Raw genomic sequence first — 56,834 nt, 5'->3', positions numbered from 1 at the left:
GTGACAGACGTCGAACACGTGCGGGGTGGGCGGGATCAGCCCGTGTTCCATGGCGAGCACCGCCGTCGCCACGTCCAGCACCGGTGCCGCGCAGTACGCCCGTCCGGTACCGGTCTTGGGCGCGGTGACCGGCACCCGCCGGGCGTGTGCGCCGAGCGCGTCGGCCAGTGCCAGGGCCTCGGCCCGGTCGGCTTCCGGGACACCGAGGGCGTCGGCGAACACCACGTCGACCTCCTCGGGCCGGCACCCGGCCTCGGCCAGCGCGCCCTGGACGGCCCGCGCCAGCCCCTCCCGGGACTCGGCCCACCGGGACGGCCCGGTGAAGGTCGCCGCGTGTCCGGCGATCGTCGCCCGCACGTCCGCCCCGCGCTCCACCGCCGCCCGCTCCTCCTCGACCAGGAGCACGGCACCGCCCTCGGCCGGCGCGAACCCGCAGGCCGCCTCGGTGAACGGGCGGTAGGCGCGGTCGGGTTCACCGGCGGCGCTCAGCTCGGGGTAGCCCAACTGGCACACGATGGAGTACGGGGCGAGCGGAGCCTCCGTCGCGCCGCACACCACCGTGTCGGTGCCGCCCCGCACGGCCAGCGCCGCGTGCGCGAGGGCGTCCAGGCCGCCCGCCTCGTCGGCGGCGACCACACCGCACGGGCCCTTGAAGTCGTTGCGGATGGAGATCTGGCCGGTACTGGCCGCGTAGAACCAGGCGATCGACTGGTACGGGCCCACGTACCGCGAACCCTGGCCCCACAGGTTCTGCAGCTCCCGCTGCCCGAACTCGCCCCCGCCCGACCCGGCGGCCGTGACCACACCGACCGAGAACGGTGACTCGACGTCCGCCCGGCCGAACCGGGCGTCCTCCAGGGCCAGTTCGGTGGCCGTCAGCGCGAAGTGCGTGAACCGGTCGGTCTGGACCAGGTACCGCCCCTCGACCGTCTCGGCCGCGTCGAAGCCGTGCACCTCGCCCGCCACCTTCAGCGGCAGGTGCGCACAGCCCTCCCGGGTGACGGGCCCGAGGCTGCTGGTGCCGTCGGCGACGCCCTTCCAGTGCGCCTCGGCCCCGATGCCGTGCGGGGACACCACGCCGAGGCCGGTGACGACGGCACGCCTGCTTCCGTCCCGCGCGGGGCGTCCGCTCCTCTGTGGTCCACTCATCGCAGCCCTCCTTCACAGCCGCTCAGCACGACCGCGGACTGGAAGCCGCCGAAGCCGCTGCCCACCGACAGCACGTGCCGCAGCGTCCGCTCCCGTGCCTCGCGCGGCACGTAGTCCAAGTCGCACTCGGGGTCGGGGGTCGTGTAGTTGGCCGTCGGCGGCACCACCTGGTGGTGCATCGCCAGCACGCACGCGGCCAGCTCTATGGAGCCGATCGCGCCGAGCGAGTGGCCCACCATGGATTTGATCGAGCTCATCGGCGTCGCGTAGGCGTGTTCGCCCAGCGAGCGTTTGACGGCCGCGGTCTCGTGCCGGTCGTTCTGCTGGGTGCCGGAGCCGTGCGCGTTGACGTAGTCGATGGCGGAGCCGTCCAGCTCGGCCATGTCCAGCGCCGTGTCGATGGCCCGCGCCATCTCCAGGCCCTCCTTGGTGAGCCCGGTCATGTGGTAGGCGTTGCCGAAGGTGGCGTAGCCGGAGATCTCGCAGTACACGTGCGCGCCACGGGCCCGGGCGTGTTCCAGGTCCTCCAGGACGAGCACCGCGGCGCCCTCGCCCATCACGAAGCCGTTGCGGTCGGCGTCGAAGGGCCGGGAGGCGTGCGCGGGGTCGTCGTTGTTCGGCGAGGTCGCCTTGATGGCGTCGAAGCAGGCCATCGTGATCGGCGATATCGGCGAGTCCGCCGCGCCCGCCAGGCACACGTCGACGCGGCCCTCGGCCACGGCGTGGTAGGCGTACCCCACCGCGTCCAGACCGGAGGTGCATCCGGTGGAGACGGTCTGCACCGGCCCCCGCACGCCGAACTCCTCGGCGACGGCCGACGACAGCGTCGCCGGGGTGAAGGCCCGCTCCAGGTGCGGCTCGGCCCGCCGTGCGTCCACGTCCCAGCGCGAGCCGCGCTCGCTGACGAGTACGTAGTCGTGCTCCAGCCGGGTCGTGCCGCCGACCGCCGTGCCCAACGTGGCACCGGCCCGCCAGGGGTCCTCCCGCGCCATGTCGAGGTCGGCGTCGCGCACCGCCTCGGCGGCGGCGACCAGCGCGAACTGCACGTAGCGGTCGCTGCGCTGAACCGTGGCGAGGTCCAGCCCGTGCTCCAGCGGCTCGAAGTCGCACTCGGCGGCGATCTGCGAACGCAGCCCCGCCGGGTCGAACAGGGAGATGCGGCGCGTCGCCGTACGGCCGTCGGACAGCAGCCCCCAGAACTGGGGCACGCCGATCCCGCCCGGGGCGACGACGCCTATGCCCGTGACGGCGACCCGACGCCGGGTCATGACACCGCCTCGGCCGCGGCGGCGGGGCGCTCGTGCCCGGCGCACCCGGCGTGGTCCGGGAGCGGCAGGGGGTTGCCCGCCGCGTCCTCGGTGTCGACGTGGCCGATCTCCGGCCGCGGGGCCAGCGGGCCCAGGTGGAAGACGAGACGTGCCTCGGTGTCGGCCGTGTTGCGGAAGCGGTGGCGCATGTCCTGCGGGATCAGGAGACCCTGCCCGGTGGAGAGGGTGTGCGGCACACCGTCCAGGTCCACCTCCAGCGCGCCGTCCGTGACGTAGACGAACTCCTCGGAGTACGGGTGGTAGTGCTCGGCGATGCGCTCGCCCGGCTGCACGATGGCCACGCCCATGAAGCCGCTGGTCGACCCGGCGGTGGTGGGCGTGAGGAGGGCGCGGAGGTCTCCGCCGCGGCGACGGTTCGGCGCGATGTCGCCGAGGGAGACGATGCGTACCTGCTGGTCTGTCATGTCGTTCACTCCGGGTGCGGGGAGATGGTGGGGAGGTCGGGAGGTGCGTGCGCGCGGCCGTGGCAGTGGCGGGGCGCGCCGTCGGGCCCGGGCTCGGCCGCGTGGACGGGTTGCGTCGTCGGGGCGTGGGGTCGGTTCGCGGAGGTCGGTCGCGGAGCCGGGCCGTGTCGGCCCGACGCGGGGACGGTGCCGTCGGTCCGGCGGCACGTGGTTCAGGTGGCGGGCGAGCGCCGGTCGGTCAGGGGCGTCATACGGGCCCGCGCGAGCAGCAGCGACAGCGTCCGGGGCTCCGTCAGGGGACCGTCGACGCCGACCGCGGGAGTGTCCAGCAGCCCCGCGGCCTCGCCGGCGGCGTCGGCGGTGCCGTGCAGCCCCAGGACGGACGCGGGCGCGTCCTCGGGGTCGCCGTCCACGTCCACGAGCCGTACGACGAGGTCGTCGCGGTGGAAGACGGTGGCGGCGAGGAGCGGACCGTCCGGGGCGTGGGCGGCGGCCGCGTCCTGCCGGGCGAGCAGCCGGGCCAGTTCCGGACCGGCGCCGCCCCGCACCGGGTAGAGCAGCGCGAGCCGCTGGGTGCGCGCGTCCGAGCCGTCGCGACACGCCACGTGGTGGACGGCCGGCATGGCGGCCCGGGTGAAGAAGCGCCGGGCGGACTGCGGGTCGCGAAGGCCCCGGTCCTGCTCCAGGTGGGGGTTGAGGGCCTCCTCGACGGCCCGTACCCCGGGCTGCCGGGCTACGTGGCGCAGCGCCGCCTGCAGGTCGCCCCGCACCTCCACGGCGCGCACGACGCGGTTGCCGTGCATGAAGAGCGAGGTGCGCAGCAGCCGTGTGGAGTCGTCCACGTGGGCGTCCGGCGACACGTACTCGGAGAGCATCCGGGCGACCTCGGCCTCGCTACCGGGCCGCACGGTGAAGGTCAGGGCGTGCCGTACGACGTTGCTGCCGATCCGGGGGGCCGACCGCAGGGCCGCACCGGCCGCGGCGGACGGTGCCGGCTCGCCGAGGGTCTCCCGCAGGACGCTGTAGCGCAGGGACCGGGTGTCGCGGACGCAGTCCTGCAACGGCTCGACGGCGTCCAGGTGCTCGTCGCTGTTGACCCAGGCCAGGAAGGGCGCCGCGCTCTCCCACTCGCTGGTCAGCAGCCATTGGGTGGGGTTCTCCAGGGACTGGCACAGCTGGTCGCTGACGTGTCCCGGCACGGCGGCCACCCGGTCGCGGATGCGCTCGTAGGCGTCCAGGAACTCCTGCTGCATGCCGTCGTGGATGTCCAGCATCAGGACGACCCGCACACGGGCTCCGTCGAACGCGGATATCGACACGCCGTCCGCGTCCGCGGCCGGTGTCGCCGCGTCCGCGGCCTCTGTGGACAGGGCATCCGCCGACACGGCATCCGTCGCTACGACGGGAGAGACCGTCATCCGGCCCACCTCTCCTCCGGGGTACTCCTCGTGGACTGGGGCGGCGATCGTCGCGGCGCGCGCCGTGGCCGGCGGGGTGCGGCGGTCGCAGTAAGCACGATCGTGAGCCGTGCCCGCGAGGACCGCGATCCAGGAGGGTTAAGCGGGTGAAGCCTGAGCCGCCGCGGGCCTCAGCGGGCCGTACGGGGCATGCATGAAGGCCCCGGGCGCACACCTGCGCGCACTGTCACGGGGCCAGTCACGCGACGACGGTCCGACCCGGACGTCTGCCACAACGGAGGACGAACAACGATGAACGAACGAGCCGACCGGCCCGACCGGCCCGCCGGGGCCTCCGGGACTTCCGGGTCCGCCCGGACTTCCGGGTCCGCCGGGTCCTCCGGGACTCCCGGAACCGCCGGTACGACCGGGAGCGCCCCGGGGGCCGCCCACCGCGTCCCGGTCCTCATCGTCGGCGGTTCCCTGGTGGGCCTGTCGATGTCGGTGTTCCTGGGGCGGCTGGGTGTCCGGCACACTCTGGTGGAGCGCCACGCGGGCACCTCCGTCCACCCCCGCGGGCGCGGCAACAACGTCCGCACGATGGAGCTCTTCCGGGTGGCCGGCGTCGAGGCGGACATCCGCAGGGCCGCCGCCACCCTCGCCGACAACCACGGCATCCTCCAGACGCCCACGCTGGTCGGCGACGCGGGGGAGTGGCTGTTCAAGCGGATCGACCCCGGAGACGGCCTTGCCCGCTTCAGCCCCAGCTCCTGGTGCCTGTGCAGCCAGAACGACCTGGAACCCGAACTCCTGGCGCACGCCACGAACCTCGGCGGAGACCTCCGCTTCGGCACGGAGCTGCTCTCCTTCGAGCCGGACGCCGACGGCGTGACGGCGATCGTGAAGAGCCGCGAGACCGGCGAGCACACCACCGTCCGCGCGGACTACCTGATCGCCGCAGACGGCCCCCGCAGTCCCGTCCGCGAGCAGCTCGGCATCGGCCAGAGCGGCCCCGGCGACCTCTTCCACAACATCAGCGTCACCTTCCGCTCCCGCCGCCTCGCCGACGTCGTGGGCGAACGCCGCTTCATCGTCTGCTACCTGACCGGCGAAAACTCCGACGGAGCCCTCCTGCCCGTCGACAACCGCGAGAACTGGGTATTCCACGCCCCCTGGCACCCCGACCGGGGCGAAACGGTCGAGGACTTCACCGACGAGCGCTGCGCCGCCCACATCCGCCGCGCGATCGGCGACCCGGAACTGGACGTCGAGATCACCGGCAAGGCACCTTGGCACGCCGCCCAGCGCGTCGCCCGCGGCTACCGCTCCGGCCGCGTCCTCCTCGCCGGCGACTCGGCCCACGAGATGTCCCCGACCGGCGCCTTCGGCTCCAACACGGGCATCCAGGACGCCCACAACCTCGCCTGGAAACTGGCCGCGGTCCTGGAGGGCTGGGCGGGCGAGGGCCTGTTGGACACCTACGACGCGGAACGCCGCCCGGTCGCCGAGGCCACCAGCGCCCGGGCCGCGGCCCGCTCGGTGGAGCACAGCCACCCGGGCTTCGCACCGCCGCCGGTCATGGGAGGCGGCGCCCCCGACGGCAGGCCCGGCGGAGCCCCCGGACCCGGCGGCCCGCAGCGCGGCATCCTCAACGTCGCCCTCGGCTACCGGTACCCCCAGGGCGCGGTGGTCGGCGCCGACCCGGCGACCCCCGTGGTCCCGGAGGGACTGGACCTCACCGGTGCCCCCGGCAGCCGGGCCCCTCACCTCTGGCTCCGCCCGAGCGGCGACGGCGACGCCCGCGTCTCCACCCTCGACCTCTACGAGGACTCGCTCGTCCTGCTCAGCGACGCGGCCCGGCCCACCGGCTGGCACGAGGCGGCGACCCGGCTGGCGGCCGACCTGCGCGTCCCGCTGAAGTCGTACCGCGTGGGCGGTACCCCGGAGGCCGACCTCGTCCAGGAGGACGACGACACCGACTGGGCGAGGGCGCACGGAGTGACCCGGGGCGGCGCGGTCCTCGTCCGCCCCGACGGATTCGTCGCGTGGCGTTCCCCGGGCCCGGCCCCGGACCCGGAGTCCACGCTGCGGCAGGTCGTGCGGACGGTACTGGCCCTGACGTGAGGTGGCCCGCGGGTCCGTGCCGCGGACGGGCGGCTGCCTCCCCGCGCAGGAAGGCGGGGAGGCAGGTCGGCGGACGGGTTCCGGCGGGGGCGGCGGGGCCGCCGGGGACGACGCAGGAACGGCTGTTCTCCCAGCCCCGTCCGTCGCCGTCGAGGTCGGAAGGAGCCGCCGTCGACGCAGTACGGATAACCGTTGGGGGCCGTGCCCGTGCCCGTGCCCGTGCCCGTGCCCGTGCCCGTGCCTGTGCCGCCGCCGTAGACGGTGGCGGTCTTCGACGTGGCGGCGATGCCGTCGCTGCCGGTGAAGACGCGGTCGCCCCAGGCGGTGAGGAAGTTCGCGTCGAAGCCGTTGACCATGTCGAGGTACTCGACGCCGCTGCCGTCGAGGCGGCGACCGCCACGCCGGCCGTCGTGATCAGGGTGCGTCTCGGCTTTCGCATGTCTCTCCTGCCGTCCGGCAACGATGTCTGGAGAGGGGGCGTTCGCCGGAGGGGGAAGGCGGGCCTCACGTGGGAAATGGGATAGCCCGTTCGCCATTTGCTCGCGGGCGGGACGAGCGCCGCGAAAGCTGAACCGCCGAACCAGTGACGGCCCGTCGATCCGCCCTTGTTGTCACCGAGCGTCGACCGGTGAACCACACGGCGAAGTGCATGGCGGACAGCGTCGGATGGGTCAGCCGGCACAGCTGGGAGTCGTCCCAGGCCAGCAGCGACAGGTCGTCCGGCACCGAGATCCCCATCTCGGCGGCGACGCCGAGCCCGGCGACCGCCATGATGTCGTTGTCGTAGAGGATCGCCGTGGGCCGCTCCCGGGCCAGGAGCAGGGAGCGAGTGGCGCGCGCGCCCTCCTCCCCCGAGAAGCTCGTCTCCGCGTGCGGGCCGCTTCCCAGACCGAGTTCTCCCATGGTCCGTTCCATGGTCCGTTCGAAGGCGGTCGTCCGGATGGCGCTGTGCCCCAGACCGCGAGGGCCGCCCACGTGAGCGACGCGCCGGTGCCCCAGAGCCGCCAGGTAACGCACCGCCTCGGCGACGGCGGCGGCGTCATCGGTCCAGATGAGGGAAAGCCCCCGGTCAGCGGTTCGACAAGCCCAGCTGCCGGGCCGCCGCGAAGATCCGCTCACGGGTGGCCTCGGAGACGCCGACCGCCACGTCGAGCACCAACCGCGCCACCTCGGTGCCGTCCGCCCGCACCCGGCGCAGTGTGACGGGGGCCCGCCACGGCTCGGCGGCTCGGCGGCCCAGGAGCTGACCGGCCAACAGTCGTTGATCTGCCAGACGACGGTGCCGGCGCAGAGCGGCCAGTGCGAGCGCCAGTGTTCGATGCCGGTGGCCACGGCGCGGGCCTGGACGACCTGGGTGAGGTAGTGCCAGCGGTCGAAGTCGCCCTCGGGCAGCGTGAAGTGGCGCTCCACGCCCCGGTTCAGCTTGCCGTTGCCGTCCTCGGCCCTCTGGTGGTGCAGCATGCCGGGGGAGTCCGGGGCGAGCCGTTCACCGGGCAGCGCGCGGCGCAGGGTGGCCATGGCGGGGGGCGCCTGCCAGCCGAACTCCGAGACGAAGCGGGGCAGGTGGGTGCCGTGGGCCGGGTCGTTGGGGTGGTGGTCCCACGAGCCCGACCAGGGACTGCCGGCCGTGTAGGGCCGGGTGGGGTCGAGCTCGGCGACGATGCGCGGCAGCAGGTACTGCCCCTGCCGTGCGCCCTCCCGAGCGGGCGGCAGGGCTCTCGTCGTTGTCCCCTTACAGGGCTTCTCGTTCCCCGTGAAGGCCGCGCACGCTCGCGGTGAGGGTGCCGTCCTGTTGCTCGTAGTGGGAAAGGGCGAGTCCGAGGCCGAAGAAGGTGGGGGCCCACTCGCCGACGAAGATTCCCCACCGGTCGGCGCGGGCGACACCAGTGCCGGGCTCGGCGTTGAGGCTGGTTGCCCAGGCGGCGATGGACAGGCCTATGGACACGAAGGCGGCCACGTAGGCGTGTTCGCTGCGGACGCCCTTCTGATGCAGCATTTGGATGATCATGAGTACTCCCTCCAGACCGTGCACGTTTGTGACGGAGTGCGGGTCAGCGTCTCGCCAGCTCGGCCCGTCGCACATCGACACCGTTCGCCCAAGCCGGCTGGTGCGGGGCGTTCACGGGGATGCGACATCAGCCGCGGTCCGGTCCGCCCTCGCTGGTGTCACTCACTGATGTCCGTGGGAAGCCCACTGACGGACATCGGCCTCAATGACGATCAGTGCGGTGCGCGCTGGTTCCCGTGTCATGTGTCTTTCGCCGACGAGGGATGAGACCGAGCAGACCCAGAAGGCCGGCGAGGCCCCAAAGCCCCCACCCTCCGTCATCATCGTCCTGCTTGGTGTCGTCTTGCGCTGCTCGCTGCGGGGCTTGCACGTTGGCTTCTTGGGCCACCACCGGTGTCTGCGCTTCCGCGGTGGCCGCTGCGGGTCCCGCGAGGAGAGCGGCGGCCAGGACGGCACCGACAGTCATGCGTCGCATAGGTCCTCCTTCTGTGCTTCGTGGACGGGGTCCTCTACCTATGGCGCCTGATGCCGGAGCACCGCGCAACTGCAGCGTGCATGATCGGCGCCCTCAAGGGGGACTACTGAGCCCATAGCCCGGGCCCCGCAGCCGTCAGGGGGCAATAGGCGGAACGAGTGCTTGACCTGCCGAGCTGCACATCAGCTCCGGGCCGATCGCCTCAGCTGTCGATTCACCCCACTCCCCACCCGTCCGTCGGCACCCGCGAACGGAGGCATGTCTCAAGCCGCAGCTTCGTACTCGTCTCATGCGCCCGGGCCTGTCCACCGCGGGCGCGGGCGTCGGCGGCGGCAGCAGCGACGAGCGGCGAGTACCGAGAACGGGACGTACGTCGGGAGGCGGCGGCGGAGCGGCCCTGCCTGCGGTCTGTACCGCGTCTTACGTGAGCACCGGCTCGCCCGGCGGGATGCGGAGTAGCCGAGCTGGTCATCGCCGTCGGCCGGCAGACGGCCCGACCGGTGCCCTGGCGGGAAGGTTCCCGGCCGGGCACCGGCCGCAGCGGATTGAAGCGCATGTACTCGCGTTTCGTCGCCCTGCGCATCCGGCCTGCCGGGCGCGAGATCCGCCAGGCCACGGACGGTCCGGATGGGACAGGCCCGAGAACACCGTCTGTACGAGCTCGTTGACATCCTTCACGCGAGGGTCAACGACGCCCATGACTCACCGCCCCCGAAAGTGAGCCAGGGCCGTTGATCGAATACTTCCCCGAGCTCAGGTGAGTGTGAGTGTGGTGATGCCGGTGGCGTCAGTGATGCCGGTGGTCAGGCACTTGATGGTGTTGAGTTGGGGGAGGGTGATGGTCTGAACCGCGCTGGATCCTTGGAAGGGGCCTTGGGTGACGGTGCCGGTGAAGGTGGTGATGACCTGGCCAGCGATGGCGGTGCTGCTGCCGCTGCCGGTGATAACGCTGGTGTCGCCGGTGTTCCAGGTGATGGCGCGCCGGCCGGTGAAGGGGCCCAGCAGGTCGTTGCAGCCGACGAACAGTGTGAACTGCTCTCCGTAACCACCGCTGGCGACTTGACCAGTCGCATCCAGGCATGAGGTGAAGGTGCCGGTGGTGCTGAGAGTGATCTCGCGAGCCTGGAAGAGGACTCCGGGACTGTAGGTGGTGTTCTCCGTACCCGTGCACTGGACGACCTCAAGCGGTGGCACTCGCACCGAGGCCGACGCGGTCGCCGACATCGTGGACATCCCCATGACCACGGTGGCAGCGACAAGCGCCGCCCACGAACTCCGCCTCATCTATACGGTTCCTTCCCTGGGGACCGGGGCTTCAGCCATGGTCCGGGCATCTATGGGATCCCCGCCCTCCCCCGGCCGGTGTGAGGCAGGCCGGGTACCGGTCGAGCGGATAGCGAAGGCGACGGTCCGAAGGAGCGTGGCCCGGCTCGGCGTCAGCCGACGAGATGCCGTGGGAGACGACGACGGCCTGTACGGAGCGCGCCGGGGAATGCCGTGACGTGCGGTGTGCTGGTACAGCCGATGTTCGAGTGGGCGGTTCCGCCGATCCGGTTGACGGGGCTGAGCAGGCAGCCGACGGCCGCTGCGGATACGGTCTGGATGCTGATCGTGTTGTCGTCTTGTCGTCGGGGCGTTTTTGACAGGAGACCTGCGCCTGGCTCTTGGACCGCCTGCCGGCAAGGGGCGAGGCCTGGGCTTTCTTGCTGGTCCGCTGTTCCCGTGCAGGTGACCAGGGGCCGGCCTGAGCGGATCGCGTAGTGGAGAGCGGCAGGGCGCAGCGTGAGCCGTGGTGAAGGCTACGGCGGCGATGTGCCGAAACGGTGCTCCCACGGATGCCCCCCATGAACGGTGCAAGCCGACCGACTGATCATGAACCTGACGTGAGGGGAGGACAAGACGTACGGGGCAGAAAGGTTGGGGCGCACGGAAGCACACACCGGCACCCGGACAGACAGTTCCATCGACTCGGAAGCTGTTGTCTTTCCGGACTTGAGGGCCGCGTTTCCGCTGGTCGGGTGTAGGGCCGCTGATCCTGTGGGAGCAGTGGCCTGTCGTGCAGTAACTCCCCGGTAGGTCGTGGATGCCGGCGGTGGTCGGGCTGTTGGAACAGCGTGAGCTGGGTGCCCGCCGTCACCTGGACGAGCTGAGGGAAGAGGCCGACCGTATCCAGGCCGAGGTGGCCGTGGCCGAGCTGGAAGGGCAGCAGTGGGTGATCGCCCGCGGGCGGGTCGATGCGGTGCTGACTCCAGAGGCGGCGACACCGCTGGCACGGACATCATCCCGGATGTGCGGGACACGGACACCCACCCGGCGGCCCGGGACGCGGTGAAGCCGAAATCGTAGGTGCCCATGTGGCCTGAGGAGCTGCCCTGGTCGGTGCTGTCGGTGGACCACCAGCGCACCCTGAAGGCGCTCGCGGACCGGGCTCCGTTCCATCAAGGGCCGCCTGGTCCGTCAGGAGATGGCCGCCGACTTCAGTAGGGGCGTGGTGCCGGCGTGGGTGGAAGCACTGCGGTGGAAGGCGAAACGCCTGGCCGCCCGGGGCCGGCTGGCCGAACCCGCGCCGGGCCGGTTCACGCCGGCTGCGGGCGTGAACGGGCCAGTCGACGGGTCATGAGCAGGGTCCCCGACCGGTGGACCACCGCCTCGGCGCTGGTGGTGCGACGTTCGTAGTCGCGGGCCAGGCGGCGGGTGCACGGCGGGTGCGCATCAGGTGGGCGAAGAGGCGCTGGACGATTCCCCGCTTGGGCAGCACCGCGAAGCCGCGCATGTCGTCGCCGCGTTCGACGATCGCCAGGACCAGAGCGAGCGTGTCCAGGCAGTACTCGACGAGAGACTGTCACGTTGGCCGACCGGGTGGGATGATCTCCGGATTGGTCAATGCCGTTCGAAAGGCACCGTGCCTTCCGGATGAGTGTTCACCGCAGGAACATCAGCCCTGATCGAGCGGATTGCACACGGTCCGTTCAACCCACTTTCCCGCCAGCAACCTCGCTGCGGCACAACCCGGTTTGCGTTCCGCCTGGTCTCGGAAAAGACGCACGAAGGACTCGGCGAAGCCCAACCGGGGGTACTGCCGCACGAGCGCGTCCCGGAAAGGCGCGCTGAACACCTCCAGGCCCGCCCCGGACACATCTGCGCTGGTCCCCACCTGCAAAAGCCGACTCTCGACGTCCACTTCCGGATCGACGTCCTCCCGCATGTGGAGCACGATCAGCTCGGCCGCCCGGCTGCGCCGATCGGTCGGCCAGCCGAGACCGGCCGTGAACACCCGGGCCAGGTGGCCACCGGCCTCTTCGAACGGAAGTGTGTGACTGTCGAAGGGAGGAACGAGAGCCAGATCGTGCAGCAACGCCGAGACGAAGAACAACTCACGGTCGAACTCCAGGCCCCGCTCCTGTGCCCAGGCCGCGCCGAAGAAATAGGACCGCAAGCAATGGTGGTAGAGCGCCTTGTCGGCATACTCCTCGCAGACCATCCGCGCGGCCTCCGCCGCCCGTCCACCGGGGACACGCACCCCTGCAACCTCGCTCGACATCCGCCCGCCTCTCCCATCGATCGCCTTCCGCACCCCCGGCATCCTCGCTCGGGGTGCCGGGGTGCAGGACGCCTGTAGTTTCGCGAGCGCAAGTGATCAACGTCAGTGGCGCTCGTGCCAACTTTGCGCAGGATCGGGCCACAATCCGCGAGCCGCCTGCCCGAAGGACGACGGCGGCCGGGGCCTGCGATACCCGTAAGCGGGTGCCGCGTTGGTTTGTCCCGCCCTCATGACCTCGGGTGCGGTACCGATCGGCACGGTCTCAGCGACCACCTCTCCGGTCCTCATGCCCGGACGGCGGCGCGGATATGAGACCTGGCTCGACCAGGACACGCTGATCCTGCGGACTCCGCTGCTCGACGGACGCATCCCGGTTGCCGTGATCGAACGGGGGAAGGTCGCGGACTCCGGGAGGCACGGCTTCGTCGTGCTCTCACCGCGCCGGAGGCCGACCGTCCGGAATGTTGGACGGTGCGCGGCCGTAGCGACCCCTGCTGCGCACGCGTCCGTCCACGCGCTCCGACAGGCCCTGCCCGTCCGTGACGCGCCCGGGACCCGGGCCGACCGGCGCCCCGTTTGTGGCCGAGGTGCCGGTCGGCGCCGACCGGCTTGGCACATCGCCGTGCCCCTCTACCTGTCGGCGGCCACAACGATGCTGATCGCCGACGTCCTCGGCGCATACGAGTGGCACGGCGTGCCGGCGCGCTGGTTGGCCGGGCTCCATCGCAGTACCACTCCGCCCCGGCGTGCGGGCGCGCTGGAGCCGCCCGGGAGGTGCGGCGGCTGCGCACCCGCGGTCTCCTTACCGAAGGACGTCGGCTGTACGTCGACGTGGAGGGCCGGGAGCACCGGTTGGACGGAACGTCCGAGTACGCGGAGCGGATGGTCATCTCGACTCGGCAGCCGGAAGCGGGCATCAGGTGACGGCGGGGCCGGAAGCGAATTGACGGGAACCGCTGGGCCCCACCGGTATTGCGGAAGCCCTTCATCGCGCGTTCACGCTGTCCTGCCGGCTGTTGTCCCTTCTCCGCCCGAACGTGTCGGGCGCTGGCTGGTCTCCGCCCTCCCGTCCGGGTCCGTCGCTAGCGTGACCAGGACAGTGGCCGGGCTTCCCCGGCCACGGGGGAACCACAGCGGAGGGTGCAAACGACATGACGTTCACAAGCTGGGAGGACCGGTCCGTCGTCGTGACCGGAGGCACGCGGGGTATCGGGTTCGGTATCGCCGGACTCTTCGCCCAGCAGGGCGCCTCCGTGTTGCTCACAGGCCGGAGCGAGGAGACGGCCCACAAAGCGGCGGACCGCCTCGCCCGGGCCACCGGTGGACGGGTCGCAGGCATGGGCGTGGACATGCGACGGCCCGAAGAGATCGAGAAGATGGCAGTCGAGGCCGAACGACAGTACGGAAGGATCGACGTGCTGTGCGCCAACGCCGGGATCTTCCCGGAACGTCCACTGCGCGAACTGACCGCCGAGGACGTGGACGAGGTCCTGGACGTCAACCTCCGGGGCTCCATCCTGTCGGTGCGGGCCTGTCTGCCCGCGATGGAACGAGCGGGCCGCGGCCGGATCGTTCTGACCTCCTCGATCACCGGCCCAACGACTGGCTACGCGGGATGGTCCCACTACGGGGCCAGCAAGGCAGGACAGCTGGGATTCCTGCGCGGCGCGGCTCTGGAGTTGGCGCCGTACGGCATCACGGTCAATGCCGTCCTGCCCGGAAACGTGCACACGGAAGGGCTGACCGGCCTCGGGCCGGACTACCTGCGTCGGATGACCGACTCCATCCCGCTGGGACGCCTCGGTGAGACCGCCGACATCGCACACGCCGTGCTCTTCCTCGCCTCCGACGAAGCTTCCTTCGTCACCGGCCAGTCCCTCACCGTCGACGGCGGTCAAACCCTCCCCGAGTCCCTGGACGCTTTCACTCCCCCCGCCCATCCCTGACCTCGGCCGGAAAGCCGCCCGGCGCTCGGACCCGCCCCCTTCCGGCCGGGTACGCGCGGCCCGCCCTGGACACGTCCGGGACCGCGCCCTCGCGCCGGGTACAGGGCCTCCTGGAGGCAGCGGCCGCCCCTGGAAGCCCCCCAACGCGCCCGCGGCCGCCGGGAGCACCCAAGAAGCCGGCGCCGCGGCTACCTCGCACGGTGAAGCACCGCCCGGCTTTCGCGACCAGCCGGCCACGCTGCGGCGGGAGCTGCCCGCCCGTGCGGAGCTCGCCGCGGGGAGCTGCCGACGGGCCGTGGAATCCTAAGTGCACCGCGTGCACCGCGTGCAAGCGGGCAGGGCGGCTCTCGGCACCGAGCATGCCCATGCAGGACACCGAATTACACGCACCGAACCGTGCGCGATGTCTTGACGTGTTCAGATACGTGATTCAGCATCCCTTCATCCCGATCGTTTCTGCATGCTTTTGTTTGGTCTTGGCGGTGGGCCCGGTCCAGAGCAGATGCCCTCCGTGTCACCCCACGTCACGAACGGATGATCATGCCCAGCAGACGTCGCACAGTCCGAGCCTTGGCGCTCGCCGCCCCCCTGGCGCTCGGCGCGGGGCTCGTCGCCATGCCCTCCGCCACCGCGGCCGACCCGCCGGACGCGGTCACCGTACGCGTCGATCCCTCGTATCAGCAGCAGAAGTTCGAGGGGTGGGGCACGAGCCTGGCCTGGTTCGCCAATGTCACCGGCGGTTATCCGGACCCCATCCGCAAGCAGCTCGTCGACATGCTGTTCGGCCGCGACGGCCTGCGCCTGAACATCGCGCGCTACAACATCGGCGGCGGCAACGCCCCCGACGTGCGCAAGGACTACATGAAGGCCGGCGCCACCATGGAGGGTTTCTGGAAGGCCCCCGAGGGGACCACTCGTGAGGACATGGACTGGTGGGACCCCCACGACCCGGACCACTGGAATTGGGCCGCCGACGCGAACCAGCGTTGGTGGATCGACCAGGTCAAGAGCAAGGTGACCCACTGGGAGGCATTCAGCAACTCGCCGCCCTGGTTCCAGACGGTCAGCGGATACGTCTCCGGAGGCTTCGACGCGAGCACGGACCAGATCCGCGCCGACCGCGCCGACGACTTCGCCACCTACCTGGTGAAGGTGACCGAACAGCTGGAGAAGAAGCACCGGATCGAGTTCGACACCATCGCCCCGCTCAACGAACCCAACACCCCCTACTGGGGGACCCGGCTGGGACCCGACGGCCAACCCACCGGCGGACGTCAGGAAGGTGCGCACGCCGGCCCCGCACTCCAACAGCAGGTGATCCTGGCCCTGCAACGCGCTCTCATCGGAGCCAGGACGCACGCCGCGGTGTCCGCGATGGACGAAACCAACCCGAAGATCTTCACCGAGAACTGGAACGCCTACGACTCGACAGCGCGCGCCGCCGTCGACCAGCTCAACGTCCACACCTACGGCACGGACATGCGCACCAGCGCCCGCGACGGTGCCAAAGGCGCGGGCAAGAGACTCTGGATGAGCGAGGTCGAGGGCACCTGGGGCACAGGAACCGACTTCACCGGCATGGAGCCGGGACTGGGCATCGCCACCCGCATGGTCGACGACATCCGCGAACTCGAGCCACTCGCCTGGGTGTTCTGGCAACCCATCGAGGACGCCATCCCCCAGGCGGCCGCGGGCAAGAACTGGGGCAGCATCCACATCCCGTTCAACTGCACCGCCGCCGACACCCTCGAAACCTGCCCGATCAGGACCAACAGCAAGTTCCACACCATCCGGAACTTCACCCACTACATCCGCCCCGGGGACCGCTTCGTCAAAACCGACGACCCCTCCAGCGCCGCCGCCGTGAACAAGTCCGGCACGGGCGCAACAGTGGTGCACGTCAACGATGCAACCTCGGCGCGCACGGTGACCCTGGACCTCTCCCGCTTCGGGCACGTCACCCCGCGGGCCTCCGTCACACCGGTGGTGACCAGCGCCGACGGCGCACTCGTCGAGGGCGATCCGGTTCGGGTGAGCGGTCGTTCCGCCACGCTCACCGTCCCTGCCGAGTCGGTCACGACCTTCCGCGTCGCGGGCGTCGGCGGCACCGCCCGGGAGGCCGCGCTCATCCAGCCCGGCCACGTCTACCGGCTGCAGGGCGTGCAGAGCGGCAAGTCACTGGCACCGGACGACGACCGCACCGGGCTCGTCATCCGCACCTCCGGCACCACCGACACCCAGCTGTGGTCCGTACGGAAACTGACCCACGGCAACGGCAACCGCGAGCGCTACTCGCTCGTCAACTCCGCTACGGGCAAGCGGCTCGCCGTGCGCGGCGGCGCAGCGGTCCTGGAGGACCCGGACTCCGGATCGGCCGACAGGGAAGCTCAGTGGATCATGTCGACGACAGGTGACGGCACCTGGACGTTCGTCAACGCCGCCACCAGCCGGCTGCTCGACGTCGCCGGCCACGCCACGGCGGACCGCTCCAGAGTGACGACCTGGACCCCCACGTCGGGCGCGAACCAACGCTGGGCCGTGACCGACGAAACGCCGCCACCCGTCTGAGCCGCGCCACGTCACACGGGTACCGTCTGCCGCGTCTTCGGTGAGAGACGCGGCAGACGGTACCCCGCAAAGCCGGCGGACACACCATTCGCCCGGACCCGGGCGCGCAGGACGATGGCCACGCCGACGCCTCCGAACCGTCACCCGAGCAGTAGTCCGGCCCTGCCGCCCGCCCTGGCCGCACAGGCGGATCACTGCCCCACCGGGGAACACTGCACAGCCGGCCCGCACACGGGTCCCCGACGCCGCTCACGGTGCATCCCGCTTCGGCATCGGAGAACAACCAGCGGCCCCGACCTTCGGCCCTCTGGGGACGGTCACAGTCGAGTCCGGGGATCTCGTAGTCCTCGCTTTCGCTCCGCTCCTGGCCGACGACCACCGCAACGGTCAAGACGCGACCGTGCCTGTCCGTGAACGTGACGATCTCGCTGTCATCCGTCGGAACGCTGCTGCATCCCGCGAGCAGCAGCGCCGTCGCCCGGCCCCCGTACATGTTCCCCGCGGTCCTGCAAGGGATCCTGTGGTCTCCGCCCGGCATGACAGTTCGGCACCGTGACGGTGATCGTGGACCAGCCCGCCTCCCTCGGTGCCCTTCCGCTGACCTCGGCCCGCGACGCGGGCTGCACGGTCGCCTACCTGCCCGGACTGGCCGTGCGCCGACCCGTCGACCTGTATCCCGGCGAGGCCGAGACCGCCGCCAAGGACTACGCCGTGATCGCGGATGCCGTCCGTACCATGCCGCACACCCTGCGCTCGCTGGAACTGACCGCCGAGTCGACCGTGCTGGTCGGCTTCGATCAGGGCCCCGCGGCCGAGTCCAGCCACACCGTCTCGTGGGACCGCGCTCCGCTCGCCGTCACCCGCTCGACGAAGCCGACCAGGAGCGTCGCCGAAGGCGGCGGAGCCCACCCGCGGCACGGAACGGGCGTCCAGGCCGACGCCGGCGTTCCTTTTGCCCCTCCTTCGGATATTCGGGCCCGATGGAGTCCCACGGTCCTCCGGACCTTCGCCCTTCCCTCTCCCGTAGTTAAGCTCCGGCGGTCAGTGTCACGGTCACCGGGCGCTCCCAACCCGGCCTCACGTAGGGCGATTCGACGGCCAATCAGCGGAAGACCAACGGAGGTGTCAGAAACAGTGCCACTCTCTCGCTCCTCGTCCAAGTCGGTACGCACCGGAATGGCAGTGCTCGGCGCGATGGCGATCGCGGGTTCCACCCTGACCACTTCGGTCGTGCAGACCGCGACCGCCGCACCCGCGACCGCCACACAGGCGGACGGGAATGACAGACACGACCGCAACGACTGGAACGCCAACGCCTACCGGGGCAAGGTCGAGGTCGTGCCCGCCGACGAGGACGCCGACGCCGGACGGGTGCTCACCGGCCGGGTGTTCCTCGACGGCGACCGCGACAGCCGCAACGACGAGCGCGAGCGCGGTCTGGCCGGCGTGGTGGTCTCCAACGGCCGCGACGTGGTGACCACCGATCGCCACGGCCGTTACCGACTGCCCGCCTACGACAACATGACGGTCTTCATCACTCAGCCGTCCGGCTACCAGGTACCCGTCGACGAGCACAACGTCGCCCAGTTCCACTACAACCACCTGCCCGCCGGTTCGCCCGAGCTGCGGTACGGAGGCATCGAACCCACCGGCCCGCTGCCGGAGGCCGTCAACTTCCCGTTGGTGAAGAACCAGGCCACCAAGGACCGCGAGCAGCACTGCGTCATCGCCGGCGACCTGCAGACCTACGACAAGGAGGAGGTCGGCTACGCCCGCGCCGGAGCCATCTCCGACCTCTCCCGGCGCAACGACTACACCGGCTGCGGCGCCCTGTTCATCGGCGACGTGGTGGGCGACGACCTCTCCCTGTACCCGGACGTCAGGGGACTCACCGCCGAACTCAACGGCCCGGTGCGCTTCCTGCCCGGCAACCACGACCTCGACTACGACGCGAAGACCGCCGAGCACTCCTTCGACACCTTCCGGGCTCACATGGCCCCGGCGTACTACTCCTACGACGTCGGCCGGACGCACGTCATTGCCCTCAACACCGTGCGCTACCCGTGCACCCCCGGCGTCGACAACAACGACGGTCGCCACACCAACTGCAACGACCCCGAGAACAGCCCCTCCTACAACGGCCGCCTCGACGAGAAGCAACTCGAGTGGCTGGAACGGGACCTGGCGAAGGTCCCCTCGGACAAGCTGGTCGTCGTGGCCGGGCACATACCGCTGCTGACCTTCGCCGACGAGGGCAGTGCCCGGCACCAGGTCGACCAGGTCCGTGAGATCTACAACCTGCTGGATGGCCGCAGGGCCGTCTCGGTGGCCGGTCACACCCATTCGATCGAGAACATGAAGACCGGCGACCTGTTCAAGGGCTGGCGCGACCTCTTCGGCATCGAGGGGCTGCCCTTCCCCCACATCACCGCCGGTGCCATCTCCGGTGACTGGTACTCCGGGAAGCTGACGGAGAAGGGTTACCCGGCCGCCGTCGGCCGTGACGGTGGCCGTCCGGGCGTCCTGACCCTGGACATCAAGGGCAACTCCTTCAAGGAGCGCTTCACCGTCACGGGTGAGAAGGACGACGTCCAGATGCAGCTCGGTGTCAACTCGCCCACCTACCGGCAGTGGTACGTCGACCGTCGGGTCTGGAACGGGAACAAGCAGGGCGAGGCCCCTGAGCTGGGCGACCCCCGCGTGGTCAGCCGGGACGACCTGACCGGCACCACCTGGCTGACCACCAACTTCTGGATGGGGTCCACCGATTCGAAGGTGGAGGCAAGCATCGACGGTGGACCTGTGCACAGGGCCGTGCGCACTCAGCAGGCCCGTGGTGAGAGCCAGTTGATCGGTCCGGAGTGGTCCGACCCGCACGCGGCCGCCCAGCAGTTGATCAACGGCGGCAGCGTGGCCGACCGCACCATGCACCTGTGGCGACTGGAACTGCCCTCCGACCTCGAAGCGGGAACCCACCACGCCAAGGTGACCGCAACCGACTCCTACGGACGCTCCTTCACCGAAACGCTGCGGTTCACGGTGGTCGAGGAGCGCTGACCGACAGCACCGCGGTCCACCGTGGTCCGCCACCTTACGCGGGGCCGTCGTCCATCGGCGGCCCCGCGGCCCGCGGGCACGGAAGGGACCCCCTTTCGAGGCCCGCATGTTCACCGGGTCGATCCCGCACCGCGACCAGTCCAGCTGTCCGGTGCGGGCGAAAACTCCGGCCGGGATTCTGCCGTCGTGGCGTTCGAGGCTGAACCGGCTTTTGAGGGTGTCGATGACGGTTTCGATCCACTGGCGGACGCGAGACCCTCCAGGGCGCTCACGACCACGGCGACGCCACCGTCTGCAGAAAGACGCTCTTCGCCTGGCTCAGTACTTTGCCGCATTGGCAGACGGCTGCTTCCGGCCGCACGCACCTGCACGTACGCGAAGACCCCGGCCTCAGCGTCTCCGCTGGTGACGGGGTCTTGGGCACACTTACACAGTGTGCCCCCGGCAGGATTCGAACCTGCGCACACGGCTCCGGAGGCCGTTGCTCTATCCCCTGAGCTACGGGGGCGTGTCGGTCGCGTTCGGTGTTGCTCGCGGCGACGGGTAGAACACTACCAGCTCGCCCGGGGTGGTCATGAACGGGTTTCCACGGTCGTGCCGCGCCCTTCGCCCGCCCCCGGCCGGCAGGCCACGGCGTCAGCCGTCAGGGCGTTGTCCCTCGCGCGGGGTGGAAGTGGGGAAAACCCGGACGCGGTGGCCGGTCCGGACCTACTCTCGAGTTGTGCCTAGGGCGTCTGGCCGGGTTCTTGTTGTCGACGACAACAAGGTCATCCGGCAGCTGATCAGGGTCAACCTCGAGCTGGAAGGCTTCGAGGTCGTGACCGCGGGCGATGGTGCCGAGTGTCTGGAAGTCGTCCATCAGGTGCGGCCCGACGTCGTGACGCTGGACGTGGTCATGCCTCGGCTGGACGGGGTGCGGACCGCCGCCCGGCTGCGTGCCGATCCGCGTACGCGGGACCTTCCGATCGCCATCGTCAGTGCTTGTACGCAGTACGAGATCGACGCAGGGTTCGATGCCGGGGCCGATGCCTTTCTGTCCAAGCCCTTCGAGCCGGCCGAGCTCGTCGCGCTCGTACGGCAATTGGTCGAGCGCAAGACGCGTGCGGGCGGTGCGGGCGCGTTCCGGGCCGTGTTCGGTGCGGCGGGGGAGAGTGGATCGCCGGCTCAGGCCGAGTCGGCCGGATGAGTTCCGTGCGCCGGTACACGGGGGCCGGTGCGCGGTTCGTCCACATGTCGGGATCAGTGCGGAACCTGTTCGCCTACCCACCCCCCTCCTCCCATACGCTTGACCCGTGACCCCCGCAGAGCTCTCCCGCACCGTGCTGCACGCGGTGCGTCGCGCTGTCGACGCGGGGGAGCTGAGCGTGACCGTTCCGGAGCGGGCTGTGGTCGCCCCGCCGGGCCCCGGAGGGTGCGGTGACTACGCGACCAACATCGCCCTCCAGCTGGCCCGGCCGGCCGGGCAGCCGCCGCAGCGGGTGGCCCAGGTGCTGCGGCCGTACCTCGTCGACGTCGACGGCGTCACCGACGTCGTCCTCACCGGGCCCGGGTTCCTCAACATCAGCCTCGGAGGGGCCGCCCCCGCCGCGCTCGTCGAGGAGATCCTCGGCGCCGGCGTCCGGTACGGGTACGCCGACGGACCCGACGGACCCGACGGACCCGACGGACCCGACGGACCCGACGGACCCGACAGGCCCATCGTGCAGCTGCACTGCCCGCACGACGTCCGTGCCGTCGTCGTCGCCGAAGTCGCCGCCCGCATCCTGCGGTCGCAGGGCGTGCTCGTCCGGGCCACGGCCGAAGCCTTCGAGGCCGAGTGGACCGCCGTCCTCGGGGTGCGCCTCGACGGGGCCGGACCGGCGCCCGCGAGTCTGCCCGTCAACGTGCGTCCCGTCCCCGCACCCGCCGACCCCCTGCCCCTCGGCCGCGACGCCGCCCGCTGGGCCCTGCTCCACCCCGCCGCCCACGACCGTCCCCGGATCGGAGACGAGCACCTCGCCCAGCGCGAGAGCAACCCGCTCTTCCGGGCGCGGTACGCCCACGCCCGCACCCGCGCCCTCGCCCGCAACGCCGCGGATCTCGGATTCGGCGCCCACCCCGGTCCGGTCACCGGTACTCAAGACCTCGTCGCCGCCCTCGCCGACCACCCCCGCGTGCTCGCCGCCGCGGCGACCCACCGCGCCCCCGACCGGCTCGCCCGGCACCTCGTCACCGTCGCCGACGCCGCGCTGCCCTTCCTGGCCACCGTGCTGCCGCGCGGCGGGGAGAAACCCTCGGCCGCCCACCGCGCCCGGCTCGCCCTCGCCGAAGCCGCCGGGACGGTGCTGGCCGGCGGCCTGACCCTGCTCGGTATCGACGCACCCGACCACCTCTGATGAGAGCACAGAAGACGTCATGAGCCGTTCCGCACACCCCGCCGGGCCCCGTCACGCCGATGTCCTTCCCGAGGGGCACTACTCCGCTCCGCCCGCCGACCTGAACGCCCTCGACTCCAAGGTCTGGGCGAGGACCGTGGAGCGGGGCGAGGACGGTGTCGTGACCGTCGGCGGGATCAGCGTCACGCAGCTGGCCGAGGAGTACGGCACTCCCGCCTACGTCCTCGACGAAGCCGACTTCCGGGCCCGCGCGCAGGCCTGGCGTACCGCCTTCGGGGCGGATGCCGACGTGTTCTACGCCGGCAAGGCGTTCCTGTCCCGTGCCGTCGTGCGGTGGCTGCACGAGGAGGGGCTGAATCTCGACGTCTGCTCCGGCGGCGAGCTCGTCACCGCGCTGTCCGCCGGGATGCCCGCCGACCGCATCGCCTTCCACGGCAACAACAAGTCGCCCCAGGAGATCGAGCGTGCCGTCCGCGCCGACGTCGGACGGATCGTGCTCGACTCCTTCCAGGAGATCGCGCGCGTCGCCCACATCGCCCAGTCACTCGGCAAGCGGCAGCGCGTGCAGATCCGCATCACCGTCGGGGTCGAGGCGCACACGCACGAGTTCATCGCGACCGCCCACGAGGACCAGAAGTTCGGGATTCCACTGGCCGGGGGGCAGGCGGCCGAAGCCGTGCGGCGGGCACTCCAGCTCGACGGGCTCGAGTTGATCGGAATCCACTCCCACATCGGGTCGCAGATCTTCGACATGTCCGGCTTCGAGGTCGCCGCCCACCGGGTGGTCGGGCTGCTCAAGGACATCCGCGACGAGCACGGGGTCGAGCTGCCCGAGATCGACCTCGGGGGCGGGCTCGGGATCGCGTACACCAGTGACGACGACCCCCGCGAGCCGCACGAGATCGCCAAGTCGCTCACCGAGATCGTGACGCGGGAGTGCGAGAGCGCGAAGCTGCGCACGCCGCGGATCTCCGTCGAGCCCGGGCGCGCCATCGTCGGGCCCACCGCCTTCACGCTCTACGAGGTCGGCACCGTCAAGCCCCTCGAGGGGCTGCGCACCTACGTCTCCGTCGACGGCGGCATGTCGGACAACATCCGCACCGCGCTGTACGACGCCGAGTACACCGTCGCCCTGGTCTCCCGCACCTCCGACGCCGAGCCCATGCTCGCTCGGGTCGTGGGCAAGCACTGCGAGAGCGGCGACATCGTGGTCAAGGACGCCTTCCTGCCGGGGGACCTGGCGCCGGGGGACCTCATCGCCGTACCGGCGACCGGGGCGTACTGCCGTTCCATGGCCAGCAACTACAACCACGCGCTGCGTCCGCCCGTCGTCGCCGTGCGCGAGGGTGAGGCCCGCGCCATCGTGCGGCGGGAGACGGAGGAGGATCTGCTGCGTCTCGACGTCGGCTGAGGGCCGGACGCCGGGCTCGGCACCGAGGGGGCGGAGGCGGAAGATCTTCCGTCTTCCGCCCCCGCGAAAATGAAATAAACGTCTCATGATGCGGACGAATGGCAGGAAATCCCGTCCGGTGCGTGAGACTGGTCGAACCGCAGACGGTAAGAGGAAACGAGGTCGGATGATGCGTACGCGTCCGCTGAAGGTGGCGCTGCTGGGCTGTGGAGTGGTCGGCTCAGAGGTGGCGCGCATCATGACGACGCACGCCGACGACCTCGCCGCCCGGATCGGAGCCCCGGTGGAGCTCGCGGGCGTGGCCGTACGGCGGCCCGACAAGGTGCGGGAAGGGATCGACCCCGCCCTGGTGACCACCGACGCCACCGCGCTCGTCAAGCGCGGGGACATCGACGTCGTCGTAGAGGTCATCGGCGGCATCGAGCCCGCCCGGACGCTCATCACCACCGCCATCGAGCACGGCGCGTCCGTGGTGTCCGCGAACAAGGCACTCATCGCCCAGGACGGTGCCGCGCTGCACGCCGCGGCCGACGAGCACGGCAAGGACCTGTACTACGAGGCCGCCGTCGCCGGCGCCATCCCGCTGATCCGGCCGCTGCGCGAGTCCCTGGCCGGTGACAAGGTCAACCGGGTCCTCGGCATCGTCAACGGGACGACGAACTTCATCCTCGACGCCATGGACACCACCGGCGCCGGGTACCAGGAGGCGCTCGACGAGGCCACCGCCCTCGGGTACGCGGAGGCCGACCCCACCGCCGACGTCGAGGGCTTCGACGCCGCCGCCAAGGCCGCCATCCTCGCCGGGATCGCCTTCCACACGCGCGTGCGCCTCGACGACGTCTACCGCGAGGGCATGACCGAGGTCACCGCCGCCGACTTCGCCTCCGCCAAGGAGATGGGCTGCACCATCAAGCTGCTCGCCATCTGCGAGCGGGCGGCGGACGGGGGATCGGTCACCGCGCGCGTGCATCCCGCGATGATCCCGCTCAGCCATCCGCTGGCGAACGTGCGCGAGGCGTACAACGCCGTCTTCGTGGAGTCCGAGGCCGCCGGGCAACTCATGTTCTACGGGCCCGGTGCCGGCGGCTCCCCGACCGCCTCCGCCGTGCTCGGCGACCTCGTCGCCGTCTGCCGGAACCGGATCGGCGGCGCCACCGGACCGGGCGAGTCCGCCTACGCCGCACTGCCCGTCTCGCCGATGGGCGACGTCGTCACGCGCTACCACATCAGTCTCGACGTGGCCGACAAACCGGGCGTGCTCGCCCAGGTCGCGACCGTGTTCGCGGAGCACGGTGTCTCCATCGACACCGTGCGGCAGTCCGGCAAGGACGGCGAGGCATCCCTCGTCGTCGTCACCCACCGTGCGTCCGACGCCGCCCTCGGCGGTACCGTCGAGGCGCTGCGCAAGCTCGACACCGTGCGGGGTGTCGCCAGCATCATGCGGGTTGAAGGAGAGTAACCAGCAATGACCCACCAGTGGCGCGGAATCATCGAGGAGTACCGGGACCGGCTGCCCGTCTCCGACAGCACGCCCGTCGTGACGCTCCGCGAGGGCGGCACGCCGCTCGTGCCCGCGCAGGTGCTCTCCGAGCGCACGGGCTGCGACGTCCACCTCAAGGTGGAGGGGGCGAACCCGACCGGGTCCTTCAAGGACCGCGGCATGACGATGGCCATCAGCAAGGCCAAGGAGGAGGGTGCGCAGGCCGTCATCTGCGCGTCCACGGGCAACACCTCGGCCTCCGCCGCCGCCTACGGCGTGCGGGCCGGCATGGTGTCGGCCGTCCTGGTGCCGCAGGGCAAGATCGCGCTCGGCAAGATGGGCCAGGCCCTCGTGCACGGCGCGAAGATCCTCCAGGTCGACGGCAACTTCGACGACTGCCTCACGCTCGCTCGCGCGCTGAGCGACAACTACCCCGTGGCGCTGGTCAATTCGGTCAACCCGGTACGTATCGAGGGGCAGAAGACGGCCGCCTTCGAGATCGTGGACATGCTCGGCGACGCGCCCGACATCCACGTCCTGCCGGTCGGCAACGCGGGCAACATCACCGCGTACTGGAAGGGGTACAAGGAGTACGCCGCCGACGCGGTCAGCACGAAGACGCCGCGCATGTGGGGCTTCCAGGCCTCCGGCAGCGCCCCGATCGTGCGCGGCGAGGTCGTCAAGGACCCGTCGACCATCGCCACCGCCATCCGCATCGGCAACCCCGCATCCTGGGACCTCGCGCTCGCCGCGCGGGACGAGTCGGGCGGTGCCATCGACGAGGTGACCGACCGTGAGATCCTGCGCGCCTACCGGCTGTTGGCCTCCCAGGAGGGCGTCTTCGTGGAGCCCGCGTCCGCCGCGTCGGTCGCCGGTCTGCTGAAGGCCGCCGAGCTGGGCAAGGTCGACCCGGGGCAACGCATCGTGTGCACCGTCACCGGCAACGGCCTCAAGGACCCCGACTGGGCCGTCGCGGGCGCCCCGCAGCCGGTCACCGTCCCGGTCGACGCGGCGACGGCGGCCGAGCGCCTCGGCCTGATCTGACCGCCCCGACCGAGGGCGCGGTCCGGCAGCCCTGACCCGAGGACGCGTCCGACGGCCTGGCCACGCCCCTGATCCGACTGCCCGGACGGGGCGCGGCCCCACGGTCCGGATCCGAGGTCGCGCCCATCTCACCGGCGTAAGAGGGCGTAAGCGACGCTCGGCCGGGAAAGTCCTTTACGGGGGGTGCACAGGGGGCTTACGACACGCATCGTGCGCCTCCCGTGCGCCCTATGTCGCCACAGAACCTTCCTTCGATAGGCTGTACCGAACCCGCCTGCCGCATATGCCGCGGCGCCGCGCTGTCTCCGCGGTCCGGAAGCGGCTGGTGGCGGCCGGTCCAGGCCGGTCGCGGCCGACCGTGTTCCGGCACGGGCCGGTCGTTCGGCAGGAAGCGGCGAGCCCCAGGGCCCCGTACGTCATCGAATGTCATTCGACAGTCACGCAGCTCAAGGAGAGTCATCGAGCGATGGCCGGTCCAGCCTTCCGCGCCGCCGCCGTCAGGGTGCGCGTCCCCGCCACCAGCGCCAACCTCGGCCCGGGCTTCGACGCCCTCGGCCTCGCGCTGGGCTTGTACGACGACGTGGTCGTCCGGGTCGCCGACTCCGGGCTGCACATCGACATCGCGGGTGAGGGCAGCGAGACCCTGCCGCGCGATGAGAAGCACCTCCTCGTCCGTTCCCTGCGCACGGCCTTCGACCTGCTGGGCGGACAGCCGCGCGGTCTGGAGATCGTCTGCGCCAACCGCATCCCGCACGGCCGCGGCCTCGGCTCGTCGTCCGCCGCCATCTGTGCGGGGATCGTCGCCGCGCGCGCGGTGACCATAGGCGGCGAGGCCCGTCTCGACGACGGCGCGCTGCTCGACCTCGCCACCGAGATCGAGGGTCACCCCGACAACGTCGCGGCCTGCCTGCTGGGCGGCTTCACCCTGTCCTGGATGGAGTCCGGCGCCGCCAGGGCGATCAGGTTGGACCCCGCCGATTCCATCGTTCCGGTGGTTTTCGTGCCCGGGAAGCCGGTACTGACGGAGACCGCACGAGGTCTTCTCCCGCGAACCGTCCCGCACGTCGACGCCGCCGCCAACGCCGGCCGCGCCGCGCTGCTCGTCGAGGCCCTCACCAGGCGTCCCGAGCTGCTGCTTCCGGCCACCGAGGACCGCCTGCACCAGGAGTACCGCGCGCCGGCCATGCCGGAGAGCGCGGCGCTGGTGGAGCGGCTGCGCACCGACGGCATCCCCGCGGTCATCTCCGGCGCGGGGCCCACGGTGATGGCACTGGCCGACGCCGACACGGCCGACAAGGTCGAGGCGCTGGCCGGCACGGACTGGGCGGCCAACCGACTCAGCCTGGATCAGCAGGGCGCGAGCGTCCTGCCACTGGCGACCTGACACGGTTGCCGGATTTCGAGAGGGGGAATGTTTGTTGGATCCGGTAGTGTTAATCTCAAGTCTGCACCCGACCCCACCATGGCGAGGTGCCTCGTGTCCCCGTCCGGGACAGACATTCTTCCGGGAGCCCCCCAAGCCGCATTGTGCAGTGGACGTCGTACGTGAGCAGTACGGCCGACGCGGACACTGAGCGGCCCGCCGGGCACGCTTCGGAACCGGTGCGACCACGCCGCGTGACACAGACACTGGGTGCCACGGCCAGGGGTCGCGCCATCACCAGATATTCCTTCCGCCGTTCAGGCGGACCACCGCCCCGGCACGGTTCGCACAGCAAGGACCGAAGCCGGACAGCACAACCGGTCGCCGAGCCAGACAGGCCGACGTCCGCTCCAGGGAAGGACCCTTCGTGAGCGACACCACCGATCTGATGGGCGCACGTGTCGAGGAGACCGCTGCCGCGCCCGCCACGGACGCCTCCGCGCCTGCCACCGGTGCCGGCTCCCGGCGGCGCCGCGGTACCGGCCTCGAGAGCATGGTGCTGGCCGAGCTGCAGCAGGTCGCATCCGGCCTCGGCATCAGGGGCACCGCGCGTATGCGCAAGAGCCAGCTGATCGAGGTCATCAAGGAGGCGCAGGCCGCCGGGGGAGCCCCCGCCAAGGCCGCGCCCGCCGCCGCGGACACCGCCGGCGAGACCAAGCCCAAGCGCCGCAGCACCTCCCGTACCCGTACGGGCGAAGAGGCCCCCGCCGAGAAGGCGGAGAAGGCCGGCAAGGCGGAGAAGGCCGAGAAGAAGGCGGACAAGACCGCCGCGGACAAGGCCGCCGCCCAGCAGCAGATCGAGATCCCCGGTCAGCCGTCCCCCAAGGTCTCGCCGTCGGGCGAGCAGGCCGGTGACGAGGCCGCCTCCGAGCGCCGTCGCCGCCGGGCCACCGCCGACGCGGGCAGCCCGTCCGCCGCCACCGAGACCGTGGCCGTGGAGACCCGCGGCGAGCCGAAGGCAGACGCGTCGGCCCAGCAGCAGGGCCAGGGCGACGCCCGCTCCGACGGCGAGGGCGGCGAGGGCCGCCGCCGCGACCGCCGGGACCGCGGCCGCGACCGTGACGGTGGCCGCGACCGTGACGGTGGCCGCGACCGCCGGGGCAAGGGCGACGACCAGAACCAGGGCGGCGGACGCCAGGACCGGCAGCAGGGCGGCGGCCGTCAGGACCGCCAGCAGGACGACGGCTACGACGACGACGGCGGCGGCCGCCGCGGCCGTCGGGGCCGCTACCGGGACCGCCGGGGCCGTCGCGGGCGCGACGACGTGCAGGAGCCGCAGATCGCCGAGGACGACGTCCTGATCCCCGTCGCGGGCATCCTGGACATCCTCGACAACTACGCGTTCATCCGCACCTCCGGCTACCTGCCGGGTCCGAACGACGTGTACGTCTCCCTCGCCCAGGTCCGCAAGAACGGCCTGCGCAAGGGTGACCACATCACCGGCGCGGTCCGTCAGCCCAAGGAAGGCGAGCGGCGCGAGAAGTTCAACGCCCTCGTCCGGCTCGACTCCGTCAACGGCATGGCGCCCGAACACGGCCGCGGCCGCCCGGAGTTCAACAAGCTGACGCCGCTGTACCCGCAGGACCGCCTCCGTCTGGAGACGGACCCGGGCGTCCTCACCACCCGCATCATCGACCTCGTCGCGCCGATCGGTAAGGGCCAGCGCGGTCTGATCGTGGCCCCGCCGAAGACCGGCAAGACCATGATCATGCAGGCGATCGCCAACGCGATCACCCACAACAACCCCGAGTGCCACCTGATGGTCGTCCTCGTCGACGAGCGTCCGGAAGAGGTCACCGACATGCAGCGGTCGGTCAAGGGCGAGGTCATCTCCTCGACCTTCGACCGCCCGGCCGAGGACCACACCACGGTCGCCGAGCTCGCCATCGAGCGCGCCAAGCGCCTCGTGGAGCTGGGCCACGACGTCGTCGTGCTGCTCGACTCGATCACCCGCCTGGGCCGTGCGTACAACCTCGCCGCCCCGGCCTCCGGCCGCATCCTGTCCGGCGGTGTCGACTCGACCGCCCTGTACCCGCCGAAGCGCTTCTTCGGTGCGGCCCGCAACATCGAGGACGGCGGCTCGCTGACCATCCTCGCCACCGCCCTGGTGGACACCGGGTCCCGCATGGACGAGGTCATCTTCGAGGAGTTCAAGGGCACCGGCAACGCCGAGCTCAAGCTCGACCGGAAGCTCGCCGACAAGCGCATCTTCCCCGCGGTGGACGTCGACGCGTCCGGCACCCGCAAGGAGGAGATCCTGCTCGGCAGCGAGGAGCTCGCCGTCACCTGGAAGCTGCGCCGGGTGCTGCACGCCCTCGACCAGCAGCAGGCGATCGAACTGCTCCTCGACAAGATGAAGCAGACCAAGTCGAACGTCGAGTTCCTGATGCAGATTCAGAAGACGACGCCGACGCCGGGCAACGGCGACTGATCCGCCGCCGGACCCGACCCGAAGTCCCGTTCCGTCACGCAGGTGACGGGGCGGGACTTCCGGCTTGTGAGGACCGTTCGTGTGCGACCTTCGCCACAAGCGGCGGTTCCCCGGCCGCCTGCGGGTACCCGGACGGGTGCCCGCGGATTCCCAGGTCACCGGCGGGGGTCGGCGCACCGCGAACACACTGCGTAATCTTTTTCGCACCTAATGGCCACAGACCGTTGTGCAACCCTGTCCCGAGTTCCGCCGTCTCGGTCACGGAGGGACGATGGTGAGGAACCGGCGGAAATCCGCCGGAGCCGACCGACCCGACCCCGAGCGCAGGGGGTAGCCGACCGTACGAACACCGAGGAGCCCATGTCCGCCGAGAGCACGCCGGATCCCGCGATACCCGACCCCGGTCAGTCCCGCACCATCGGACCCGGCAGCCGGGGCAAGGGCCGCCGCCGCAAGCCCCGGGCCAAGCGGCGCAGGGCCCTGCTCGTCGCGGCCTGGAGCGCGGCGGGCATCGTGGTCCTGGGCGGCACCGGCGCCGGAGTGGTGCTCTACCAGCTCAACGGCAACCTGCAGAGCGTCGACATCGACCAGGTCCTCGGCGTCGACCGGCCGGCCAGGGCCGACAACGGCTCGCAGAACATCCTGGTCCTCGGCTCGGACACCCGTACCGGCGGGAACAAGAAGCTCGGCGGAGGCGCCGACGACGGCACCGCCCGCTCGGACACGGCGATGGTCCTGCACATCCACAAGGGCCACAAGAAGGCCAGCGTGGTCTCCATCCCGCGCGACACCCTCATCGACCGCCCCGAGTGCACCGACACCGACGGCGGCGAGCACCCCGCGGCGAACGACGTGATGTTCAACTCCGCCTACTCCACCGGCGGGGCCGCCTGCGCCGTGAAGACCGTCGAGTCGATCAGCGGGCTGCGCATGGACCACTACCTGGAGGTCGACTTCAGCGGCTTCCAGCAGCTCATCGACGAACTCGGCGGCGTCGACGTCACCACCACCGAGGCAATCAAGGACCCCGACAGCCACCTCGACCTGCCCGCCGGCACCCACACGCTGGGCGGCGAGCAGGCCCTCGGCCTGGTCCGCACCCGGCACGGCGTCGGCGACGGCTCCGACCTCGGCCGCATCCAGCTCCAGCAGGCCTTCGTCAAGGCACTGGTCGACCAGGTCAAGGACATCGGCCTGCTCGGCAACCCCCAGAAGCTGTACGACATCGCCGACACCGCCACCAAGACCGTGACGACCGACTCCGACCTGGGCTCGGTCAACTCCCTGATGTCCTTCGCGACCGGCCTGAAGGGCATCGGCCCCGCCAACATGCACATGGTCACGATGCCGGTCGTCTACGACCCCGCCGACCCGAACCGGGTCCTCCTGGAGAAGGCCAAGGCCGACCAGGTGTGGACGGCCCTGAAGCACGACAGGGCCGTCCCGGACTCGGCCACGGAGGGCACGGCGACCGGCGGCGCCGAGGGCGTCGTGAACGCGGGGGAATAGCCGACGGCAACCCCCGGTTTGGGAAGAGGACACCAGTCCTGGCAAACTGGTACGTCGGCTCCGGTTCACGCGCCCGCATCCCGCGGAAGCGACCCGGCGCCCTCCCGAACCTAGGAGACACCTTGAAGCGCGACATCCACCCCGAGTACGTCGAGACGCAGGTCAGCTGCACCTGTGGCGCGTCGTTCACCACCCGCAGCACCATCGACAGCGGCACCATCCGCGCCGAGGTCTGCTCCGAGTGCCACCCGTTCTACACGGGCAAGCAGAAGATCCTCGACACCGGTGGCCGTGTGGCCCGCTTCGAGGCCCGCTTCGGCAAGGCTGCCGCCGGCTCCAAGAAGTAGCGAGCCACCGATCGCCGGTCCACGGCCGCTCCTCCAGCCGGGGGAGCGCCGGGACCGGCGTTTTTGGTCGCCCGCCTTCCCCTTCCGAGCAGTAAGCAGGAGCCCAAGATGTTCGAGGCCGTCGAGGAACTCGTCGCCGAGCACGCCGACCTGGAGAAGAAGCTCGCCGACCCGTCGGTCCACTCCGACCAGGCGAACGCGCGCAAGCTGAACAAGCGGTACGCCGAGCTGACCCCGATCGTCGCCACGTTCCGCTCCTGGAAGCAGACGGGCGACGACATCGAGACCGCGCGCGAGCTGGCCGCCGACGACCCCGACTTCGCCGCCGAGGTCAAGGAACTGGACAAGCAGCGCGAAGAGCTCACCGAGAAGCTCCGCCTCCTGCTCGTCCCGCGTGACCCCAGTGACGACAAGGACGTCATCCTCGAGATCAAGGCGGGCGCGGGCGGCGACGAATCCGCCCTGTTCGCCGGCGACCTGCTGCGCATGTACCTGCGCTACGCCGAGCGGGTCGGCTGGAAGACCGAGATCATCGACTCGACCGAGTCCGAGCTGGGCGGCTACAAGGACGTCCAGGTCGCCGTGAAGACCAAGGGCGGTCAGGGGGCCACCGAGCCCGGACAGGGCGTCTGGGCGCGGCTGAAGTACGAGGGCGGCGTGCACCGCGTGCAGCGCGTGCCGGCCACCGAGTCCCAGGGCCGTATCCACACCTCCGCGGCCGGTGTGCTCGTCACGCCCGAGGCCGAGGAGATCGACGTCGAGATCAACCCCAACGACCTGCGCATCGACGTCTACCGGTCCTCCGGCCCCGGTGGCCAGTCCGTCAACACCACCGACTCCGCCGTGCGCATCACGCACATCCCGACCGGAGTCGTCGCCTCCTGCCAGAACGAGAAGAGCCAGCTGCAGAACAAGGAGCAGGCGATGCGTATCCTGCGCTCCAGGCTGCTCGCGGCGGCGCAGGAGGAGGCGGAGAAGGAGGCCGCGGACGCCCGGCGCAGCCAGGTCCGCACCGTCGACCGCTCCGAGAAGATCCGCACGTACAACTACCCGGAGAACCGCATCTCGGACCACCGCGTCGGCTTCAAGGCGTACAACCTGGACCAGGTCCTGGACGGCGACCTCGACTCCGTGATCCAGGCCTGCGTGGACGCGGACTCGGCGGCCAAGCTGGCCGCGGCGTAACTCCCGTACGACAGCTCGGAGGACCAGCGTGCAGCAACACCACGGGGGGCGACCCCCGAACCCCCGCAGCGTGCTGCTCGCGGAGGTGGCCCAGGCCACCCAGCGACTGGCCGACGCCGGCGTGCCCTCGCCGCGCACCGACGCGGAGGAGCTCGCCGCGTACCTGCACGGCGTCAAGCGGGGCGAGCTGCACACCGTGCCGGACGCCGACTTCGACGCCCGGTACTGGGAGGTCGTCGCCCGCCGCGAGGCGCGCGAACCGCTCCAGCACATCACCGGACGCGCCTACTTCCGCTACCTGGAGCTCCAGGTCGGTCCCGGCGTCTTCGTGCCCCGCCCCGAGACCGAGTCGGTCGTCGGGTGGGCCATAGACGCCGTACGCGCCATGGACGTCGTCGAGCCCTGCATCGTCGACCTGTGCACCGGTTCCGGCGCCATCGCGCTCGCCCTGGCCCAGGAGGTGCCGCGCTCGCGCGTGTACGCCGTGGAGCTGTCCGAGGACGCCCTGGTGTGGACGCGCAAGAACATGGAGGGGTCCAGGGTCGAGCTGCGCCAGGGAGACGCCCTGACGGCCTTCCCGGACCTCGACGGCCAGGTCGACCTGGTCGTCTCCAACCCGCCGTACATCCCGCTCACCGAGTGGGAGTACGTCGCCCCCGAGGCCCGCGACCACGATCCGCAGATGGCCCTGTTCTCCGGCGAGGACGGCCTCGACCTGATCCGCGGCCTGGAACGCACCGCGCACCGCCTGCTGCGCCCCGGCGGGGTCGTCGTCGTCGAGCACGCCGACACCCAGGGTGGCCAGGTGCCGTGGATCTTCACCGAGGAGCGGGGCTGGGCCGACGCGGCCGACCACCCCGACCTCAACAACCGCCCCCGCTTCGCGACCGCCCGCAAGGCGCTGCCGTGAGCACCCATCCGACTTCGACCCCGCAGTACGTGTACGAGGAGGCCCGCTAAATGGCACGGCGATACGACACCAACGACGCGACCGACCGTGTGACCGGTCTGCGCGAGGCCGCGTCCGCCGTCCGCCGTGGCGAGCTCGTGGTGCTGCCGACGGACACCGTGTACGGCATCGGCGCCGACGCCTTCACCCCGGAGGCCGTCGGCGACCTGCTGGAGGCCAAGGGCCGCGGCCGCAACATGCCCTCGCCCGTCCTCATCGGCTCGCCGAACACCCTGCACGGCCTGGTCACCGACTTCTCCGAGATGGCCTGGGAGCTGGTCGACGCCTTCTGGCCGGGCGCCCTGACGCTGGTCGCCAAGCACCAGCCGTCCCTCCAGTGGGACCTCGGCGAGACCCGCGGCACGGTCGCCGTCCGGATGCCGCTGCACCCGGTCGCCATCGAGCTGCTCACCGAGGTCGGCCCCATGGCCGTCTCCTCCGCCAACCTCACCGGCCACCCGGCGCCCGAGGACTGCGACGCCGCCCAGCAGATGCTCGGCGACTCCGTCTCCGTCTACCTCGACGGCGGCCCCACCCCCGGCAACGTCCCGTCGTCCATCGTCGACGTCACCCGCGAGGTGCCCGTGCTGCTGCGCGCGGGCGCGCTGTCGGCCGAGGAACTGCGAAAGGTAGTACCCGACCTCGAGGTGGCGAATTGACGGCCCCTGGGACGGGGCGTGGCATAGGCAACGGGGAACGCGCCGCGGAGATCACGACGACGTTCGTGGGACTTCCACGCGACAGATTCCGCATCCTCCACGTCAGCACCGGAAACGTGTGCCGCTCGCCCATCACCGAGCGGCTGACCCGGCATTTCGTGACGGAGCGGCTCGGCGTGCTGGGCGGCGGCCTCATCGTGGAGAGCGCGGGCACCTGGGGCCACGAGGGCGCCCCCATGGAGGCGAACGCCGAGACGGTCCTCGCCGACTTCGGCGCGGACGCGGCCGGCTTCACCGGGCGCGAGCTGCTCGACGAGCACGTGATCCGCGCCGACCTGGTGCTCACCGCGACGCGGGACCACCGGGCGCAGGTCATCTCGATGGGCCACTCGGCCGGGCTGCGCACCTTCACCCTCAAGGAGTTCACCCGCCTGGTGAACGCCATCGACCCCGCGACGCTGCCACCCCTGGACGACGGCGTGGTCGTGCGCGCGCGGGCGCTGGTGCGCGCGGCCGCGGCGCTGCGCGGGTGGCTCCTGGCGCCCACCGCGGAGGCGGACGAGGTGTACGACCCGTACGGGGCGCCGCTGACGTTCTTCCGGTCGATCGGGGACGAGATACACCAGGCGCTGGATCCGGTGGTGACGGCGCTGACCGGGGTCGCCGCGCGGACATAGGCCTCCCGTCGCGCGGCGACGCCGGGCGGCTTCCGTGCCCCGGGCCTACATTGGTCGTACGTCACCGTCGACGCACGCCCGGAGCGCACCATGTCGGTCACCCGCGACATCCTCGAGGCCGATGACAGCCTGCTCGGCGCCCTGCTGCGCCAGGACCCCGAGCTGGCCGAGATCCTGCTCGCCGAGGGCCGCCGGCAGTCGACGACCCTCCAGCTGATCGCCGCAGAGAACTTCACGTCGCCCGCCGTGCTGGTCGCCCTCGGCTCCCCGCTGGCCAACAAGTACGCCGAGGGCTACCCGGGCGCCCGGCACCACGGTGGCTGCGAGATCGTCGACGTCGCCGAGCGGCTGGCCGTCGAACGCGCCCAGGATCTTTTCGGCGCCGAGCACGCCAACGTGCAGTCCCACTCCGGCTCGTCGGCCGTCCTGGCCGCGTACGCGGCCCTGCTGCGCCCCGGCGACACCGTCCTCGCCCTCGGCCTGCCCTACGGCGGCCACCTCACCCACGGATCACCGGCGAACTTCTCCGGCCGCTGGTTCGACTTCGTCGGCTACGGCGTGGACGCGGAGACCGGGCTGATCGACTACGACCAGGTGCGCACCCTGGCCCGCGCACACCGCCCCAAGGCGATCGTGTGCGGCTCCATCGCCTACCCCCGCAACCCCGACTACGCGACCTTCCGCGACATCGCCGACGAGGTGGGCGCCCACCTCATCGCGGACGCCGCCCACCCGATGGGGCTGATCGCCGGAGGAGCGGCGCCCAGCCCGGTGCCGTACGCCGACGTCGTCTGCGCCACCACGCACAAGGTGCTGCGCGGGCCGCGCGGCGGCATGCTCCTGTGCGGGAGCGAACTGGCGGAGCGGGTCGACCGGGCCGTCTTCCCGTTCACGCAGGGCGGCGCGCAGATGCACACCATCGCCGCGAAGGCGGTCGCCTTCGGCGAGGCGTCGACCCCGGCCTTCGCCGCGTATGCCCATCAGGTGATCGCCAACGCCCGCGCCCTCGCCGCCCACCTGGCCGCCGAGGGCCTGACCGTGACCACCGGCGGAACCGACACCCACCTGCTCACCGCCGACCCCGCCCCGCTCGGCGTCGACGGCAGGACCGCGCGGGGTCGGCTCGCGGCGGCCGGTATCGTCCTGGACTGCTGCGCGCTGCCCCACGCGGACGCCCGCGGGCTGCGTCTCGGCACGGCGGCGGTGACCACCCAGGGGATGGGCGAGCGGGAGATGCGGGCGGTGGCCACGCTGCTCGTCGAGGTGCTCAGGGGCGGCACGGAACCGGCGAAGGCGCGGGACGACGTGCGGGATCTGGTCGCTCGGTTCCCGCCGTATCCGGACTGAGGCGGGGTAGGCGCACGCACGTGCACAGCCACGCGTGCAACCATCGTGGCTACCCGGAAGTCCTCAACCACATGCGCGCATCGCTAGGGTGTGAGGCTGGGAATGGCCAGCGAGACCTGTGGGGAAGCCCGTGCGTGAATACCTGCTGACGCTCTGCATCACGGCCGCGGTGACGTACCTGCTGACAGGGCCGGTACGGAAGTTCGCGATCGTGGCGGGGGCGATGCCGGAGATCCGGGCACGTGACGTGCACCGGGAACCCACTCCGCGCCTCGGCGGTATCGCCATGTTCTTCGGGCTGTGCGCCGGCCTGCTGGTCGCCGACCACCTCACCAACCTCAGCGAGGTCTTCGAGAAGTCCAACGAGCCGCGGGCCCTGCTGTCCGGCGCGGCCCTGATCTGGCTGATCGGCGTCCTGGACGACAAGTTCGAGATCGACGCCCTGATCAAGCTGGGCGGGCAGATGATCGCCGCCGGCGTGATGGTGGTGCAGGGCCTGACCATCCTGTGGATTCCGGTGCCCTGGGTCGGCACGGTGGCGCTCACCCAGTGGCAGGGCACCCTGCTGACGGTGGCGCTGGTCGTCATCACCATCAACGCGGTCAACTTCGTGGACGGCCTGGACGGTCTCGCGGCCGGCATGGTGTGCATCGCGGCGACGGCGTTCTTCATGTACGCCTACCGGATCTGGTACTCGTACGGCATCGAGGCCGCGGCTCCCGCCTCGCTCTTCGCGGCCATCCTCATGGGCATGTGCCTGGGTTTCCTGCCGCACAACATGCACCCCGCCCGGATCTTCATGGGCGACTCCGGCTCGATGCTGATCGGGCTCGTCCTGGCGGCCGGCGCGATCTCGGTCACCGGCCAGGTCGACCCGGACCTGATGAACCTGTTCTCCGGTTCGGAGCGCGCCTCGGTGCACCAGATGGTGCCGGTCTACATCCCGTTGGTGATGCCGCTGACCATCATCGCCATCCCGGCCGCCGACCTGATCCTGGCGATCGTGAGGCGCACCTGGCGCGGCCAGTCGCCGTTCGCCGCGGACCGGGGGCATCTGCACCACCGGCTCCTGGAGATCGGCCACTCGCACAGCCGCGCGGTGCTGATCATGTACTTCTTCTCGGCGCTGATCGCCTTCGGCGCGCTCGCCTACTCCGTGAACGCCGCGTCGATGTGGATCGTGCTGAGCGTCGTCTTCCTCAGCGCGATCGGCCTGGTCCTGCTCCTGACGCCGCGCTTCACGCCCCGTGCCCCCCGCTGGGCCGAGCGCTTCGTGCCGCCCCGCTACCGCCGCCGCAAGGCGGCCGTCGCCGCGGCGGAGCCCGCCGGGGTCGTGGACGAGGGCGGGACCGACGAGGGCACGAGCGACGAGGCCACGACCGGCGACCGTGTTCCGGTCCCCGCGGGGGTCTCGGGCGTCAACGGGGCCACCGCCGTCGGCCCCCGTTCGCGCACAAGGTAAGAATCTGACTAGAGCATTGCCAACTCATGGGGAAGCGAATCGCCGCAATACCAGACAAAGCGGCGCTATGCCTGCACAGACGCGCGCCGTCACTCTCATGTGTGACGGCCAGCACACCGCCAGGTAAAGACCTCATCAAATAGTTTGTGATACCGTTCACGAGAACCCCGGATGGAGCCGAAGGGCCGCAGTGCGACGGCCCATTGGTGAGAGTTCTGCACTCGACCCCGGGGACTACGCTCGTCCATGACGACACCCCCTGCCCCCTGAAAGCGGAGCTGCCGCCATGCCCTCCAACGACGTCCGGATCCTGATCCAGGCTGCCGTGCCCACCGCTGTCGTCGGTGCGGTCGCAGTCGCGATCGGCGGTGCCGTCGAAGGGGGCAAGGGTGCGATCGGGGCGGTCGTCGGAGTGGTCGTCGTGATCCTTTTCATGGGAGCGGGACTGTACGTCCTCCAGTGGACCGCGAAGTCGTTGCCAACGCTGTTCCAGGCGATGGCGCTGATGATGTACATGGCGCAAATTGCGCTGATGTTCATCTTCATCGTGCTTTTCAAGGACACGACGCTGTTCCATCCCAAGGTCTTCGCTCTCTCGTTGCTCGCCGGCACTCTCACCTGGGTCGCCGCGCAGGCGCGCGCCCAGATGAAGGCCAAACTCCTCTACGTTGAGCCCGAGTCGACGACGGGCGAGAAGAAGGAAACCCCGGGGCGTTCGTCGTGAGACGTAGGGGCGGGATAAAGGCGCATGAGAGACCCTGCTATCGTCCGGTGCCAACTGCGGCATCGCGGGCGCGGGCATCCGAGCTGACGCCTGTCACATCGCGAGGCGAGATGCCCCACAGCCGCCCCCACATCCGTAACACCAGTTCCGTGCCGATCCGCGGCCCCGTTCCGCGCCGACACCACGAGGTTGCCGAATCCATGCGCCACGCCGAAGGAGCCCGCGGTGAGTGCTGACCCGACGCAGGTGCTCGCCTTCGAGACCGACTGCCACATCTTCGACGGCTGTGGCTTCCCGTCTCCCGGGCTGCACTCGTTCCTCTACCAGCCCCTCTGGGGCGACGGCGACAGCAACCTGTACTTCAACAAGCCCATGCTGCTGGCGCTGCTCGGCTCGATCGTCGTCATCGGCTTCTTCTGGGCGGCCTTCCGCCGGCCCCAGGTCGTGCCCGGCAAGCTCCAGATGGTCGCCGAGGCGGGCTACGACTTCGTCCGCCGGGGTGTCGTCTACGAGACGATGGGCAAGCGCGAGGGCGAGAAGTACGTCCCGTTCGTCGTCGCCCTGTTCTTCTTCGTGTGGATGATGAACCTCTGGTCGATCATCCCGCTCGCCCAGTTCCCGGTGACGTCGATCATCGCGTACCCGGCGGTGCTCGCACTGCTCGTGTACGTGGTGTGGGTCTCCCTGACCTTCAGGAAGCACGGCTTCGTCGGCGCCCTGAAGAACTTCACCGGCTACGACAAGTCGCTCGGTGCGGCCCTGCCGGTCGTCATGCTGATCGAGGCCTTCTCGAACCTGCTCGTGAGGCCCTTCACCCACGCCGTGCGACTCTTCGCGAACATGTTCGCGGGCCACATCCTGCTGGTGCTGTTCACCATCGCCAGCTGGTACCTGCTGAACGGCATCGGGATCGCCTACGCCGGCGTCTCGTTCCTGATGGTCCTCGTGATGACCGCCTTCGAGCTGTTCATCCAGGCCCTGCAGGCGTACGTCTTCGTCCTGCTGACCGTGACCTACATCCAGGGCGCGCTCGCCGAGCACCACTGAGCGTCCCGCCCCCGCCCCCAGTCGTCCGGTGGCCCACCCCCACCGGAACCGTGAAGAAAAGGAAGAACTGGCATGTCCCAGACCCTCGCCGCCGTCACCGGCTCGATCGCTTCCATCGGCTACGGCATCGCCGCCTTCGGCCCCGGCATCGGCGTCGGCATCATCTTCGGTAAGGGCACCGAAGCCATCGCCCGCCAGCCCGAGGCCGCCGGCCTGATCCGCGCCAACCAGATCCTCGGCTTCGCCTTCTGTGAGGCGCTCGCCCTGATCGGCCTGGTCATGCCGTTCGTCTACGGCCGGTAATCACCTGATCCACGACCGGGTCACTAGACGAAAGGCACTCTGATATGAGCCCACTGCTTCATATCGCGGCCGAGGAGGCGCAGAACCCCCTCGTCCCGCCGATTCCCGAGCTCGTCATCGGCCTGCTCGCCTTCGTCATCGTCTTCGGCTTCCTCGCCAAGAAGCTCCTCCCGAACATCAACAAGGTTCTGGAGCAGCGTCGCGAGGCGATCGAGGGCGGGATCGAGAAGGCCGAGGCCGCCCAGACCGAGGCCCAGAGCGTGCTGGAGCAGTACAAGGCTCAGCTCGCCGAGGCCCGGCACGAGGCCGCGCGTCTGCGCCAGGAGGCGCAGGAGCAGGGCGCCGTGCTCATCGCCGAGATGCGCGCGGAGGGCCAGCGGCAGCGTGAGGAGATCATCGCCGCCGGACACACGCAGGTCGAGGCCGACCGCAAGGCCGCCTCGCAGGCGCTGCGCCAGGACGTGGGCAAGCTCGCCACCGACCTGGCCGGCAAGCTCGTCGGCGAGTCCCTGGAGGACCACGCCCGGCAGAGCCGTGTGATCGACCGCTTCCTCGACCAGCTCGAGGAGAAGGCCGAGGCCGGACGATGAACGGAGCGAGCCGCGAGGCCCTGGCAGCCGCACGCGAGCGGCTCGACGCGCTGACGGACTCCACGTCCGTGGACGCCGCGCAGCTCGCCGACGAGCTGGCCGCCGTCACCGCGCTGCTCGACCGCGAGGTCAGCCTGCGGCGGGTCCTCACCGACCCGGCGCAGGCCGCCGACGCCAAGGCCGAACTGGCCGGGCGCATCTTCGGCGGTCAGGTCGGCGGTCCGGCTGCCGACCTGGTGGCCGGTACGGTGCGCTCCCGCTGGTCGCAGTCGCGCGACCTGGTGGACGCGCTGGAGGAGCTGGCCGCCATGGCCGACTTCACCGCGGCCCAGAAGGCGGGCACGCTCGACGACGTCGAGGACGAGCTGTTCCGGTTCGGCCGGATCGTCTCGTCGGACACGGGACTGCGCTCCGCGCTGACCGACCGCGCGGCGAGCACCTCGGCCAAGAGCGAGCTGCTGCACCGCCTGCTCGGCGGCCGGGCCAAGGCCACGACCGAGCGTCTGGTGACGCGGCTTGTGACCGCGCCCCGGGGACGTAGCCTGGAGACGGGAATCGAATCCCTGTCCAAGCTCGCCGCCGAGCGTCGCGAGCGCACGGTCGCCGTCGTCACCTCGGCGGTCCCGCTGAGCGACACGCAGAAGCGGCGCCTCGGCGCTGCGCTGGCGCGGCTGTACGGCCGGGCGATGCACCTCAACCTCGACGTGGACCCCGAGGTCCTCGGCGGAATCCGGGTGCGGGTCGGCGACGAGATCATCAACGGCTCGCTCGCGGACCGGCTCGAAGACGCCGCCCGCCGCATGGCGAGCTAGCACCAACCGCATACGTAGGACTACGGCCCGGGTTGGGCCGTGCAGAGGATTCACCTCTTTCAGGGGGGAGTCCCCATCCCCCCAAAGTGAAACTTCGGGCCCAACAAGGAGAGCAGGGAACTCAGATGGCGGAGCTCACGATCCGGCCGGAGGAGATCCGGGACGCACTGGAGAACTTCGTCCAGTCGTACAAGCCGGACGCGGCCTCGCGCGAGGAGGTCGGTACGGTCAGCCTTGCCGGCGACGGCATCGCGAAGGTCGAGGGTCTTCCGTCGGCCATGGCCAACGAACTGCTGAAGTTCGAGGACGGCACCCTCGGTCTCGCCCTCAACCTCGAGGAGCGCGAGATCGGTTGCGTCGTCCTCGGTGAGTTCAGCGGTATCGAGGAGGGCCAGCCGGTCACCCGCACCGGCGAGGTCCTGTCGGTCGCCGTGGGCGAGGGCTACCTCGGCCGTGTGGTCGACCCCCTCGGCAACCCGATCGACGGCCTCGGCGAGATCGAGACGTCCGGTCGTCGTGCGCTGGAACTGCAGGCCCCCACGGTCATGCAGCGCAAGTCGGTGCACGAGCCGATGGAGACGGGCTACAAGGCCGTCGACGCCATGACCCCGATCGGCCGTGGTCAGCGTCAGCTGATCATCGGCGACCGCCAGACCGGCAAGACCGCCCTGGCCGTCGACACGATCATCAACCAGCGCGACAACTGGCGCACCGGCGACCCGAGCAAGCAGGTTCGCTGCATCTACGTCGCCATCGGTCAGAAGGGCTCGACCATCGCGTCGGTCCGCGGCGCGCTCGAGGAGAACGGCGCGCTGGAGTACACGACCATCGTGGCCGCCCCGGCGTCCGACCCGGCCGGCTTCAAGTACCTGGCGCCGTACACCGGCTCGGCCATCGGCCAGCAGTGGATGTACGAGGGCAAGCACGTCCTGATCATCTTCGACGACCTGTCGAAGCAGGCCGACGCCTACCGCGCCGTGTCGCTGCTGCTGCGCCGCCCGCCGGGCCGCGAGGCCTACCCGGGCGACGTCTTCTACCTGCACTCCCGTCTGCTGGAGCGCTGCGCGAAGCTCTCCGACGCCGAGGGCGCCGGTTCGATGACGGGTCTGCCGATCGTCGAGACCAAGGCCAACGACGTCTCGGCGTTCATCCCGACCAACGTCATCTCCATCACCGACGGCCAGTGCTTCCTGGAGTCGGACCTGTTCAACGCCGGTCAGCGCCCCGCGCTGAACGTGGGTATCTCCGTCTCCCGAGTCGGTGGCTCCGCCCAGCACAAGGCGATGAAGCAGGTCTCCGGCCGACTGCGCGTCGACCTCGCCCAGTTCCGTGAGCTGGAGGCGTTCGCCGCCTTCGGTTCCGACCTGGACGCCGCGTCGAAGTCGCAGCTGGAGCGCGGTCAGCGCATGGTCGAGCTGCTGAAGCAGGACCAGTACCAGCCGATGTCCACCGAGGACCAGGTCGTCTCCGTCTGGGCCGGTACCACCGGCAAGATGGACGAGGTGCCGGTCGTCGACATCCGCCGCTTCGAGAAGGAGCTCCTCGAGTACCTGCATCGCCAGGAGCAGGGCCTGATGACCTCCATCCGCGAGGGCGGCAAGATGTCCGACGACACCCTGCAGGCCATCGGCGATGCGATCGCGGCGTTCAAGAAGCAGTTCGAGACGAGCGACGGCAAGCTGCTCGGCGAGGACGCCCCGTCCGCCGCCAAGTGACGTAAGGAAGGGACCTGACTCATGGGAGCCCAGCTCCGGGTCTACAAGCGTCGCATCCGATCCGTCACCGCGACCAAGAAGATCACCAAGGCGATGGAGATGATCGCCGCCTCGCGTGTCGTCAAGGCGCAGCGCAAGGTGGCGGCCTCCACGCCGTACGCGCGGGAACTGACCCGCGCGGTGACGGCGGTCGGTAGCGGTTCGGACACCAAGCACCCGCTGACCACGGAGGCGGACAACCCGACCCGTGCAGCGGTCCTCCTCCTCACGAGCGACCGCGGCCTGGCCGGCGCCTTCAACTCCAACGCCATCAAGGCGGCGGAGCAGCTGACCGAGCGCCTCGAACGCGAGGGCCGGCAGGTCGACACCTACATCGTCGGCCGGCGCGGTCTCGCCCACTACAACTTCCGTGAGCGCAAGGTCGCGGAGTCGTTCTCGGGCTTCACCGACGAGCCCTCGTACGCGGACGCCAAGAAGGTCGCGGCGCCGCTGATCGAGGCCATCGAGAAGGAGACGGCGGAGGGCGGGGTGGACGAGATCCACATCGTCTACACCGAGTTCGTCTCGATGATGACGCAGACGGCGGTCGACTCCCGGTTGCTGCCCCTGCGCCTCGAAGAGGTGGCGCAGGAGTCGGCGACGAAGGACGAGGTCCTTCCGCTGTACGACTTCGAGCCGTCGGCGGAGGACGTCCTCGACGCCCTGCTGCCGCGCTACGTCGAGAGCCGCATCTACAACGCTCTGCTGCAGTCGGCCGCTTCCAAGCACGCCGCCACGCGGCGCGCGATGAAGTCGGCCACCGACAACGCGGGCGAGCTGATCAACACGCTCTCCCGTCTTGCCAACGCGGCCCGCCAGGCCGAAATCACCCAGGAAATCAGCGAGATCGTCGGTGGCGCGAGCGCACTGGCCGACGCGACCGCGGGGAGTGACAACTAATGACCACCACTGTTGAGCCGACCGCTGCGTCGGGCGTGGCCACCGGCCGCGTCGCGCGGGTCATCGGCCCGGTCGTCGACGTGGAGTTCCCCGTCGACGCGATGCCGGAGATCTACAACGCCCTCCACGTCGAGGTCGCCGACCCGGCGCAGGCGGGCGAGATCAAGACGCTGACCCTGGAGGTCGCCCAGCACCTGGGTGACGGCCTGGTCCGCACCATCTCCATGCAGCCCACCGACGGCCTGGTCCGCCAGGCCCCGGTGACCGACACGGGCTCGGCCATCTCCGTCCCCGTCGGCGACTTCACCAAGGGCAAGGTGTTCAACACCCTCGGCGAGGTGCTGAACGTCGACGAGCAGTACACCGGTGAGCGCTGGCCGATCCACCGCAAGGCACCCAACTTCGACGAGCTCGAGTCGAAGACCGAGATGTTCGAGACCGGCGTCAAGGTCATCGACCTGCTGACCCCGTACGTCAAGGGCGGCAAGATCGGTCTGTTCGGTGGTGCCGGCGTCGGCAAGACGGTGCTCATCCAGGAGATGATCTACCGCGTCGCCAACAACCACGACGGTGTCTCCGTGTTCGCCGGTGTCGGTGAGCGCACCCGCGAGGGCAACGACCTCATCGACGAGATGAGCGAGTCCGGCGTCATCGACAAGACCGCGCTGGTCTTCGGCCAGATGGACGAGCCGCCGGGCACCCGTCTGCGCGTCGCGCTGGCCGGCCTGACCATGGCCGAGTACTTCCGTGACGTCCAGAAGCAGGACGTGCTGTTCTTCATCGACAACATCTTCCGCTTCACGCAGGCCGGTTCCGAGGTCTCGACCCTGCTCGGCCGCATGCCCTCCGCGGTGGGCTACCAGCCGAACCTGGCCGACGAGATGGGTCTCCTCCAGGAGCGCATCACCTCGACCCGCGGTCACTCGATCACCTCGATGCAGGCGATCTACGTCCCCGCGGACGACCTGACCGACCCGGCCCCGGCCACCACCTTCGCCCACCTCGACGCGACGACGGTGCTCTCCCGTCCGATCTCCGAGAAGGGCATCTACCCGGCCGTGGACCCGCTGGACTCGACGTCCCGCATCCTCGACCCGCGGTACATCGCGGCGGACCACTACCAGGCCGCGATGCGCGTGAAGAACATCCTGCAGAAGTACAAGGACCTGCAGGACATCATCGCGATCCTCGGTATCGACGAGCTCGGCGAGGAGGACAAGCTCGTCGTCCACCGTGCCCGTCGCGTGGAGCGCTTCCTGTCCCAGAACACCCACGTCGCCAAGCAGTTCACCGGCGTGGACGGTTCGGACGTGCCGCTGGACGAGTCGATCGCCGCGTTCAACTCGATCTGCGACGGTGAGTACGACCACTTCCCGGAGCAGGCGTTCTTCATGTGCGGTGGTATCGAGGACCTGAAGAAGAACGCGAAGGAGCTCGGCGTCTCCTGAGCCGCGTGCTCATGGTGGGCCCCAGGGCTCACACCGGAGGGGGCGGGCGCGTCCCGTCCCCTCCGTCACGCCCATTAGACTTGTAACCAACACCCGGCCCTCCCGCCGGGTGGTGACCCGAGGAGCCACCCTTGGCTGCTGAGCTGCATGTCGAGCTGGTCGCCGCCGACCGTCAGGTCTGGTCCGGCGAGGCCACCCTGGTCGTCGCGCGTACCACGTCCGGCGACATCGGCGTCATGCCCGGTCACCAGCCGCTGCTCGGTGTGCTGGAGTCGGGCCCGGTGACCATCCGTACGAGTGACGGTGGGACGGTCGTCGCCGCTGTCCACGGCGGTTTCATCTCGTTCGCCGACAACAAGCTGTCGCTGCTGGCCGAGATCGCCGAGCTGGCAGACGAGATCGACGTCCAGCGGGCGCAGCGGAAGCTCGAGCACGCGAAGGCGGAGGGCGACGCCCACTCCGAGCGTCGCGCGGACGTCCGACTGCGCGCGGCGGCCGGACGCTGATCCACAGCACTGTGCGATAACGTCGTGCCATGACGTCACTCAGCCGCGGCTGGGACCGGAGCGATCCGGACCCGGCCGCGGCTGAGGCAGATCCGGGTGTTTTTCCGTTCCGTTACCTAGGAGACGAGGAGGTCGGTGTCGATGGCCCTCGCTCTGACTGTGTGCGGAATCGTTGTGGCCCTGGTGGTGATCGGGCTCTTCGTCTTCGGTCTGCGCCGCCGGCTGATCCAGCGCTCGGGCGGCACCTTCGACTGTTCCCTGCGCTGGGACGCCCCCAAGGAGGGCGATGCCGGCGGCAAGGGGTGGGCCTACGGAGTGGCCCGCTACAACGGCGACCGGGTCGAGTGGTACCGCGTCTTCTCGTACTCGCCCCGCCCGCGCCGCGTGCTGGAGCGTTCGGCCATCGAAGTGGCCGGCCGCCGGGTGCCGGAGGGCGAGGAGGAACTGGCGTTGCTCTCGGACGCCGTGGTGCTCGCCTGTCTCCATCGCGGCACCCGGCTCGAACTGGCGATGAGCGAAGACGCGCTGACCGGATTCCTCGCGTGGCTGGAAGCAGCCCCGCCCGGTCAGCGCGTCAACGTCGCTTAGGGCCTGGTGGCCCGTAGGGATCGCTCCCTCAGGGATTACTTCAGACCGCTGTCGATGGCGCTCACCAGCTCGCCGTCGGCGGTGTCACCGCTGAACTCCCAGAAGAAGGCACCGCCGAGCTTCTGCTGCTCGGCCCAGTCCATCTTGGACTTGACGGTGGCCGGGGTGTCGTAGGACCACCAGTTGGTGCCGCAGTGGGCGTACGCGGTGCCGGCGACGGTGCCGGTGGCCGGGCAGCTGTTCCTGAGGACCTTGTAGTCCTCGATGCCCGCCTCGTAGGTGCCGGCCGCCGGGCCGGTCGCCGTGCCGCCGGGCGCCGACTGGGTGACGCCGGTCCAGCCGCGGCCGTAGAAGCCGATGCCGAGGAGCAGCTTGTCGGCCGGCACGCCGACCGCCTTGAACTTCGCGATCGCCTCGGCGGAGTTGAAGCCCTGCTGCGGGATGCCGGCGTACGAGGTCAGCGGCGAGTGCGGAGCGGTCGGGCCGTTCTTCGCCCAGGCGCCGAAGAAGTCGTACGTCATCACGTTGTACCAGTCGATGTACTGCGCGGCGGCGCCGTAGTCGGCCGCCTCGATCTTGCCGCCGTCGGAGGCGTCGGCGGTGGTGGCCGCGGTGACCAGGTCGTCGCCGAACTCGGCCCGCATGGCCTTCATCATGGTGCTGAAGGCGTTCGGGGCACTGGTCGTGTCACAGCTGAGACCACAGGCGTTCGGGTACTCCCAGTCCAGGTCGATGCCGTCGAAGACGTCGGCCCAGCGCGGGTCCTCGACCAGGTCGTGGCAGGACTTCGCGAACGCGGCCGGGTCCTTCACGGCGTCGGGGAAGCCGCCGGACCAGGTCCAGCCGCCGAAGGACCACAGCACCTTGATGTGCGGGTACTTCTCCTTCAGCTTGCGCAGCTGGTTGAAGTTGCCGCGCAGCGGCTGGTCCCAGGAGTCGGCGACTCCGTCGACGGACTGGTCGGCCGTGTAGGCCTTGTCGTAGTCGGCGTAGGCGTCGCCGATGATGCACTTGCCGCCCTGGACGTTGCCGAAGGCGTAGTTGATGTGCGTGATCTTCTCGGCGGAGCCGGAGGTGACCAGGTTCTTCACGTGGTAGTTGCGCCCGTAGACGCCCCAGTTGGTGAAGTATCCGAGTTTGACCTCGTCGCCCGGCTGCGGCTGGGGACCGCCGTCGCCGGTGGTGGTGACCTTCACTGCGCCGCTCACCGGACCGGTCTGGTCGGCGGTGTCGCGGGCCTGGACGCTGTACGAGTAGTCGGTGCCCTTGGTGAGGCCGGTGTCCGTGTACGAGGTGCCCGTCACGGTGGCGACCTTGGCGCCGTCGCGCAGGACGTCGTAGTTCTTGACGCCCTTGTCGTCGGTCGCAGCCGACCAGGACAGCTTCACCGAGGTGTCGGTGATGCCCGAGGCGGTGGGCGTGCCGGGCGCGGAGGGGGCCTCGTCGCCGGGGACGGAGGTGCCGTCGCAGCTGCCGCCGTTGAGCTTGCAGTTGGAGGGGGAGCCCGGGCCGCTGCCGTTGAAGCCGAAGGAGACCGACGCCCCGGGGGCGAGGGTGCCGTTCCAGCCGACGTTCTTGGCGGTCCAGTGGTCACCGGAGTTGGTGACGGTGGCGTCCCAGGAGGAGGTGACCTTGGTGCCCGAGGGGAAGTCCCACTCGACGGTCCAGGAGTTGATGGTGGTGGTGCCGGTGTTCTTCACCGTCCACTTGCCGCCGAAGCCGGTGCCCCAGTCCGAGGTTTTGGCGAAGGTGGCCGTCGCACTCGTGGCCGCCTGGGCCGGACTCGCGAGGCCCACCAGACCGGCCAGCGGGAGCGACAAGGTCGCCAGGAGTGCCGCGGCTCTGTGTCTGAAGCGCATGCTGCGCCTCCTTATGGTTGTCGTCGCCGGCATGACTGAGCCTCATGCCCGCAGTGCCGCGAGAATAGGAAGGTCTGGACCATGGGTCAATAGGTCTGGACCACTGTTCTGTCGGGTGCGCGGACGTGACGCGGGCGGCGGGAGGGGCGGCGCCGTGTCCGGAAACGGCGGAGCGGCCCCAGGCGTTGAAGCCGGGGCCGCTCGGTTTGCGATCAACGAGTGCCGGGTCCACCGCGACCCCTGTGGGAGCCGCAGTCAGGCGGGGCCGCCAGTGGGGACGGCCTGCCCAGTGGCCGACTCAGCGGTACTCGTGGTGCCGGTCCTCCGAGTCCTTCTCGACGAAGAAGTGGGCCTTGGCGCTGTTGTCGTCCTCGTCGACGATGGTGACCTTGGTCTCCTTCTCCTCCTTGGTGTTCTCGGAGCAGTCGATGTTGGTGTTGTCCGACCCCAGGAGCAGGATGTTGACCACTTCGAGGTTCGTGCAGCTGAGGACCTGCGAGTTGTTCTCGAACTTCGCGTTGTCGTCGTCGGCGGCAGCGGCCGTGCCGACAGCACCGCCGGCCATGACCAGCGCGGTGACGGTGCAGGCGATTGCCTTCTTGAGAGCCATGCGGGTTTCCTCCTGTGGGGGTCTGTCGAACCAGAGGCAGGCGAATCGCTGAGAGCATCGCCCGCGCTCGGCGGTGAACGCGTCTTACGGCTGCTATTTCTTACTCTGGCAGCACTGTCCGACGCGGCTACTCGAAGAACGAAGCCGTGGTCGGGTGGGTGTTGCTCCGACGGAGTGAAGTCGCTATTTGTGAGTCCCGGACGCGGTCATCGCTTCTTCACGATGATCGGAACAGTCGATGGTCGTGCCTGAAATCGACGCGATCGGAAGCTCGAGGACTTCGATGTTCACGCAGGAAAGGATCTGGGTGTTGTTCACGAACGTCGCGGGTGCTTCCGTCGCTTGAGCGGTTCCGGCCTGCAGTGCCGCCAAGGGCGCCGCGCACAGGGTGAGAACGGCCAGACGAGTGCTCAACATTCCTTGGTCCTGTCTGAGTCGGGGCGGGGGTTGCGCACCTGCGTGTGACAAGAAGTCCTCATCGGTCGCAGTTGCCTGCCACCGAACAATACTGAGCGTGCAGGCGAAGGCGAAGAAACGCGACCCCTGGTAGCCCGATGGGCTGAGGAGGGATGCCTCCCCCGGGGATCAGAATGCGCAATTCACTCCGTTGGAGCAGAACGCCCGGGGTATGGATTCGTTGCATTGGTAGCCGCTCGGAAAGCGCAGCCAAGTGCGGCTGTGCATCGTTCGAGCCCGGCGCAACCGCCGATTGCGCGAGGCCCGTCAACGGACGTGTGTAATCGGTTTTCACTCACCCCACACAAAAGGAATCCGCATGGCTCTCAAGAAGGCGATCGCCTGCACCGTCACCGCGCTGGTCATGGCCGGCGGTGCCGCCGGCACGGCCGCTGCCGCCGACGACGACAACACGAAGTTCGACAACACCTCGCAGGTGCTCAGCTGCGACAACGTCGAGGTCATCAACCCGGTGATCCTGGGGTCGGACAACAACAACATCGACTGCTCCGAGAACACCAAGGAGGAGGAGAAGAAGGAACTCCACATCGTGGAGGAAGAGGACAACAGCGCCGAGGCCACCTTCTTCCTGAAGAAGGACTAGTACCCGCGGCCGGTGGCCGGGCGAGCCGTCGCTGACGGCTTCCCGGCCCGGGGCCCAGAGGTGCTGGGCGCTTGTCTTCCGAGCGGCCCCCGTTTCACTTCGGGGGCCTCTTTTTTATGCCCTGAGCCTCCCCGTCGGCCGGTCCTGGAGGCCTGTTGCCCTAGAGACCCAACTCCTGGGCCAGGACCGCCGCTTGCACCCGACTGCGCAGCTCCAGCTTCCGCAGCAGTCGGCTGACATGCGTCTTCACCGTCGCCTCGGCCATGTCCAGGCGGGCGGCGATCGCGGCGTTGGACAGCCCCTCGCCGAGACAGGACAACACCTCGCGCTCCCGTCGGGTCAGGTTCTCCAACGCCGCCGGTGCGGCAGCCGGCTCCCGCACCGTCCTGGCGGCGAACTCGGCGATCAGCCGCCGGGTGACGGCCGGGGCGACGATCCCGTCGCCGTCCGCCACCGTGCGCACCGCCGCGAGGAGGTCCTTCGCCTCCGTGTTCTTCAGCAGGAAGCCGGCGGCGCCCGCCCGCAGTGCCCCGAAGACGTACTCGTCCAGGTCGAACGTGGTCAGCACCAGTACGTCGGCGAGCTCCTCGGCGACCACTAGCCGGGTCGCCGACACCCCGTCCAGTCGCGGCATCTGGACGTCCATCAGCACCACGTCCGGGCGCAGCTCCCGGGCCAGCGCCACCGCCTGCTCGCCGTCCGCGGCCTCCCCGACCACCTCGATGTCCGGTGCGCTGCCCAGGATCAGCACCAGTCCGGCCCGGACGGCGGACTGGTCCTCGGCGACCAGGACGCGGATCATGCGGGTTCTCCTTCGGTCAGGGGCAGCGTGGCGCGTACGGCCCAGATCTTGCCGCCCGTCGGGGCGGGGCCCGCGACCGGCCCGGCCGCGAAGGTGCCGTGCAGCAGCGCCGCCCGCTCGCGCATACCCACCAGACCGGCCCCCGAGCCGGGGGCGCGGGGGAGTTCCCGGCCACCGTAGGGGCTGGTCACCCTCACGTGCAGGACCCCGTCGTGGCGGTCGAGCGTCACGCGTACCGTGCCCTTCGCGGCGTGCTTCAGCGCGTTGGTGAGGGATTCCTGGACGATCCGGTACGCCGCCAGTTCGACCGGCGCGGGCAGGCCCTCCCCGTGTGCCGCCTCCAGGACGACGTCGAGGCCGTTGGCGCGGGCGCCCTCGACCAGCGCGCCGAGGCCGTCGAGGGTGGGGGCGGCGGCCGGCTCGCCGTCCCCGCCGTCGTCCCGCAGGATGCCGATCAGCCGGCGCATCTCGGCCAGTCCCTCGACGCTGTTCTCGCGGATGACGCCGAGCGCCTGCCGGGTGGTCGCCGGGTCGTCCAGGGAGAGGGCGGCCGTGGAGTGGATGGCGATCGCGGACAGGTGGTTGGCGACCATGTCGTGCAGTTCGCGGGCCATGCGGGCGCGTTCCGCGGTCACCGCCTGCACCCGGTCCATCTCCGCGAGCAGCGCGGTCTGCTCGGCCCGCAGCAGTGCGGCGTCGGCGGCCTCGCGGTGGTTGCGCACGATCAGCCCGGTGGAGGCGGGCGCGAAGGACACCACGCCGACGGCGACACCGATGAGCAGTGCCTCGGGCACCCGCAACACCGCGAACGGCACCAGGGTCGCGGCCACCGTCAGCAGCCCGGTGATCCACGGGATGCGGCGGGCCGAGGCGGGCGAACCGTACAGCACGGCGGCGTACATCAGATCGGTGTACATGATCAGCGTGACCAGACTGCCCTGCGTGAGGGTGTCCGTGACCAGGGCGGCCGTGCCGATGAGCAGGCCGGTGAGCGGCGCGGCCCGGCGCAGCACCTCGCATCCCGCCATGACGGCGAGCGGGACCAGCAGCGGCCAGCGGCCGTCGAACAGCACGATCGGGTCGTCGCCGGGCCGCACGCCCAGACCGATTCCCCACAGCGACAGGCCGCCGAGCAGACCGGCCGACGCGGCGTACACGTCGAAGCGCCGCGGGCGGGGGAGTCGTAGGGCCATGGAACCATCCAACACGGCCCGCGCCCCCCTCGCCTGATCCCCGGGAACGGTCCCGGGCTGCATCTTTCGATGTACCGAAGGTTCGTCACCGGCGACGACGAGCGACGTGGATTCCGACGGCAGCCTGGAGGGGTGAACGAAGGGAGTGCGTCGTGGTCGTCGCGTTGATCATCGCCTGCGAGGTCGGCTTCTGGGTCCTGCTGGCCCTCGGGCTGGCCGCCCGATATCTGCTGAAGTGGCGTCGTACCAGCGTGTTCCTGCTGCTGTGCGAGCCCGTGCTGGAACTGGTGCTGTTCACCGTGACGGCGATCGACCTCAAGAACGGCGCCGAGCCGGGCTGGGAGCACGGACTGGCCGCGCTGTACATCGGCTACACGGTCGCCTACGGCCACTACACGATCCGCTGGCTCGACGGTCACGCCGCCCACCGCCTGGGCGGCGGCCCGCCGCCGGTCAAGCCCCCGCGCTACGGCAGGGCCCGGGCCGCCCACGAGGGCCGGCTGTGGCTGCGCACCCTGCTGGGCGCGGCCGTGGCGTGCGCGCTGCTCCAGGGCGCGGTCTGGTACGTCGGCGACGAGGGCGACGTGTCGTCGCTGCGTGCCTTCCAGTGGGTGGCGGTCCGGGTCCTCGTCATCCACGGGCTGGTGGCGCTCGGGTACCTGATCTGGCCGAAGAAGGCCCCGGCGGGCACGTCGGTGAACCAGGCCCGCGAGGACGCCGAACGAGCCACGACGACGCGGTAGCCGACGGGTGGCCGTCGTGGCACTTCCCGGGGAGTGCTCAGCGCTCCCCGCCCGGCACCCACAGCACGTCCCCGACCTCCTTGTTGGCCACGCGGGCCAGGATGAAGAGCAGGTCGGAGAGGCGGTTCAGGTAGGTCGCGGTGAGCGGGTTCATCGTCTCGCCGTGGGCCTCCAGCGCCGCCCACGTGGAGCGCTCGGCCCGGCGGACCACCGTGCACGCCTGGTGCAGCAGGGCCGCGCCGGGCGTTCCGCCGGGCAGGATGAAGGAGCGCAGCTTCTCGACTTCCGCCAGGAAGCGGTCGCAGTCCGCCTCCAGTTTGTCGACGTAGAACTGCTCGACCCGCAGGGGCGGGAACTCCGGGTTCTCCACCACCGGCGTCGACAGGTCCGCGCCCACGTCGAACAGGTCGTTCTGGACGCGGACGAGGACCTTGACGACCTCCTCGTGCAGGTTGCCGAGGGCGATCGCCGTGCCGATCACCGCGTTCGCCTCGTTGGCGTCGGCGTACGCGGAGATCCTGAGGTCGGTCTTGGGGACCCGGCTCATGTCACCGAGGGCGGTGGTGCCCTGGTCGCCGGTCCGGGTGTAGATGCGCGTCAGGTTGACCATGGGGCCAGCGTAGTTACGCCCCGGCGGTACGGAACACGCGTGTGCCCACCGTCACGGCCAGCGCGGTGAAGGCGACGGCGACCAGGGTGCCGTGGAGCATGTGCGCCGTCGCGTAGCTGCCGACGTAGGCGTCCCGTACCGCGTCGACCAGGTAGCGGAACGGCATCAGGTGCGAGAGCACGTCCAGCCAGGCCGGGCCCAGGGTCATCGGGAGCATCAGGCCGGACAGCAGCATCGACGGCATGGTGAGGGCGTTGATCGTCGGGCCGAACTCCTGGGGAGTGCGGACCTTCATCGCCAGTGCGTACGACAGCGACGCCAGGGAGACCGTGAGCAGGGCGACGAACGCGAAGCCGATCAGTACGCCGGGCAGGGGTGCGCGCAGGCCCATCACGAGCGCGGCGAGGACCAGCAGCACCGCCTGGAAGCCGAAGACCGTGGCGTCCCGCAGCACCCGGCCCAACAGCAGCGCCAGGCGGCTGACGGGTGTGACCCGCATGCGCTCGACCACTCCCTGGCCGTTCTCGATGATGATCGAGAACCCGGCGAACGAGGCACCGAACAGACCGAGTTGCAGCAGCAGGCCGGGGACGAGCACCTGCCAGGAGCTGCCCCGGCCGCCGAGCGGCAGGTCGGTCAGCAGCGGGCCGAAGAAGAGCAGGTAAAGCAGCGGCATCAGCACGCCGAAGAGCAGCGCGAAACGCGAGCGCAGCGACTGGCGCAGATAGCGGCCGTAGATGAGGCCGGTGTCGTGGAGCAGCATCGAGGGTCCTCGGAGGTCTAGACGGCGACGGGAGCCGCGTCGGCAGGGGCGGCACTGCGGCCGGTGATGGCGAGGAAGGTGTCCTGGAGGGAGGCGTCGAGCGAGCCGCCGTACTCCAGCTTCAGCGCGCCCGGGGTGCCCTCGGCCGCGATCACGCCCCGGTCCGCGACGACCAGGCGGTCGGAGAGGGCGTCGGCCTCGTCGAGGTAGTGCGTGGTGAGGAAGACGGTGGTGCCGTGCTCGTCGCGCAGCCGGCGCACCAGGTCCCACAGGTCGGCGCGGCTGCCCGGGTCCAGGCCGGTCGTCGGCTCGTCCAGGAACAGCACCCTCGGGCGGTGCGTGAGCGCCATCGCGATGTCCAGCCTGCGCCGCTGCCCGCCGGAGAGGGCGCCGCACTTGCGGTCGAGCAGCCCGGTGAGGCCCAGGTCGCGGGCCAGCTCCCCGGCGCGCTCGGCGGCCCGCGCCTTGGACAGGCGGTACAGGCGTCCCTGCGTGACCAGTTCCTCCCGCACCGTGATCTGTGTGTCCACGCCGCCGGACTGGGCGACGTACCCGCAGGCCGCGCGCACTCCGGCCGGGTCGGTCGCCAGGTCGTGACCGGCGACGGTGGCCGCGCCGCCGGTGGGGGTGAGCAGGGTCGTGAGCATCCGGAGGGTGGTGGTCTTGCCGGCGCCGTTCGGGCCGAGGAAGCCCAGGATCTCGCCCTCGCGGACGGTGAGGTCGATGCCCCGCACCGCTTCGACCGGGCCGCGCTTCGTCGCGAAGGTGCGGGACAGGCCGGCCGTACTGATGATTGCCATGCTTGACAGAAAAACAGAGTCACTGGAATTTTGCAATAACCCCAAATTTTTACCTGCCCCAGCGAAGCTAGGATTGCGGACATGGCCGAGGGACTCAGGGAACGGAAGAAGCGGCAGACCCGGCAGTACATCTCCGATGTCGCCACGGGACTGTTCCTGGAGCGCGGCTTCGAGGCCGTCACGGTTGCGGAGGTCGCGGACGCCGCGAACGTCTCCGTCAACACCGTCTACAACTACTTCCCGGCCAAGGAGGACCTTTTCCTCGACCGCTCCAAGGGTGTGATCGACCGGCTCTCCCGCTGGGTGCGCGGGCGACGCGACGGGGAGTCGGCCGCCCGCGCCGTCCTGCGCGAGCTGCGCGAAGAGGTCGAGACGGTCTCCCCCCGCGTCGGCCTGATGGACGGCTACGCCGAGTTCATGAAGGTCATCCAGGACTCACCCGCCCTGCGCTCGCGGATGTGGGCGATCGGTCAAGAGGTCCTCCTCGACCTGGAGCGGGCCCTGCGCGAGGAGACCGGCAGCGCGGACGACGACATGACCCCCGCCCTGATGGCCGGTCAGATCGACTGGCTGCACGGCACCGTCATGGCCGCCATCGGCCAGCGCATGGTCGCCGGCGGCAAGCCGTCCGAGGTCTCCCGCGAGGTGCTCGTACTGCTGGACGAGATGGAGGAGCTGCTGAGCGAGAGAGTGCTCAACTACGCCGTACGGGGCGCGCGCTGACACCCGAATGGCGCACCTCGGTGTGATGTCCGTCATCTGAGACGTGACGCGCGTTACTAACCGGTCACACAGCGCCTCGCGCCCGCTAATCTCCGGCCGAGAGACGAGAATCAGCGCGCATCAGGGGAGACGCACAGTGGCACGGAAGCTCGCCGTCATCGGAGCCGGTCTCATGGGATCGGGCATCGCCCAGGTCTCCGCCCAGGCGGGCTGGGACGTCGTCCTGCGCGACGTCACCGACGAGGCGCTGCGGCGCGGCACCGACGGCATCAAGGCCTCGTACGACAAGTTCGTCGCCAAGGGCAAGCTCGCAGCCGAGGACGCGGAGGCCGCCCTCGCGCGCATCACGGCGACCACCGATCTGGACGCCGCCGCCGACGCGGACGTCGTCGTCGAGGCCGTCTTCGAGAAGCTCGAGGTCAAGCACGAGATCTTCCGCGCGCTCGACAAGCTGGTGAAGGACGAGGCGATCCTCGCCTCCAACACCTCCGCCATCCCGATCACCAAGATCGCGGCCGTGACCGAGCGCCCCGAGCGGGTCGTCGGCACCCACTTCTTCTCGCCGGTCCCGATGATGCAGTTGTGCGAGCTGGTCCGCGGTCACAAGACCAGCGACGAAACGCTCGCCACCGCCCGGGAGTTCGCCGAGTCCACCGGCAAGACCTGCATCGTCGTCAACCGCGACGTCGCCGGCTTCGTCACC

General features: G+C 70.3%; 49 protein-coding genes, 1 tRNA gene and 7 pseudogenes (2 of these 57 running past the window's edge). 36 read left to right on the top strand and 21 right to left on the bottom strand.

Going from position 1 to position 56,834, the window contains the following annotated elements; all coding sequences use genetic code 11:
* The 4 genes from IE142_RS18390 to IE142_RS18375 form a co-directional block, all read right to left on the bottom strand.
* Positions 1–1,149, bottom strand: partial view of a ketosynthase chain-length factor gene (locus IE142_RS18390; protein WP_043379936.1) — the 5' portion only. 132 nt of this gene lie to the left of the window's left edge; the window shows 1,149 of its 1,281 coding nt (coding positions 1–1,149); the start codon lies at positions 1,147–1,149; the stop codon falls past the left edge of the window.
* A complete protein-coding gene (locus IE142_RS18385) occupies positions 1,146–2,417 on the bottom strand; it encodes a beta-ketoacyl-[acyl-carrier-protein] synthase family protein (protein ID WP_191886786.1) in 1,272 nt (423 codons plus the stop codon). Before IE142_RS18385 ends, IE142_RS18390 begins: the two co-directional genes overlap by 4 nt.
* A complete protein-coding gene (locus IE142_RS18380; RefSeq protein ID WP_191886785.1) occupies positions 2,414–2,881 on the bottom strand; it encodes a cupin domain-containing protein in 468 nt (155 codons plus the stop codon). The genes IE142_RS18385 and IE142_RS18380 overlap by 4 nt, the downstream gene beginning before the upstream one ends.
* A gap of 212 nt (positions 2,882–3,093) precedes the next feature.
* Complete coding sequence (locus tag IE142_RS18375) at positions 3,094–4,299, bottom strand: SchA/CurD-like domain-containing protein (protein WP_191886784.1); 1,206 nt, start codon at positions 4,297–4,299, stop codon at positions 3,094–3,096.
* Between the two features lie 291 nt (positions 4,300–4,590).
* Between IE142_RS18375 and IE142_RS18370 the strand changes: the two genes are divergently transcribed.
* A complete protein-coding gene (locus tag IE142_RS18370; RefSeq protein WP_191886783.1) occupies positions 4,591–6,402 on the top strand; it encodes an FAD-dependent oxidoreductase in 1,812 nt (603 codons plus the stop codon).
* 504 nt (positions 6,403–6,906) lie between these two features.
* Here IE142_RS18370 and IE142_RS38785 read toward each other — a convergent pair.
* The 4 genes and pseudogenes from IE142_RS38785 to IE142_RS37670 all read right to left on the bottom strand — a co-directional run.
* A pseudogene (locus tag IE142_RS38785) lies at positions 6,907–7,478 on the bottom strand (substrate-binding domain-containing protein); the annotation flags it as partial.
* Between the two features lie 154 nt (positions 7,479–7,632).
* Positions 7,633–8,088 (bottom strand): annotated as a pseudogene (locus IE142_RS38780) (glycoside hydrolase family 2 protein); the annotation flags it as partial.
* 46 nt (positions 8,089–8,134) lie between these two features.
* The gene (locus IE142_RS18355; protein WP_191886782.1) at positions 8,135–8,410 is read right to left on the bottom strand and encodes a hypothetical protein; all 276 of its coding nucleotides are present in this window, start codon (positions 8,408–8,410) and stop codon (positions 8,135–8,137) included.
* Positions 8,411–8,612: 202 nt separating this feature from the next.
* Positions 8,613–8,876, bottom strand: coding sequence for a WGxxGxxG family protein (locus IE142_RS37670; RefSeq protein WP_368857235.1), 264 nt, complete (start codon positions 8,874–8,876; stop codon positions 8,613–8,615).
* Positions 8,877–9,340: 464 nt separating this feature from the next.
* On the opposite strand from IE142_RS37670, the pseudogene IE142_RS36745 reads away from it, so the two are divergent.
* Positions 9,341–9,514 (top strand): annotated as a pseudogene (locus tag IE142_RS36745) (IS701 family transposase); the annotation flags it as partial.
* A gap of 124 nt (positions 9,515–9,638) precedes the next feature.
* Here IE142_RS36745 and IE142_RS18350 read toward each other — a convergent pair.
* A complete protein-coding gene (locus IE142_RS18350) occupies positions 9,639–10,169 on the bottom strand; it encodes a hypothetical protein (protein ID WP_191886781.1) in 531 nt (176 codons plus the stop codon).
* Positions 10,170–10,968: 799 nt separating this feature from the next.
* Here IE142_RS18350 and IE142_RS38775 point away from each other — a divergent pair.
* A pseudogene (locus IE142_RS38775) lies at positions 10,969–11,505 on the top strand (hypothetical protein).
* 315 nt (positions 11,506–11,820) lie between these two features.
* On the opposite strand, the gene IE142_RS18340 reads toward IE142_RS38775, so the two are convergent.
* Together IE142_RS18340 and IE142_RS39360 are read right to left on the bottom strand one after the other, a co-directional pair.
* Positions 11,821–12,426: an HD domain-containing protein gene (locus IE142_RS18340; protein WP_191886780.1), complete on the bottom strand. Its 606-nt coding sequence runs from the start codon at positions 12,424–12,426 to the stop codon at positions 11,821–11,823.
* Between the two features lie 872 nt (positions 12,427–13,298).
* Positions 13,299–13,460 (bottom strand): annotated as a pseudogene (locus tag IE142_RS39360) (IS6 family transposase); the annotation flags it as partial.
* A gap of 117 nt (positions 13,461–13,577) precedes the next feature.
* Here IE142_RS39360 and fabG point away from each other — a divergent pair.
* The 4 genes and pseudogenes from fabG to IE142_RS18320 all read left to right on the top strand — a co-directional run bounded on the left by fabG (position 13,578) and on the right by IE142_RS18320 (position 19,997).
* Complete coding sequence (gene fabG, locus IE142_RS18335) at positions 13,578–14,372, top strand: 3-oxoacyl-ACP reductase FabG (protein WP_191886779.1); 795 nt, start codon at positions 13,578–13,580, stop codon at positions 14,370–14,372.
* A gap of 540 nt (positions 14,373–14,912) precedes the next feature.
* Positions 14,913–16,940: an RICIN domain-containing protein gene (locus IE142_RS18330; protein ID WP_191886778.1), complete on the top strand. Its 2,028-nt coding sequence runs from the start codon at positions 14,913–14,915 to the stop codon at positions 16,938–16,940.
* Positions 16,941–17,480: 540 nt separating this feature from the next.
* Positions 17,481–17,768: pseudogene (locus tag IE142_RS18325) on the top strand (IS110 family transposase); the annotation flags it as partial.
* A 348-nt stretch (positions 17,769–18,116) separates the two neighbouring features.
* Complete coding sequence (locus IE142_RS18320) at positions 18,117–19,997, top strand: calcineurin-like phosphoesterase C-terminal domain-containing protein (protein ID WP_191886909.1); 1,881 nt, start codon at positions 18,117–18,119, stop codon at positions 19,995–19,997.
* A gap of 144 nt (positions 19,998–20,141) precedes the next feature.
* Here IE142_RS18320 and IE142_RS39355 read toward each other — a convergent pair.
* Positions 20,142–20,252, bottom strand: a pseudogene (locus tag IE142_RS39355) (IS982 family transposase); the annotation flags it as partial.
* 181 nt (positions 20,253–20,433) lie between these two features.
* Positions 20,434–20,505: transfer RNA gene (locus IE142_RS18315), tRNA-Arg, on the bottom strand.
* Between the two features lie 213 nt (positions 20,506–20,718).
* On the opposite strand from IE142_RS18315, the gene IE142_RS18310 reads away from it, so the two are divergent.
* The 25 genes from IE142_RS18310 (at position 20,719) to IE142_RS18190 (ending at position 46,968) form a co-directional block, all read left to right on the top strand.
* Positions 20,719–21,183: a response regulator gene (locus tag IE142_RS18310; protein ID WP_229830647.1), complete on the top strand. Its 465-nt coding sequence runs from the start codon at positions 20,719–20,721 to the stop codon at positions 21,181–21,183.
* 106 nt (positions 21,184–21,289) lie between these two features.
* A complete protein-coding gene (gene nrtL, locus IE142_RS18305) occupies positions 21,290–22,372 on the top strand; it encodes an ArgS-related anticodon-binding protein NrtL (protein WP_191886776.1) in 1,083 nt (360 codons plus the stop codon).
* A 19-nt stretch (positions 22,373–22,391) separates the two neighbouring features.
* On the top strand, positions 22,392–23,783 hold the full coding sequence (gene lysA / locus IE142_RS18300) for a diaminopimelate decarboxylase (protein ID WP_191886775.1): 1,392 nt from the start codon (positions 22,392–22,394) through the stop codon (positions 23,781–23,783).
* A gap of 166 nt (positions 23,784–23,949) precedes the next feature.
* Positions 23,950–25,242, top strand: coding sequence for a homoserine dehydrogenase (locus IE142_RS18295; protein WP_043379906.1), 1,293 nt, complete (start codon positions 23,950–23,952; stop codon positions 25,240–25,242).
* A gap of 6 nt (positions 25,243–25,248) precedes the next feature.
* Entirely contained in the window at positions 25,249–26,307 is a 1,059-nt protein-coding gene (gene thrC, locus IE142_RS18290; RefSeq protein ID WP_043379902.1) for a threonine synthase, read from the top strand.
* A 466-nt stretch (positions 26,308–26,773) separates the two neighbouring features.
* Positions 26,774–27,691, top strand: coding sequence for a homoserine kinase (gene thrB, locus IE142_RS18285; RefSeq protein WP_191886774.1), 918 nt, complete (start codon positions 26,774–26,776; stop codon positions 27,689–27,691).
* Positions 27,692–28,097: 406 nt separating this feature from the next.
* Complete coding sequence (gene rho, locus IE142_RS18280; protein ID WP_191886773.1) at positions 28,098–30,161, top strand: transcription termination factor Rho; 2,064 nt, start codon at positions 28,098–28,100, stop codon at positions 30,159–30,161.
* A 360-nt stretch (positions 30,162–30,521) separates the two neighbouring features.
* Positions 30,522–31,670: an LCP family protein gene (locus IE142_RS18275; protein WP_191886772.1), complete on the top strand. Its 1,149-nt coding sequence runs from the start codon at positions 30,522–30,524 to the stop codon at positions 31,668–31,670.
* A gap of 122 nt (positions 31,671–31,792) precedes the next feature.
* Entirely contained in the window at positions 31,793–32,017 is a 225-nt protein-coding gene (rpmE, locus tag IE142_RS18270) for a 50S ribosomal protein L31 (RefSeq protein WP_018571447.1), read from the top strand.
* 108 nt (positions 32,018–32,125) lie between these two features.
* Positions 32,126–33,202, top strand: a complete 1,077-nt coding sequence (prfA, locus tag IE142_RS18265; RefSeq protein ID WP_191886771.1) for a peptide chain release factor 1 — start codon at positions 32,126–32,128, stop codon at positions 33,200–33,202.
* 70 nt (positions 33,203–33,272) lie between these two features.
* Entirely contained in the window at positions 33,273–34,112 is an 840-nt protein-coding gene (gene prmC / locus IE142_RS18260; RefSeq protein ID WP_043379886.1) for a peptide chain release factor N(5)-glutamine methyltransferase, read from the top strand.
* A 50-nt stretch (positions 34,113–34,162) separates the two neighbouring features.
* Entirely contained in the window at positions 34,163–34,810 is a 648-nt protein-coding gene (locus IE142_RS18255; RefSeq protein ID WP_043379884.1) for an L-threonylcarbamoyladenylate synthase, read from the top strand.
* The gene (locus IE142_RS18250; protein WP_191886770.1) at positions 34,807–35,487 is read left to right on the top strand and encodes an arsenate reductase/protein-tyrosine-phosphatase family protein; all 681 of its coding nucleotides are present in this window, start codon (positions 34,807–34,809) and stop codon (positions 35,485–35,487) included. Before IE142_RS18255 ends, IE142_RS18250 begins: the two co-directional genes overlap by 4 nt.
* Positions 35,488–35,577: 90 nt before the next feature.
* Positions 35,578–36,834 (top strand): serine hydroxymethyltransferase, encoded by a 1,257-nt coding sequence (glyA, locus tag IE142_RS18245; protein ID WP_191886769.1) that lies wholly within the window; start codon positions 35,578–35,580, stop codon positions 36,832–36,834.
* A gap of 130 nt (positions 36,835–36,964) precedes the next feature.
* Positions 36,965–38,296: an MraY family glycosyltransferase gene (locus IE142_RS18240; RefSeq protein ID WP_191886768.1), complete on the top strand. Its 1,332-nt coding sequence runs from the start codon at positions 36,965–36,967 to the stop codon at positions 38,294–38,296.
* Between the two features lie 286 nt (positions 38,297–38,582).
* Positions 38,583–39,020, top strand: coding sequence for a Cg1360 family ATP-synthase-associated protein (locus IE142_RS18235; RefSeq protein ID WP_191886767.1), 438 nt, complete (start codon positions 38,583–38,585; stop codon positions 39,018–39,020).
* A gap of 225 nt (positions 39,021–39,245) precedes the next feature.
* Positions 39,246–40,067 carry a F0F1 ATP synthase subunit A gene (gene atpB / locus IE142_RS18230; protein WP_191886766.1) on the top strand — a complete coding sequence of 274 codons (822 nt, stop codon included), beginning with the start codon at positions 39,246–39,248 and terminating at the stop codon, positions 40,065–40,067.
* Between the two features lie 72 nt (positions 40,068–40,139).
* Positions 40,140–40,370, top strand: a complete 231-nt coding sequence (atpE, locus tag IE142_RS18225) for an ATP synthase F0 subunit C (RefSeq protein WP_191886765.1) — start codon at positions 40,140–40,142, stop codon at positions 40,368–40,370.
* A 44-nt stretch (positions 40,371–40,414) separates the two neighbouring features.
* The gene (locus tag IE142_RS18220; protein WP_043379868.1) at positions 40,415–40,960 is read left to right on the top strand and encodes a F0F1 ATP synthase subunit B; all 546 of its coding nucleotides are present in this window, start codon (positions 40,415–40,417) and stop codon (positions 40,958–40,960) included.
* Positions 40,957–41,772: a F0F1 ATP synthase subunit delta gene (locus IE142_RS18215; protein WP_191886764.1), complete on the top strand. Its 816-nt coding sequence runs from the start codon at positions 40,957–40,959 to the stop codon at positions 41,770–41,772. The genes IE142_RS18220 and IE142_RS18215 overlap by 4 nt, the downstream gene beginning before the upstream one ends.
* Positions 41,773–41,897: 125 nt before the next feature.
* Entirely contained in the window at positions 41,898–43,487 is a 1,590-nt protein-coding gene (gene atpA / locus IE142_RS18210; RefSeq protein ID WP_043379865.1) for a F0F1 ATP synthase subunit alpha, read from the top strand.
* 21 nt (positions 43,488–43,508) lie between these two features.
* On the top strand, positions 43,509–44,426 hold the full coding sequence (locus IE142_RS18205; protein WP_043379864.1) for a F0F1 ATP synthase subunit gamma: 918 nt from the start codon (positions 43,509–43,511) through the stop codon (positions 44,424–44,426).
* Positions 44,426–45,874, top strand: a complete 1,449-nt coding sequence (gene atpD, locus IE142_RS18200; protein WP_043379863.1) for a F0F1 ATP synthase subunit beta — start codon at positions 44,426–44,428, stop codon at positions 45,872–45,874. The genes IE142_RS18205 and atpD overlap by 1 nt, the downstream gene beginning before the upstream one ends.
* Positions 45,875–46,005: 131 nt before the next feature.
* Positions 46,006–46,380 carry a F0F1 ATP synthase subunit epsilon gene (locus tag IE142_RS18195; protein ID WP_043379861.1) on the top strand — a complete coding sequence of 125 codons (375 nt, stop codon included), beginning with the start codon at positions 46,006–46,008 and terminating at the stop codon, positions 46,378–46,380.
* A gap of 141 nt (positions 46,381–46,521) precedes the next feature.
* Entirely contained in the window at positions 46,522–46,968 is a 447-nt protein-coding gene (locus IE142_RS18190; RefSeq protein ID WP_043379860.1) for a DUF2550 domain-containing protein, read from the top strand.
* Between the two features lie 35 nt (positions 46,969–47,003).
* On the opposite strand, the gene IE142_RS18185 is transcribed toward IE142_RS18190, so the two are convergent.
* From IE142_RS18185 to IE142_RS18175, 3 genes are all read right to left on the bottom strand, one after another.
* Entirely contained in the window at positions 47,004–48,827 is a 1,824-nt protein-coding gene (locus IE142_RS18185; RefSeq protein ID WP_191886763.1) for a glycoside hydrolase family 18 chitinase, read from the bottom strand.
* 298 nt (positions 48,828–49,125) lie between these two features.
* A complete protein-coding gene (locus tag IE142_RS18180) occupies positions 49,126–49,437 on the bottom strand; it encodes a hypothetical protein (RefSeq protein ID WP_191886762.1) in 312 nt (103 codons plus the stop codon).
* Positions 49,438–49,620: 183 nt separating this feature from the next.
* Positions 49,621–49,854, bottom strand: coding sequence for a hypothetical protein (locus IE142_RS18175; protein WP_191886761.1), 234 nt, complete (start codon positions 49,852–49,854; stop codon positions 49,621–49,623).
* 358 nt (positions 49,855–50,212) lie between these two features.
* On the opposite strand from IE142_RS18175, the gene IE142_RS18170 reads away from it, so the two are divergent.
* On the top strand, positions 50,213–50,497 hold the full coding sequence (locus tag IE142_RS18170; RefSeq protein ID WP_191886760.1) for a hypothetical protein: 285 nt from the start codon (positions 50,213–50,215) through the stop codon (positions 50,495–50,497).
* Positions 50,498–50,657: 160 nt separating this feature from the next.
* Here the strand turns inward: IE142_RS18170 and IE142_RS18165 are convergent, their stop codons facing one another.
* Positions 50,658–51,299, bottom strand: coding sequence for a response regulator (locus tag IE142_RS18165; RefSeq protein WP_191886759.1), 642 nt, complete (start codon positions 51,297–51,299; stop codon positions 50,658–50,660).
* Positions 51,296–52,492 carry a sensor histidine kinase gene (locus IE142_RS18160; protein WP_191886758.1) on the bottom strand — a complete coding sequence of 399 codons (1,197 nt, stop codon included), beginning with the start codon at positions 52,490–52,492 and terminating at the stop codon, positions 51,296–51,298. Before IE142_RS18160 ends, IE142_RS18165 begins: the two co-directional genes overlap by 4 nt.
* 152 nt (positions 52,493–52,644) lie before the next feature.
* Between IE142_RS18160 and IE142_RS18155 the strand changes: the two genes are divergently transcribed.
* Complete coding sequence (locus IE142_RS18155) at positions 52,645–53,235, top strand: hypothetical protein (protein WP_191886757.1); 591 nt, start codon at positions 52,645–52,647, stop codon at positions 53,233–53,235.
* 37 nt (positions 53,236–53,272) lie between these two features.
* Here the strand turns inward: IE142_RS18155 and IE142_RS18150 are convergent, their stop codons facing one another.
* The 3 genes from IE142_RS18150 to IE142_RS18140 are packed head-to-tail and all read right to left on the bottom strand — an operon-like array spanning position 53,273 to position 55,408.
* Positions 53,273–53,845, bottom strand: coding sequence for a cob(I)yrinic acid a,c-diamide adenosyltransferase (locus IE142_RS18150; RefSeq protein WP_043379843.1), 573 nt, complete (start codon positions 53,843–53,845; stop codon positions 53,273–53,275).
* Between the two features lie 13 nt (positions 53,846–53,858).
* Entirely contained in the window at positions 53,859–54,608 is a 750-nt protein-coding gene (locus tag IE142_RS18145) for an ABC transporter permease (protein ID WP_191886756.1), read from the bottom strand.
* A gap of 17 nt (positions 54,609–54,625) precedes the next feature.
* Positions 54,626–55,408 (bottom strand): ABC transporter ATP-binding protein, encoded by a 783-nt coding sequence (locus tag IE142_RS18140; RefSeq protein ID WP_191886755.1) that lies wholly within the window; start codon positions 55,406–55,408, stop codon positions 54,626–54,628.
* A gap of 81 nt (positions 55,409–55,489) precedes the next feature.
* On the opposite strand from IE142_RS18140, the gene IE142_RS18135 reads away from it, so the two are divergent.
* Together IE142_RS18135 and IE142_RS18130 are read left to right on the top strand one after the other, a co-directional pair.
* Positions 55,490–56,131, top strand: coding sequence for a TetR/AcrR family transcriptional regulator (locus IE142_RS18135; RefSeq protein WP_191886754.1), 642 nt, complete (start codon positions 55,490–55,492; stop codon positions 56,129–56,131).
* 136 nt (positions 56,132–56,267) lie between these two features.
* A protein-coding gene (locus tag IE142_RS18130; protein ID WP_191886753.1) for a 3-hydroxyacyl-CoA dehydrogenase family protein crosses the window boundary here: on the top strand, positions 56,268–56,834 show its 5' portion. Its footprint extends 282 nt past the window's final position; the window shows 567 of its 849 coding nt (coding positions 1–567); it begins with the start codon at positions 56,268–56,270; the stop codon falls past the right edge of the window.

This window comes from Streptomyces mutabilis (assembly GCF_014649815.1).
GTDB classification, from domain to species: Bacteria; Actinomycetota; Actinomycetes; order Streptomycetales; family Streptomycetaceae; genus Streptomyces; species Streptomyces mutabilis.
This window is presented reverse-complemented; position numbering and strand designations above follow the sequence as displayed.

Bases quoted from the DNA above. Each gene is read 5' to 3' on its own strand.
- IE142_RS18160 (WP_191886758.1), bottom strand. From the start codon at position 52,492: ATGGCCCTACGACTCCCCCGCCCGCGGCGCTTCGACGTGTACGCCGCG.
- atpE (WP_191886765.1), top strand. From the start codon at position 40,140: ATGTCCCAGACCCTCGCCGCCGTCACCGGCTCGATCGCTTCCATCGGC.
- IE142_RS18145 (WP_191886756.1), bottom strand. From the start codon at position 54,608: ATGCTGCTCCACGACACCGGCCTCATCTACGGCCGCTATCTGCGCCAG.
- IE142_RS18220 (WP_043379868.1), top strand. From the start codon at position 40,415: ATGAGCCCACTGCTTCATATCGCGGCCGAGGAGGCGCAGAACCCCCTC.
- IE142_RS18355 (WP_191886782.1), bottom strand. From the start codon at position 8,410: ATGATCATCCAAATGCTGCATCAGAAGGGCGTCCGCAGCGAACACGCC.
- lysA (WP_191886775.1), top strand. From the start codon at position 22,392: ATGAGCCGTTCCGCACACCCCGCCGGGCCCCGTCACGCCGATGTCCTT.
- atpD (WP_043379863.1), top strand. From the start codon at position 44,426: ATGACCACCACTGTTGAGCCGACCGCTGCGTCGGGCGTGGCCACCGGC.
- IE142_RS18330 (WP_191886778.1), top strand. From the start codon at position 14,913: ATGCCCAGCAGACGTCGCACAGTCCGAGCCTTGGCGCTCGCCGCCCCC.
- IE142_RS18255 (WP_043379884.1), top strand. From the start codon at position 34,163: ATGGCACGGCGATACGACACCAACGACGCGACCGACCGTGTGACCGGT.
- IE142_RS18150 (WP_043379843.1), bottom strand. From the start codon at position 53,845: ATGGTCAACCTGACGCGCATCTACACCCGGACCGGCGACCAGGGCACC.
- IE142_RS18215 (WP_191886764.1), top strand. From the start codon at position 40,957: ATGAACGGAGCGAGCCGCGAGGCCCTGGCAGCCGCACGCGAGCGGCTC.
- thrC (WP_043379902.1), top strand. From the start codon at position 25,249: ATGACCCACCAGTGGCGCGGAATCATCGAGGAGTACCGGGACCGGCTG.
- prfA (WP_191886771.1), top strand. From the start codon at position 32,126: ATGTTCGAGGCCGTCGAGGAACTCGTCGCCGAGCACGCCGACCTGGAG.
- IE142_RS18340 (WP_191886780.1), bottom strand. From the start codon at position 12,426: ATGTCGAGCGAGGTTGCAGGGGTGCGTGTCCCCGGTGGACGGGCGGCG.
- IE142_RS18175 (WP_191886761.1), bottom strand. From the start codon at position 49,854: ATGTTGAGCACTCGTCTGGCCGTTCTCACCCTGTGCGCGGCGCCCTTG.
- thrB (WP_191886774.1), top strand. From the start codon at position 26,774: ATGGCCGGTCCAGCCTTCCGCGCCGCCGCCGTCAGGGTGCGCGTCCCC.
- IE142_RS18180 (WP_191886762.1), bottom strand. From the start codon at position 49,437: ATGGCTCTCAAGAAGGCAATCGCCTGCACCGTCACCGCGCTGGTCATG.
- IE142_RS18235 (WP_191886767.1), top strand. From the start codon at position 38,583: ATGCCCTCCAACGACGTCCGGATCCTGATCCAGGCTGCCGTGCCCACC.
- IE142_RS18140 (WP_191886755.1), bottom strand. From the start codon at position 55,408: ATGGCAATCATCAGTACGGCCGGCCTGTCCCGCACCTTCGCGACGAAG.
- atpA (WP_043379865.1), top strand. From the start codon at position 41,898: ATGGCGGAGCTCACGATCCGGCCGGAGGAGATCCGGGACGCACTGGAG.
- IE142_RS18165 (WP_191886759.1), bottom strand. From the start codon at position 51,299: ATGATCCGCGTCCTGGTCGCCGAGGACCAGTCCGCCGTCCGGGCCGGA.
- IE142_RS18275 (WP_191886772.1), top strand. From the start codon at position 30,522: ATGTCCGCCGAGAGCACGCCGGATCCCGCGATACCCGACCCCGGTCAG.
- IE142_RS37670 (WP_368857235.1), bottom strand. From the start codon at position 8,876: ATGACTGTCGGTGCCGTCCTGGCCGCCGCTCTCCTCGCGGGACCCGCA.
- IE142_RS18350 (WP_191886781.1), bottom strand. From the start codon at position 10,169: ATGAGGCGGAGTTCGTGGGCGGCGCTTGTCGCTGCCACCGTGGTCATG.
- IE142_RS18190 (WP_043379860.1), top strand. From the start codon at position 46,522: ATGGCCCTCGCTCTGACTGTGTGCGGAATCGTTGTGGCCCTGGTGGTG.
- IE142_RS18205 (WP_043379864.1), top strand. From the start codon at position 43,509: ATGGGAGCCCAGCTCCGGGTCTACAAGCGTCGCATCCGATCCGTCACC.
- IE142_RS18170 (WP_191886760.1), top strand. From the start codon at position 50,213: ATGGCTCTCAAGAAGGCGATCGCCTGCACCGTCACCGCGCTGGTCATG.
- IE142_RS18135 (WP_191886754.1), top strand. From the start codon at position 55,490: ATGGCCGAGGGACTCAGGGAACGGAAGAAGCGGCAGACCCGGCAGTAC.
- IE142_RS18185 (WP_191886763.1), bottom strand. From the start codon at position 48,827: ATGCGCTTCAGACACAGAGCCGCGGCACTCCTGGCGACCTTGTCGCTC.
- IE142_RS18295 (WP_043379906.1), top strand. From the start codon at position 23,950: ATGATGCGTACGCGTCCGCTGAAGGTGGCGCTGCTGGGCTGTGGAGTG.
- IE142_RS18380 (WP_191886785.1), bottom strand. From the start codon at position 2,881: ATGACAGACCAGCAGGTACGCATCGTCTCCCTCGGCGACATCGCGCCG.
- IE142_RS18370 (WP_191886783.1), top strand. From the start codon at position 4,591: ATGAACGAACGAGCCGACCGGCCCGACCGGCCCGCCGGGGCCTCCGGG.
- fabG (WP_191886779.1), top strand. From the start codon at position 13,578: ATGACGTTCACAAGCTGGGAGGACCGGTCCGTCGTCGTGACCGGAGGC.
- IE142_RS18375 (WP_191886784.1), bottom strand. From the start codon at position 4,299: ATGACGGTCTCTCCCGTCGTAGCGACGGATGCCGTGTCGGCGGATGCC.
- glyA (WP_191886769.1), top strand. From the start codon at position 35,578: ATGTCGGTCACCCGCGACATCCTCGAGGCCGATGACAGCCTGCTCGGC.
- IE142_RS18385 (WP_191886786.1), bottom strand. From the start codon at position 2,417: ATGACCCGGCGTCGGGTCGCCGTCACGGGCATAGGCGTCGTCGCCCCG.
- IE142_RS18320 (WP_191886909.1), top strand. From the start codon at position 18,117: ATGGCAGTGCTCGGCGCGATGGCGATCGCGGGTTCCACCCTGACCACT.